The following is a 42,047-nucleotide window of genomic DNA, read 5'->3' as shown; positions in this document are numbered from 1 at the left end:
CCGAACTCAGTAGTGAAACGAAACAGCGCCGATGATAGTGTAGCATTTGCTATGTGAAAGTAGGACATTGCCAGGCTTCAAATAAGAGAAACCCGTTACAGCGATGTAACGGGTTTTTTGCTGTCTGGGATTTAATAAATAGCCGAACTCAGTAGAAAAACGAAACAGCTCGAGGGCGAGCCCCGGCCAACGATAATGTCCCATTTGCTATGTGACTCTCTACCGCTGTGGGCACTACGACATCGCCAAACTTCAAATACAAGAAAGCCCGACTCCAAAGAGCCGGGCTTTTTTACGTCTGCAGAAAAGTGAAATACCTGCCTTTACATAATACCGACACGCTTTTCGACCCTCAAAATAGATCATTTAATTAAGCGAATTGGTATTACAGTACATCCAAGTCTCTTAACTTAACTAATCTATTAAGATGTATAAAAATAATAGCTTATAGTTCAGACTATTTTGATCCACACTCTTTAACTTTGACTATAGTTATACCTCATAATAATTATTCTGCAGAATTATAAAATGTCGTTACTTTTTAATATTCAGCGCTTTTTTATATAGGTTGCTGGGTGTCTATGCGAAATAAAATATTTCAGATAATCGTTTTAATCGTGAGCCTACACCATTTACCGGCTAAATCGGATGAGTTTGATTTTTCAGGCTACGCGCGTGTTATTGGTGGTTATTTAGATGAAAAAGATGTCGAATATAGAGGCTACGATGACAGTATTAACTTTTCACCATCAAGTTTAATAGGTCTTCAAGCTGAGTATCAGTTTAATACAAACTGGTCAGTGACAGCACAAGGGTTATTTAGATCTGATAGCACAACGGTATCTGGTGAGAGTGGACTTGAATGGCTGTATTTAACTTATACGCCCACAACAAACCTACAGATAAAAATCGGTAAGCTGCGCACCCCATTTTTTACAATGAGCGACTTCTCTGATGTAGGGTTTGCATACCCATGGATCAATCCGCCACAACAAGTATACGACACGTACTTATTTAGAACATTTAATGGTATTGATGCTATTTACAAATTTGGCTCAGATGACTTTGATATCAGTATTGAAGGGTACTATGGCGAAGAGTCGGGAAGTATTGGCATAGGCCCTTTTAAAACAGGTTTTGAGGTGGATAATTTAGTGGGTGTGATAGGGAAGTTGAATATTGAAAATATAGAATTTAGGGCTTCTAGGTATAACGGTAACATAGCGTTAGATCTTAAGTCGATTAACCAACTACAAGATATTTTAGAGAATTTTAATTTTAGCCAAAGTGCAGCATCGCTGACAACGCAGGGCAGTGCACATGCAGATCAATTTGGTGTTATTTATGATAATTTAGATTATTTTTTTAGAGGTGAGTGGGTAAAGATTAAAACACAGTTAGATATAATTCCGATTATACAAAGCTATTACTTAACCGTAGGCTATAACGATGCACCTTTTACTTATCATTTAACCTTTGCAGACAGCGATGTAGAAATTAATGCAAATCAGAATGAAATCCCTATTGGTGCTAATGTAGAGCTTGATCAGCTGGCACAGGCTTATAACAGCGTGTTTGCAGAGTCGGCGCCCGACTCACTAAAAACATGGACACTTGGTATACGATGGGATGTGCTACCTAATCTGGCATTAAAGGCGGAAGTATCTGCTTTAGAGGGCGATGAGGTTAGTAATTCTTTTTTTGTTATCCCTGAGGATGTTAGCTTTAATAGAAAAACGAATCTTTACCTTATTGGCTTAGATTGGGTATTTTGATGATGTACTCTAAGTTAACTTACGTGATTAGACATATAATACTGCTGTGTATTTTTACTTGGTCATTATTGTTTATTAGCGTCCAAGCCTACGCGGATAATAGCCACACAACTAAAGTGATCATTGTTGTTAATACGGCCAATAAAAACTTAGCTTTGAGTAAGCAGCAAATTCGCCATATATATATGGGCGGCGCGATGAGTCGTCAATTTAAAGCAGTAAATTTACCCGCCGGAAACCCGTTACGAATCGACTTTAATACGAAGTTGGTTGGCTTAACCGAATCGAGAATTCAGGCTTATTGGGCTCAGATGAGATTTACAGGGCGTAGCAAGCCACCCGTAGAATTTAGCTCGACTAAAGAAATTATTGCGTATTTATTGAAAGAAGAAAATGCAGTTGCTTATTTACCTGCTGATACGAAAATTCCGGACGAGCTAACTGTTGTAACGCTAACGCCTTAATTTATGGTTAACTAGTAGCGCTGACTTATTTTAAAGTTAGCGCTTTAAATGCTTCTTTTGCTTGGGCTTTAGCTGCTGGAATGTGTGCTATGGTTACAGGCTTTGCAAAATAATACCCTTGCATTTCATCACTGCCATTTTCAATTAGGTAGTTAGCCTGGCTGGCTGTTTCTATACCCTCACTACATACTTTTAAACCTAGGCGTTTACTTAAATCGAGTATGGCCTTTAATACCGCCGCATCCTTTTCTGAGCTATCAAATTGATTAACGAACATACGGTCAATTTTGATGGTATCGATATCTATTTTTGTCAGGTAGCTTAGCGATGAATAACCCGTTCCAAAATCATCAAGGGCTATAGACCCGCCCATTTGTTTTATTTGGTTAAAGAATTCATTGGAGTTTTCAAAATTATCGAGATAGCTTGATTCGGTTATTTCAAACTGGATATTTGCAATGTCGACGTTGTATTTAACCAATTTATTTTTTACAACATCAATAAAGTGATTATCTTTAAGATCATGGCTCGATAGATTTAAAGAAACGAGTACATGGTTACCTATAGTTTGCTTTAGTGTGGGTAAATCTTGAAATACCCTGGAGACAACCCACTGCGTGATTGCTTTTATTTTACCTGCTTGCTCTGCAATGGGTATAAATTCGCCTGGTGAAATAAAGCCAAGCTCTTCACTTTGCCATCTAATAAGGGCTTCAAGGCCATTAGCCTCACCATTGGCAGCTATTTTTAACTGATACACAACTTCAAACTCATTTTGCGCAATTGCATGACTAATTAAATTAGCCACTTGAGCCATTCGCTTGCTGTTTTCTAGCATTTTTCTATGGAAAACAGTGTACGACCCTTTACCTTTTTCTTTTGAGGCATACATTGCGATGTCTGCATTACTAATCAATGTATTAATGTCAAACTCTGCCTCTTTAGCGTGGGCAATACCAATACTTACCCCGGTGGGTATATCCCACTGGTTAATAGTAAAAGGCGTTTGCATTGAGCTGATAATTTGCTCCGCAATATTAATAACGTCGGTGTAATTATTTATATTACGCAGCATTATTAAAAACTCATCACCCCCTAAGCGTGCAATAACATCGTTTTCGTGTAAGTGCTTTTTAATATTACTGGCTACCGCCTTTAAAAGTAGGTCGCCCGTTTCATGGCCAAGTGTATCGTTAACACCTTTAAAGCTATCTACGTCAAAAAACATAATAGCTATATCTTGATGATTATTTTTACAGCGTGTTAATTCTTCTTTTAGTAAGCCCATAATAAACATGCGATTTGGCAAACCAGTTAATATATCGAAGTTAGCTAAGTGCTCCATTGATTGTTTTTGCTTTAAAAGTTGTGCGGTGTTTTTTTGATTAGTGAGCACTTGGGCATTAATAGTGTTAAGTAAGTTATTAATATCTTTGCCAAGTTGCGATACTTCGTCGTTGCCCGAGCCCTGGTATTGGAGTTGATAGTTAGTTGTTTTTTCTACTTTTTGTGTGAATTTAGAAAGTTTTAATAGCGGGCTTAATAAATGTTGGTATATCCAAAAAGAGATGAGGATGGTGATCACGATACTAAAAATAACGATAGGGGCTGCACTATAAAATAAGCTCGCTTTGCTTTCATTGAGGGGCTTATTAAAATCCTGAACAATTAATAGGTAGCCTATAGGGAACTGTTCCTCACCAATTGTTTTTAAGGCAACTAAGCCTTGATTAGTAACACTGACGGTACGGGACAAACTTTGTGGTTTGATGCCCTTTAGCTGTGGAGAAAAATCCTCGAACTTTAAGTAATTAGGGTGCACGTAGGACTGTATTAGCTGCCAATTACTATCAAATACATTTACAAACTTTATGTGCTCGTACCTATCTAACCCCAAAAGCTCAGTTGTAATAGAAAATAAATCTATCTCTTGCGACATAACACGTAACAAATTATCTGAAATATTTGATGACATAGCATCGAGGTTTTCTTCAACTGATTGGCGGTATAAATCCTCGTGCTCATTAATAGCTAAATAAAAAACAAAGCTAGCGCTTAGTACAATTAAACAAGTCGTAATAATAATAAATTTGTTACGAATACTATGAAACATTTAGCCAAATCCCTTCTTACTGTCATGCTCTTTCACTAAAAGAGTTATTACTTATTGTTGTTATTTATTAATAGAAGGCTTACGCGTAGCGCTGATGTTACTTACTAAATTCGTAAGTAAAAGAATGTGTTTAAATTCATAGAGTAACTATAGCTGGTTATTTTATTTTAGGCAGACTTACTTTGTTGCAATTTCATTCTTGGCTTAATAAGTGACCTGTGTAAGACTAATGCGGTTATTTATTAAATCAGGTGACATGAATGTCGAATATAAAAGCTTGGAAACTTATGAGCCTGTTTTGTTTGTTTGCAGTGCTTATGGGTTGTCAATCTAAAGAAGAGCAACTACAACAAACAATTCAAGAGTCTATTAAAAAGGCAGATGTTGAGCTTGCACAGCTTGGTACCGCGCTTGATAATGGGACTATACGTAATGCTGTATTGCTTAAAGAATATGGCAAACTCCTTAAACAGCAACAGCCAGAACTTAGTCAGGTTGTTGATGTAATTACCCTTGATGCTACAAGGCAGGGTGCCCTTTACAGTGGTTTAACACAACGACTTAAAGATATTAAAGGCACTTATTTAATCCCTCCTTACGAAGATACGCTACACAGTATTGATTTACTACGTGAGGCGGCTAAGCCTACGCTGTTTTCTGATGCGTTAACGGACCCGATTAATATGCTAGCGGATATGTCTAAGGGCAGCCTTGCGCGCGTTGGTGCTATTAGTAAAGAGGCAGAGGGCGCAGGCGAGGGTAATCAATTGGTGGGCAACCCTAATTACGGTAACTGGCAAACTAATAGTAATGGTATTAGCTTTTGGCAGTGGTATGGCATGTACCGTATTTTAGGCGATGTATTTGACCGTGTTGAATACGGACGTTGGAGCAGCCGCCGTAAATATAGCTATTACAACGATTACGGCCGCTATCGTTACTCAAGCCCTAAACAAATTAAAACGCAAAGTGCTTTAGAAACGCGTACGCGTCAATCGTACCAACGCCAAGGCAAACAGTTTACTAGCCCTTATGCGAGCAAAAAAACGGGTGCCTCGGGTTTAAGCCGCAGTAGTTATACACCGCCTAAAAGCCGCAGTAGTTACTCGCGTTCGAGTAGTTATAGCAACAGCTCTGGATCGGTACGCAATAGCGGTAGCAGAACCTCTCGTGGCGTGAGCCGTGGTAAGTAAAGAATAAGTTGGAGTTAGAAATATGTACGAATTTAATGGAATAACTACGTGGTCGCTACAAGCTTTGGCGATTGATTTTGCAATTATCGTGTTGTTATTTGTAAGCCTAAAATACATTAAGGGCTGGGTTTCAAACCTTCATGCAAATGACGAAATAACAGAACGTGATAACTTTGCTTTTGGTATTAGCTTTGCGGCAGGCTTAGTTGCACTTGCCATTGTATTAACGGGTGTGAGTAGTGGTGCCTTTGCTGCGTCGTTACAACAAGAAGCCCTGCAAATGCTAGGCTATGGTGTATTAGCCATTGTACTGATTAAATTAGGCCATTTTTTTCAAGACAAGGTCGCGCTTCGCAAAGTCAGCCTGCACGACGAAATTGTAAAAGGTAACGTAACGGCCTCTATTATCGATTTTGGTCATGTAGTGAGTGTGGCTATTGTGATTCGCTCAGCACTTTTATGGGTAGCAACAGAGGGTTGGCACGGGCTGCCTATCGTTATTGCTGCCTTTATTATTGGCAGTGTTGCACTACTGCTTGTAAGCCAATACCGCGTACAATTATTTAAGCGTACCAATAAAAGCGGTGATTGTTTACAACAAGCCATTATTGATGGCAATTTAGCTGTAGGTATACGCTACGCAGGCTTTTTAGTAGGAAGTGCCTTAGCTATTACTGCGGCATCAGGTATTGCACCGTATGCGGCCGATAACATTAATGCTAGCCTGCTTTATTGGGCTATTAGCGCGATTGTAAGTTTAGTGGCATTCATCATTTTGCATTTAATCACCATCAAAATAATTTTATCAGGTTGTGATATTTCAGATGAAGTTAACCGTCAGAAAAATGTAGGTGTAGGTGCTATTTCTGCTGCAGTGTCGTTTGCTGTCGGTATTACTATGGCAACCTTACTAGGCGCATAATCAGTGTCATCAACTACAACTAGCCCAAGTAAATCACGTTTACTTGGGCACGATATTTTACTAATAACTGTTATGGCCGTACTCGCTGGGTGCGGCCTTATTTATGAATACTTACTTTCGCATTACGCAGGGCGGGTACTGGGCTCTGTAGAGAGTGCTATCTATGCCATGATTGGCACAATGATAGTTGCCATGGGCTTAGGCGCATTTTTAGCCCGTTGGTTTAAAGATGCCTTTACCGCCTTTGCTTGGCTTGAAAGTATTATTGCCCTGGTTGGCATGGGCTGTATTTTGGCAATAGCCGGTGTAATTGCTGTAAGTTATTCACTTCCTCATTTGTTTTCTAGTATTTTTAATTTACCTCCAGATGTTGTTCTCAATGGCTATGTATTTCAAAAGCTGCAAGAGTGGTCACGCTTTTTACCGTATGTGTTTGGTTTAGTACTGGGTTTATTTATTGGTATGGAAATACCGCTTATTGCACGTATTCGCCAACATGTGTACGGGCGTTTTTTAGAAAACAATGCAGGCACTATTTATGGTGCCGATTATATTGGCGCGGGTATTGGTGCGGCTATTTGGGTAAGCATTATGCTGGCGATGCCTATAATGCAAGCTGCAGCGTGGACAGCTCTTTTTAATATACTGGCAGGGCTCGCCTTTTTATGGCGCTACCATGCTCATGTGCGCTTTGCTAAGGCACTTCTGATCTGCCATATAGTGTTACTGGCACTGTTTGGGTTTATTTTAGTGATGGGAAGTAGCTGGATGAACAGCTTAAGTAATGTACTTTATAAAGATAAAGTTATTTACTCACAAGCAACTAAATACCAGCATGTAGTATTAACCGAGCGCTTAAGTAAAAACCAGCCAGCGCCTATTACCGACTTGTATTTAAATGGGCGTTTACAGTTCTCGAGTATTGATGAACAAATATATCATTCAATGCTGGTGTATCCGGCAATGCTCGCATCAAACCGGCACGATAGCGTATTAATTATTGGTGGTGGCGACGGGCTTGCCCTTAGAGATGTTTTAAAGTGGCCAGTGAACGACGTAACGTTAATTGATTTAGATGCACAGCTGCTTAATTTATTTGGCAATAAAGACGGTGATTTTACAGCGCCTGAGTCTATAAGTAAGCGGTTATTAGCGCTAAATAAGCAATCGATGTTAGACCCGCGCGCCAATATTATTGTGGGAGATGCGTTTTTAGAGGTTGAAAGGCTCCTTGATCAAGGTAAGCAATTTGACACTATTTTAATTGACTTGCCGGACCCTAATCACCCCGATTTAAACAAAATGTACAGCGACTATTTTTATAACCATGTACGTCAATTGTTAGCTTCCGATGGCGCAATGGCTGTGCAGTCTACCTCGCCTTATCATGCCAAAAAAGCATTTTTAAGTATTGCTAAAACGGTAAAAGCGGCGGGTTTTGATTATGTTGAGCAGTACCAGCAAAATATTCCTTCGTTTGGGCAATGGGGGTGGACAATAGCCACTAAAATGGGTCAACCAGCCAGTGGGCGAATTAAAAACATAAGCGCTATGCCGGTGCCATCAAGGTGGGTAAGTAAAGAATATTTATTAGCCAGCTTTGTATTTCCTAACCAGTATTTTGAACAAGTTAAAAGTATTGATGTCAATAGGTTAGGTTCTGGTCAGCTATATGATTACTACCGTAATGCATGGCAGATAGAAAGCGAATTGTATAAAAATTAATAAAACATGGTTGACATAATATGTCGGCCGTGCGAATCTTAACTCAGACATAATATGTCAAACAGCAAAAAGGCAGAGACATGGAATTAAATGAACTTTCAATAAAATTAGCTTCTTTTGAAACAGAAGGCGCTAACTTTGAGTCTTTCTTGATTGCCAACCCTGGTGAGCAAGATGTTTTACAAGTCATAGTTGATGGAAACGATGAGCTTCCAATTTTTGTTACGCAAACACAAGAGCAGTTGTTATGTATTAGCTACTTGTTTGGCGAAGATGAAGTAAAAAGTGAATTACGCAACGAGTTAAACGAAACACTACTACGTTTAAACGTGCCAATTCCACTGAGTGCATTTGCTAAAATCGATAACAAATACGCGATTTTTGGTGCACTGTCGGTAAATTCATCATTAGATGATATTACCCACGAACTAGTGACACTAGCTGACAACGCTATTGACGCACTAGAAGCCGTGACCTTGTATTTAAACGATTAGTAACTAGTTAGTGGAGTTAAGATTATGAGTATATTAAAAAAATTATTTACAGCAGTACGTGGCGGCGCGCGTGAAGCGGGCGAAGCAATTGTAGATGCAAACGGCATTCGTATTTTTGAACAAGAAATAGCAGATGCGCAAAATGCACTTAATCGTGCTAAAAAGAGCCTTACAGAAGTAATGGCTAAAGAAATGCAAACTAAGCGTAAAATTAGCGCAGTTGATGCATCAATTGCTGAGCACGAAGCATATGCAGGCCAAGCACTTGAAAAAGGTAACGAAGCCTTAGCATTAGAAATTGCCGAAAAAATTGGCGACTTTGAAGCTGAAAAAGCTGAAAACGAGCAAGTATTAGCAGGTTTTAGCAATCATATTGTAGCGCTTAAACAACAAGTTAAAGACGCTGAAAAGTCGATTAAAGAAAACCAACGTCAGCTTACTATGGTTAAAACCACAGAAAGCGTACAGCAAGCTACTATGGCCGTTAACAGCACGCTTAATACTAATAGCTCGTCTATGACATCGGCCCGTCAGTCGCTTGAGCGTATTAAACAGCGCCAGCAAGATCGTAGTGACCAGTTAGGCGCTGCAAAAGAGCTTGAGTCAGATACAAATGGCGACGATTTAAAAGCAAAAATGGCTGAAGCCGGTATTGGCGATACAAGCCCAAAAAGTGCCGATATTTTAGCGCGCATTAAAGCCAAGCAAAACGGCTAACAGTTCGTACATTTATAATAAAAGGTAATTAAGCGTGGCTTAGTTACCTTTTTTGCTTAAGGGATGCCTCATTATGTTTAATTTTTTCAAATCAAAAAAAGAGCCAGAACGTCAGCTTAACCATGCAAGTGAGCTTAAAAAAGGTGACATGTTTAGCGTTATCGATTCATTTGCGTATCCGTCGTGGTTAAAAGGGCAAACGCTGCGTGTTATTGATATTCAAACCTATCAATATCAGCACAGTAGTGATACTGAGTTTGTGCTAGAGACAAACAGCGGACAGGTGGTATTTTTACAAATTGAGCAAGATGATGGCGAGCAGTGGGCTAATTTTTCAATCAAAATTCAGCGTGACGACGTAGAGCAAATATTTGGGCTAGACGAATTTGCACGTATTTTTGATGAAGAGTCGTTAACTCATATACAGGTGCAAAATACGCCAGAGCAGTTTATGCAGTTTTTAGCTAAAAGCTATCAGCAAAGTGAATCGCCTTATGTGTGCTACTTCCATAACAAAGATTTTCGTGGCCAGTCATTACCGCGCTATGAGCAAGAGGGTGGCGAACTTTGTGAAATGATTTGCTTAGCATCGCCAGACGAAAGGCATGGCTTAAATATTGAAATATGGGATGGCGGTGAGACCGAAGTGTCACTAACGCTAACACGCCCAATTACCGATATAGTCGACTTGTTTCCAGGAGATGCGAAGTGAGTGATGCTAAAGACAAGTGGTTACGTCAAGAGCAAGCTGTGCGTGCCACACAAATGGCATTTGATTTAAGCAGCGAAGTACAAAAGTCGATAAAAAAGCAGGCCATTGACCAAGAGCTTACGCCCTCAGATATGATCCGTAAAATTTTAGGCTTAGATGTAAAGTCTAAAAAAACACGTCAGCGCCTATCGTTTAATTTAAACGATGATGAAATAGCCCAACTTGCAACGCGGTTTAATGTCCAAAGTGATGATAAGCGAGCCGTAAAGCAACAAGTAGCAGAGTTATTAATTGCTCATACTAAAAACACTAAGTAGTTAATTTAGATTTATATGAATATTATTTTAATTGCTTACTTAATTATTTTTGCTTTGTTTGGCACAGCTGCAAGTTACTTTGTGCGATTTATTTATGCGTACTGGGTAAAAAAAGAAATGCCGATGAAATACATTGTTAAAGCAGGAATTAGTGTGGTGCTAGTGGTGGTTATTTCAGCGTTAATACCTTTTATAGGTTAACGCTGAAATTGGCGTTTGCGCTATTTTATATCAAATGCCTGGCATTGCTGATTAATACACAGGGTTTGTACCTCAAGTACCGGTGAGCAATCGGTTAAACCTTGCGCTTTGTTTTGCGCTTTTTGTTGTTGTGTAATTTTTTGGGCAACTTCTTCGGCGTGCTCTTGAGAGGTATTAAGTGTTGAATACACAACATACTTACTTGGCCCACCACATGCTCGAGCACCTACTTCGAGTACCTTACACTGAAAGCTTGCGGTGCAACTATTATCACTAACAATGTTATTAAGATCGTAGTTCAAGTCAGACAAATTCTGATTTTGCTCAGTACTTGATGATGTGTTTGCACAGCCGCTAAGTAATAGCATAGCGCTGGTGGCAACACTCACAATTGATAATTTAATTGCTGATGGTAAACAACTCATAACCTTGTCCTTAAAATACACTTACCGCTGAACCTTCAAGTTTAACACATTTATTTTCAACACACTGCGTGCTTGGCGAAGTTAAATGTTGGCACGTGCTCATCATTTCATTTTGTGTGTTGTAGGCTTTTTCAAGCGTTGTTATTTGCTTTGCAAGCGAACTGACTTGCCCCTCTTTAGCTGATTTTGTTGAGTAAACAACATAATCACTTGGTCCGCCGCAAGCTTTGCTTCCTACAGGCATAACCTTACATTGTGCAGAGGTATCGCACTGTGTATTGGCAATTAACGTATTAAGCTCGCTTTTTGCGGTTTTAATGTCGTTAAGTGATACTGCTTTTAAAGCGGTTTTTATGGGTTGTGATGCATCAGTAGGGGTTTTGTGCTTGTTTTCACTGCTGGTTTGTTGAGGTACTTCTTTATGCGGTACTTCTTTAAGCTCGTTCACCGAGTTAGTTGGTGCATCTTGCGATGTTGTTTCGAGGCATGCAGTTAAACAAAGTGGTAAAAGTAGGGCTAACAGTGGAGTACGCATAACAAACCTTGATAGTGATGAATTATTCATCACTATCATACACGGTGCATTTTTAACGGCAATAAAAACTATATTATCAAGTAATTAAAGCCGTTTTAGATTTACCTTTATAAACCGCCTTGGGTAAGTTTCGTGGGGTTAAGCAGTTTTTCTAATTCACTGCGTGGAAGGTCGGTTTCTTGCTCTGCGACATCAATTATTGGGCGGGCTTCTTTGTAGGCTTGCTTAGCTATTTTGGCTGCTTTTTCGTAACCGATCACCGGATTAAGCGCTGTCACTAAAATTGGATTTTTGGCCAGTGCTTTATCAATATTGGTTTGGTTTACTTTAAAACTCGCAATGGCTTTATCTGCCAATGCTTGGGCGCTATTAGCAAGTAGCTCAATGCTTTGTAAAATATTGTGCGCAATAACAGGTAGCATTACGTTTAGCTCAAAATTACCCGCTTGGCCTGCCACGGTGATGGTTGCATCGTTACCTATAACTTGAGCACTTACCATGGCTGCCGCTTCTGGGATTACCGGGTTTACTTTACCCGGCATAATCGATGAGCCTGGTTGCAGTGCTTCAAGCTCTATTTCGCCAAGCCCGGCAAGTGGGCCTGAGTTCATCCAGCGTAAGTCATTGGCTATTTTCATTTGTGCTACAGCGAGCACTTTTAGCTGACCTGAGAGCGCTACAATGGCATCTTGCGAGCCAATATTGTAAAAAAAGTTACTGCTTGGCTTAAAACTTATACCCACATTAGCGCTTAAGTTTTTAGCAAACTTTGAGGCAAATTCGCCATCAGCATTAATACCCGTGCCAACAGCTGTCCCGCCTTGGGCAAGCTCACATACTCGCTCTAAGCTATGGCGAATGCCTGAGGCTGCATTATTTACTTGTGATTGCCACGCGCTTAGCGTTTGCTCAAATGTAACGGGCATAGCATCCATTAAATGCGTGCGGCCTGTTTTAACTATTTTGCCAACGTCTGCCTTTTTTTGCTCTAAACTCTGCGATAGTTTTTCAAGAGATGGCAGTAGTTCATAAACTACGTTAATAGCGCTACTTAGTGCAATGGCTGTAGGCACAACATCGTTAGAGCTTTGCCCCATATTTACATCATCGTTGGGGTGAATTGGCTCATTAACAATGCGGGTTGCAAGCGTTGCGATAACTTCATTCGCGTTCATGTTCGAGCTGGTGCCTGAGCCAGTTTGGAAAATATCAACCGGGAAGTGCTCGTAATGCTCGCCATCAATAATTTGTTGGCATGCTTGCTCAATAGCGTTGGCTTTACTTTTACTTAAGTGATTTAGCTCAAAGTTACTTTGTGCTGCAGCTTGCTTAATGTATGCAAGCGCTGTTACAAACTGTTTTGGCATAGTTAAGCCGCTAATAGCAAAGTTGTTAACTGCACGCTGGGTTTGCGCTTGGTATAGCGCATCACTAGGGACCTGTAATTCACCCATGCTGTCGGATTCGGTTCTAAAATTGCTCATAAGTCGCTCCTTAAAAAGGGTTAAATTCGTGACTGAGTACGCGAGCTTCGCGCTCAAGTTTTAAAAATTTTTCAGTATCGTTATGTGCATAGTAAAAGCGTTTTAATGCCAATAAGGGTTTATATAATTGCTCAAGGCACTGCTTACGAATGGCATTGTGTATTAGAGGGTCGCACATTTTATTGATAATTTCATGGTGAGTGCGTAATAAATACAACTCTTGTAGTAAGGGGTTACGCTGTTTTTCAAAGCTTTTAGCAACGTTTAAAGCGGTTTCTATGTAGTGAGCTACCACCATAGGCGCATGTAAGCCCGGGCGTAAGCAGTTACAAGCAAGTTCATGATGATAAGGCTGTAATGCCTGAAAGGGAGACATAAAAAAACCGATTCAAGTTAACGATAATAGTTATCATTACATTTAATCGGTTTCAGTGTAAACAGTTATTATAAAAATTATTTGCAGCGTTTAATTGAGTATCAATTATAGCCAAGAATGAATATTTGGTCTGTTTCATGTTTTTTTAGCGCCTGTTGATTTTGGTTACAGTGAGAAAGTAAGTCGATTACAGTGGCTCTACTATCACAGGTGCTACTTGGTTTTTCGGTGCTTTTTTCTGTCACTGAGACAACAGCGTCTACAGCGGTGTAAGGGGGAGTATGCATAATTTTATCCTCGTATTTAATATTGGTAATACACCCTACTTAGGGTTGATTTAATTAAAGCATAATACATACCATCGTCTTATTTTTATTTTAGTGCCATGAATTAACTCACTTTTATAAATTATCTATAAAACTTTAATTGTTCAGTGCCATTTTTTTGCGTTAATGTTGTGCAATAAATTTCAATATTGGTGCAGGTCATGATCAAACCTTTCTCACAAGCGTGTGAAAACAATAAGGGTCCTATTTTAGAAGTGCTTAAAACGGTTTTTAATAAGACAGAATATGTACTCGAAATAGGCACGGGTACGGGGCAGCATAGTGTGTTTTTTGCTGAGCAATTACCGCATTTACAGTGGTATGCAAGTGATCGCCGTATAAACCATGAGGGCATAAATTTATGGCATAAGGAGGCAAGTTTAACTAATTTACACGGCCCTCTTGAGCTTGATTTGAATTACGCATGGCCGGTAAATAACGTAGATGCTATTTACACAGCAAATACGTTTCATATTGTAAGTTGGCAGTTGGTTGAGCAATTTTTTAAAGGGGTTTCAACGCACTTAGCAAGCCAGGGAGTAGTGTGTATTTATGGCCCTTTCAAATACCAAGGGCAGTTTACAAGTGCAAGTAATGAAGAGTTCGATCGCTTTTTAACACAGCGTGACCCATTTAGCGGCATTCGTGATTTTGAGGCCATAGAGCAATTAGCAACACAAGCAGGCCTTACACTCATAAGTGATACAGCTATGCCAGCTAACAATCAGTTATTGGTTTTTAAACGGCAGTAAATCAGCGCACTGCGTTTTATAAATTGTCATATGTTGGCGTTCTCGCTTTAGGTAGTCGTTTATTGCTGCTCTAAAGTCGGGTTCAACAATATAGTGGCTGGAGTAAGTAAAAACAGGCTCAAACCCACGAGGTATTTTATGCTCACCTTGAGCGCCGGAGTGAAAGCAATGTAAGTTATGCTTAATCGCAAATTCAATCCCCTGGTAGTAACACAGCTCAAAATGAAGAGAGTCTATTTCTTCGCTGGCGCCCCAATAGCGGCCATACAAGGTATTTTTACCTTGTAAGCTTAGTGTTGCTGCCACTATTTTGTTGTCTTTTTTGGCGAGCATAATAATTAGCTGATCGCCCATTAGTGCCTGTAATAAAGTAAAAAACTCAATATTTAAATACCCTAAATGCCCAGAACGTTTTAAATAAGTACGCTGATAAAACTCACAAAATAGCTGCATTGTTTCAGGGCTTAGGTGCGAGCCTTGCAGCCATTCAATGGAAATATTTTGCTGCGCTATTTTAGCTCGCTCTTTTTTTAGCGTTTTTCGTTTGCGTGCGGTGAGTGTATTTAAAAAATCGTCAAAGGTTTTAAAGCCTTTATTAAACCATTGAAACTGCACGCCTACGCGCTGCATTATATCGTCAGTACACAGGGCTTGAGCTTGAACCTTTGGGCAAAAGTTAACATGCCAGCCAGACCAACCTTGCTCCACACTGGTTAAATTTAATTGCTTTTTTATGTACTCGTATACGCTTTGTGTATTCGTATGTGCAATGGCAATACGCTGGCCTTCAATGGGGCTAAAAGGTACACCGCTTAGCCATTTAGGGTAATAGGCTAATCCGCGTTGCTCGTAGGCTTCTGCCCATGCCCAATCAAAAACATACTCTCCGTAAGAGTGGCTTTTTAAATACCCAGGAGCGAGTGCGACTAGTTTATCAGCTTCATAAACCGCTAAGTGCTGAGGCTGCCAGCCTGTCTCTTTGTTTACGCAGTGGCTTTGCTCTAATGCATATAAAAATGCATGGCGGGTAAAAGGTTCATTACCGAATAAACGCGTCCATTCGTGTACGTCTATCTGGTTAATATCACTAAACCATTGGTGGGTAAAAGTGGCCATTACTGCTTACCTTGGGCTGCTTTATAGTGGGTGGTGGCGTTTTAAACTAAGTTAACACAAGTGCATTTATTTAGCGCATTATTGTATTAGTGCTCTTCAATTTCGGCGTATTGGGCTAAGCACGCGGTTAGCTTAACCAGTTCTAGCGGTTTTGCAAGATGCTGATTAAAACCAACGGCTTGAGCATGGGCTTTATCCTCAGGCATAACATCGGCGGTCAGCGCAATAATAGGCAGCTCTACCTCACTTTTAAATTGCCTAATTAGGGCGGTGGCTCTGTAACCATCCATTATTGGCATTTGGCAGTCCATTAAAATTAAGTCAAAGTGTTGCTCTTTTGCTATATCTACTGCCGCTTCACCATTTTCGACAATATGGGCAACAATACCTAATGAGCCTAGCATGGCTTTAATTACCATTTGGTTTACGGGGTTATCTTCTGCTACTAGCACTTTTAAGGCCGCCAATTTAGTACCCGAGTATACAAGCTCGGCTTGCTCTTGTACTGGGCTGGTGCGAAGCTCAACGTCAAATTTAAACGTAGAGCCAACGTTTGGTTCGCTCTGTAATGTGACGTTACCGCCCATTAATTTACTGAGCTCTTTTACGACAGTTAAGCCCAGGCCTGTGCCACCGTATCGCCTTGATGTTGAGTCGTCGGCTTGGGTAAAGGCACTAAATAGCTTGGACTGCTGGGTAGGCTTTATGCCAATACCCGTATCTGTAACGGTTACGGTAATTTTAACTTTGTCAGTACTGATAAACTCTCCACCAAAGTCTACATTTACTTTGCCTTGCTCTGTAAATTTTATTGCGTTGCTGCAAAGGTTCAGCACTACTTGCTCAAAGCGTAAAGGGTCGCCTACATACCAAGTATCTACCGGAAGATGACTGCTAACCTGCCAGCCAATGCCTTTATTGGCTGCACTGGCTTCAAACATTGTGTTAATACGCTTTATAATTGCATGAAGGTCAAACGCTGTGCTTTCTAGCTTAAGCTTATGTGATTCAATTTTTGAAATATCAAGTATGTCGTTAATCAGGTTTAGTAAGCTTTTAGATGAAGAGTTTATTTTGTCTAAGTAACCAATAAGAGTGTGTGCGTTGTCTTCTTTGCGCGCTAATGATGAAAAGCCAATAACTGCATTTAATGGTGTGCGTATTTCATGGCTCATATTGGCTAAAAATCGGCTTTTAGCCTGATTAGCTAAGTCAGATTGCTTTTTAGCTTGCGCAAGCGAATGGGTGCGCTCTGCGACTTTTCGGGTAAGGGCAATTTGTTGCTGATTAAAAAGCAGTAAAACAATTAAAATTAAGGCACATACCACCAATTGTAAGGCCATTAAAAACAGTGTTAATTGGTTATTATGGGGGGCAAGGTATTTTTCTTTTAAGGCTAAATGTGCATTCCATATTTGCCCACCAAAGCTGAGTTTTAGTTTCATAACACGGCTGCCCTGAGCAATATTTAAACTTTTTCCGTAGTTACTATAAAATGCGGGCTTATTTACATCTTCATAGAGCGCAATAGAAAACATCTCTGATTGTTGCTCGTTAATTGCTTGCTCAATAATATTACGCACTAAAAACACACCTGTTGCGTACCCCTTTATAATAGCTTTTTGCTGTTGTTGTTCGTACACGGGGGCAAATAGCAGATAGGCAGGCTCAGGCTCAGCTGTTTGCACTAACTGAATAATTTTAGTGCTGACAGGCTGATACCTAATTGCAGGGTTTACTAGCGATGCTTTTCTGTCTGGGTTTGAGTACACATTAAAACCAACCGCTTTTTGGTTGCCATTAAAAGGGGCAATGTATTTAACGATGACCATAGGATCGTCTGGTTCAAGGGGCTCGCCGACAATTTCAAAGTCTAGGTGGTATATATCGGCAACTTCTTGGGTAAACGAAGCTCGCTCACTTTGCGCTATTTTTTGATTCCACGAAAGCGCTTTAATAAACGAATGCTGTGCCAGTAACTCGCTGGCGTAGGCGTAAAAGTCTTGTTGGTTTAAATCAGGGTTAGATTGTACTTGGCTGGCTAAGCTTTGCACCGCTATTAAACTTTGGTTGATGTAGCGATATAAGCTATTTTCAATAATGTGAGCTTCTCGCTCGGCGACTTTAACGGTATTTTGTCTGTTTTCTTGGTTATAAAGCTGAGTAGTTACTGCAACAGATACAAATAAAATACTACATACCGCTAACGTAGGCAGTGGCGATATAGGCCTATTTTGCCCTTTAAACTGAGTAAGCACCAACAGCAGAGGAGTGGCAATAATTACGCCTAATGAGTCTCCTAGCCACCAAAATAACACATTTTGCCAATGATCTCTAATATCGTATGCGGAGTTAAATTGGCTCAGCGCAAACACCCCAAAATTTGCTGAAATTAAACTAACCGCAATGCCCACAACAAAAATAAAATAAATGATACTTGCGCGTTTTTTAAAATACAGCGGGTGTCCAAGCCAATATTTAAGTAAACCAGCCCCCACCATTGCCTGCAATACAATGCCAATAGCAATATACATGGCTTGGCTGAAGGTATTGCCAACTAACACCATATCGTGAGCTGTGCTGTCAAAAATATTAAAGTTAAAAGCAAAGGCTGCTATAAAAAGCGCTGGAATGAAGCGCCACCACCACATGTAGCATCCAACTAAGGCAATACCTGCAGGTAACCATACCGGGATAATTTGAGTATTAAAGGCGAGCTTAGTGAGTGAAATACCAATTAAAAAGTACGCTAATGAAAAAATTATGTAAAAGATAACTGAATGATATTTTGAGTTAAAATTTTTCACATAGCTCCCTGACTTTTTAAAAGTACTTAATTTTAAATATCAGTATAGCGAACAGTATGTTATTTGCGGTATTTTTTAATATATGTTGTAAAAGGTGTACCTTGCGCAATGTGTAAACTGCTTATTTAGCAGTTAAGGTTGTTTGCTCAGCTGCTGTTTTTGCTGCTGTAAAATAGAGATTTGTTGCTCTACAGCGCTAATTAATGCGTTATAGCGATTTTGAATCGCTGAAGTTTTAGTGGCTATCGCATCGGCTATTGATTCGGCGCCCATTCTATTAGCTTGATCTTGAGTAACATAGCTGGCTTGTTGTTTGGCGTCGGCTAAGTCTTCTTTATAATTTTTGATAGTAAGCTGGTGGCGTTTAATTTCACGATCAATTTTTTTAATCTCAATGTAGTTATCTACAGAGGCACCAGGCATTGCGGGTGAGTTTGCATTATTGCCGTACTTATCGGCAACTAGTGGCTGTTTTAGCTTAATAACTTCTGCATTGTCAGCACAGGGTGTTTGGCTAAATGTAGCGACTCCTTTAATTGTGCATTTATAAACCGTAATGTCTTGGGCTGCGTGTGTACTTAAAGCCACAAGGCCTATTAAAGGTGCAATTAAACGAAACATAATTAAACTTACGTTAGTGAAGTTGTTATTAATAATGCCGTAACTACCCAGTGTATTCAATGTGTTTTGATTTACCTATTTTAATAAGAAATGGTGGAGAAGGAGGGATTAGCTTAATTACATCCATGTAATTAATTGCTTCGCGATGCCTGCGGCGGCTTAAAGTGTTCCAGACATTTTATCGAACCCTAGCGAGGATTCTCACCCTCCTTGGATACATTGGCTGTTAAATTTCAGGCACAAAAAAACCGCAACTAAGCGGTTTTTGATAAGAAATGGTGGAGAAGGAGGGATTAGCTTAATTACATCCATGTAATTAATTGCTTCGCGATGCCTGCGGCGGCTTAAAGTGTTCCAGACATTTTATCGAACCCTAGCGAGGACTCTCACCCTCCTTGGATACATTGGCTGTTAAATTTCAGGCACAAAAAAACCGCAACTAAGCGGTTTTTAATAAGAAATGGTGGAGAAGGAGGGATTCGAACCCTCGATAGAGCTACAAACTCTATACTCCCTTAGCAGGGGAGCTCCTTCGGCCACTCGGACACCTCTCCAACGCATAACAGATTGTATTAACGGTAGTTTATTCATACCATTAATTAAATAGTGGTGGAGAGATAGGGATTTGAACCCTAGATAGGCTACAAACCTATGCCGGTTTTCAAGACCGGTGCATTCGACCACTCTGCCATCTCTCCGTGACGCAGAATAATACTTAGGTGATACCGTCGTGTAAATAGCAAATAAACTGTTTGCTTAAAAAGTAGGCGTAATTACGGTTTTTTTTGTAAATAGAGGGAAATTAGAAGGATTTAAACTAAAAATTAAAGGGTGGCAGCTAACTAAGGGAGCTAAAGAAGCGCTTTTAATAGTGGTTAGTTGTTTACTGCCCCTGCTTAATAATCATAACAAGATTGATTATTTGTATTGCGCGGCGCTGTTTAATGCTAACTTTTTGCCCATACGGTTTAATTTAGCAAGCATTTTAGCTTTACGGTTAGTTGGTTTTACGCCAACGTGGGCTGCTGCATTTTGGTTTAGGGTGTTTATTGGGTTCATGTCTTTGCTCCAAGGTGTATGTGTTTAAATCGCGAGCATTTTGACTCTTTTTTGTTTAAAAATACAACAATATAAACTAAGGCTTGGCTATTAGTTATTTTTATCTGAATTTGCATTGTTTTGTTTTTAATTAAAACTACTAAGTGCACATTTTGCATAGTTATTTAATCAGGGGAGTTAGGTTTTGATTTGTTTTATAAGTATTTTTTGTATTTGTTAATGTTTTTAGTAAATTTTTACGCACTTTTATGATTAATTATTCAGATAAATTAATTTTAACTTAATTCTTATTTATGCTGGTGTACTGGCTAATAGGAGATAAATTACTTGCAGTTGTTAATAATAGTTAAACCGAGCGTAAAAAGTGTGGTGTTAGATCACCTCGATTGGCTTAAAAAAACATGCCAGAAGAAAAATATTCTCTATATTACGGTTAAAACGACAGGCAATTTTGAGTACGACTTAGCAAACGTTAAATTGAATGCACAAAAAAGCCAAATAGCTGTGGCTATTGGAGGCGATGGCACGCTTAATTTGGCACTTAATGGCGTGATTAACAGTGCATGTAGTTTGGCAATATTACCTTGTGGTACGGGCAACGATTTTGCGCGTCGCTTCCATTGCACAGCTAAACAGTGGCAAAACGCTATTTTTAATGCCCCCACACACTTAATTGATGTAGGTAAAATTAATACTCGTTACTTTATTAATGTGGCTGGTGTTGGTTTTGATGCTCATGTAATTAAGCAGTTGGGTCATTTACAAAGCATGTCAGCTTGGCGCTATAAGTGGATGAGTTTTAAATCGCTCTTTACTTACAAAGCGAGCACACTAAATGGAGCATTTTTAAATAAGCAATGTAGCTATCAAAATTTAATAACTGTATTTGCGAACTCTCAGTATTTTGGTGGCGGCATTAAAATAGCACCTAGGGCTAAAATTGATGATGGACTGCTTGATTGCTACCAAATGCAAGCGGGTAGTCTTGTTGATCACTTATATAGCTTTATTAAATTAATTTTTAAGCGCCACCATAATTTAAAAAAGCTTACTTATAGCCAACTCAAACAGGCGCGTATTAATACTAAAAACTTATTAATTGAGGCCGATGGCGAGCTAGTAGGTGTTACGCCCGCGGTTATTGCTATTCATGAGCAGGCTATTAATTTTCATATACCAATAAAAAAGCGCCTACAGTAGGGTAGGCGCTTTTGTGTTAGTGCGTTAAAAACGCCTCTAACTGGGGACGGAGCCATTTTTAGCAACGCTGCGGCTTGCTAAAAAGGCGTTAATTCTTTTTGTGGGGGTAAGTACAATTGCATTACCCAGTAGTACTAAACTAAAGCCGGCAAAGGTGTTTGCATGCCATTCAAAGCCTTCAAAAAAGCTGCTTAATGCAACGGCCACTAGCGGAAACAGCACTATGGCGTAGCTTGCTTTTTCGGGGCCAATGTTTTTTAACAAGGCAAAATAGCAGCCAAACGCAATCACAGTGCCAAAAACAGATAAATACAATAGCGACAACCAATAGCTGGTAGGGGCACTAAAACTGACCGTTATACCATTTATTAATACATAAACGGCTAAACCTACTGCGCTATATAACATGCCCCATGCGTTACCCTGCAGCACACCTATTTGACGATTAGAATTACGTACACTAATCATATTGCCCAATGAAGCCACAAAGGTACCCCCAAGGGCAAGTAGTAACCCGACCAACGCCCCATTACTCAAGTCGAATTGCTGTAAATGCGGCCAAAACAGACAAATAATACCCACCACGCCGATTAGCGCGCCGCAGTAAATACGTTTGGCAATGGGCTTTGCAAAAAATAAACGGGTGTTGACTATGTTCATTATTAGCAACATTGAAAATGCAATAGAGGCCATTGCCGATGAGAGGTAGTTTTGTGCCCAATACAAAAGCAAATAATTTAAGCCAAAGTTAGAAATGGCCAATAAAGCAAAAAAGCCATGATCGACTAACGAAAATCGCATATTAGGCTTTTTGTAGGCCACAAATAGCCACATACATGCAGCTGCTATGGCAAAGCGATAAAACAAAGAAAGCTCCACAGCAATATCGCCTAGCTGAAACGAAATCGCGAGCCACGTAGAGCCCCAAATTAACACTGTTGTGAGATATAGCGCTGCGCTTTTCATGGCAAACCTCTAAAAAACCGATTGAGTGGTTATTTTAGAGTCTATCTGTATACTTACCATATACAGAAAAGTATAAATGTAACCTATACAGATTTGAGGCGAGATATGCAGCCAGCTGCCAATAAGCAAAAAGCCGAGTTTTTATACCAACAAGTTATTGAGCTAATTAAAGACATGCAAGCGCAAAAGGTATTACTACCAGGGGAAAAGCTTCCTTCGCTTCGTAAAATGGCCAGTAACTTAAATATTAGCATTCCGACGGTTAAGCAAGCGTATCAAGCGTTAGAAGATCAAGGGTTAGTAGAGGCACGTGAAAAATCGGGCTACTTTTTAACGGTGCTTAATACGGTTTACAGTTTGCCAAAGCGTGTAAAACTAAGCCGCGAGCCTGTCACTGTAAATAAACAAGCATTAATAGAGCAGGTATACAGCGCTATTCATCAACCTAATGTAATTGCCTTTGGTATTGCCAATCCCGTTGCTGCCGCGCCTACCGATAAAGCTTTAGCCCGTACCATGCGTCGGGTTATGACAATTGCTGGGGCGAGTGTTATTAATTATGGCCCTATTGATGGTTTTGCTGCGCTTAAAAAGCAATTAGTGCATAGATACTTAGGCTTTGGTATTGGTGTAAATATAGATGAACTGGTGATCACCAATGGCGCGCAAGAGGCGCTGGCTATCGCACTTAAGTGTGTTACTAAGCCCGGCGATGTGGTTGCAATTGAAACCCCCTGTTATCACGGCATTATTGAACTAATAGAGAGCTTAGGTTTAAAGGCGCTTGAAATTCCGCTATGCCCCGACAATGGTATTTGGCTTAACGACCTAGCTCAAGCGCTTGAGCAACATGATATAAAAGCATGCTTGTTTTCGACCGCCATAAATAACCCGGTTGGCAGCTTTATGAGCGATGAAAGCCGTAAGCAAATGGTGGACTTAATAGAGTCACATAATGTTGTTCTTATAGAAGATGATGTGTACGGTGATCTGCACTTTACTGCCAAGCGTGGCACGCCCGCTTTAGCGTATTCAAAAAAGGGGCTTGTGATCAGCTGCGCCTCGTTTTCAAAAACGGCTGCACCAAGTTATCGAGTAGGTTGGTTAATAGCAGGCAAGTTTGCAGGTCAAGCGCGCCGGCATAAGCGTGCATTAAGTTGCTCTGCCTCACTTATAAATCAGTGGACGCTTTCTGAGTTTATAGCCAGTGGTGAGTATGACCGTAATTTAAAAGTGCTTAGGCAGCGCTTACGTAATAACAAAGAACGCATGAGGTGGTGCTTATTAAACGCGATGCCTAAAAATACGCGTATTAGTGACCCTAAAGGTGGGTGTGTTATTTGGCTTGATTTAGGCCAAGGGGTAGACAGTCAAAAGTTATTTTTACTGGCGCTAGAAGCTGGTATTAGCATAACCCCTGGACTTATTTTTTCAGCAAGTAATAAGTATAAAAGCTGTATTAGGCTAAGTTACGGGGTGCAGTGGAGCGAAAAAATCGAGCAGGCTATTACCACGTTAGGTGCGCTGGCTCACACGCTAAAAGAATAAAAAAGCAGCACCTAATATACAAGTGCTGCTAAAGGGATGTTAAATACGGTGCGGTGTATTAATTTTGTTTAATGGTAAATAACTCGTAGCCTTTTAGCTGCGGTAACTGCGCTACTAATTGCTCTTCTTGCTGTGCTATGTTGGCAAAGCTGTCGCATAAAGAGTTGGCACGCTTTTCAAGCGCACTGGCATGCAGCTCTACTTTTTCTTCTATTTGCGCGCCCATATTTTCCATGCGTTGCTCAAATGCATCCATATCTCCACCCGAACCAAGCAGCTCAGAGCCTAAAGCAACTAAAATACTGCCCATTGATTGCATAACGGCAGACTCAACCACGGTTTCTATTTGCTCCTCAAATTGGTGTTCAAAGTTTTCACCAAATTGGTTAAAGCTTTGTTGGCCCATTACAAACGTACCTTGTTGATAAAAGGTGTTTTCTACTTCAAGTCTTATATCGTCCATCAGGCCAGATAAGTCATCAAGGCCATCAATATTAAATGCGTTAGCTACTTCCTCTAGTGCTACACCGGCTATTTTTACTCCGTCTAGGGCAATATTAGCGACCTCAGGTAGCTGCGTACGTAAGTTGTCTGAATACTGGGTAAGCGCTTGGCGCTGTTCGCTGTTAATGGATACTTGTTCGCCATTTATAGTTAAGTTGCCATTGCTGTTAAAGCGCATGAATTGATTAGATGCGGTAAAAATTTCTAATTCGCTAGGTTTAATGCGTACATCGTTTTTAAACTCTACATTGCACTGCTCATTGCTAAACGAGATACCCGCATTGCTATCGTTATGTGCCATTGCAGCGGGTGTACAAATTAAAGCGCTTACTAATAGTAAATTTTTCATGTTTATTCTCTAATAATTGTTGATGACAGCTAAGTATTAACAAGTTTGGTGCCATTATTTATTTTTATTTTAAAACAGTAGGTTATGAAGATTTGTGTGTTTGTAATGATTTTTAATTTTGATAAATAAACTACTTTTTAGTCAAAAACACTAAAAATAAATAAATGATAAATTTTATTTGTCGAAACGATAAAAAACTCTCACTTTCCACTTTCTCAATTTAGCGCTATTTATTCACAATATTGACATGAAGGCTATTTACGATAGTCACGTGGCTTTATTTTGGTGCTAATTTGTTCGTATCTTAGCGCTAAACATTTTTAATTTACCAAGTGCAGGAATAAACCTGAGTTGGTCTCAAACACTTTATGGAGTGGGTTGTGGGTAAGACATTTAGTTACGATGCGCTAGATGATGATTTTGTTGAAGACGAGTACGAAATGGTCGGGCGTAATCAGCATGACAAAAAAAAGCAAAAGGTGAAAAAGAAGTTGGAAGATTACCTTGAGCAAAAACGTTTGCGTAAAAATCTAGGTGAAGACGACTTAAACGATTACATAGACTAAATTATGCTAGTTAAAATAATGCGCCTTTTTATTAGGGTTTGAATGTGCGTTTACGCATGTTTAAAGGCTAAATATTGGCAGTAAAGAGGCTTTATGCCTCTTTATTACTTATTGTGCACTTAATTTAGCGAGTGCTTGTTGAATAGTGGTTTCTAGCTTTTCTGGTTTTGTAAAAGGCGCATAGCGCTTGATAGGTGTGCCATCGGACGCTATCAAAAACTTGGTGAAGTTCCACTTTATTTTTCGTGTTAAAAAGCCGGGTAAGGCCGATTTTAAATACCTAAATACAGGGTGGGCGTGACGACCGTTGACATCAACCTTAGCGGCCATTAAAAAGCTTACCCCGTAATTAATTAAACAGCCTTGTTGTATTTGCGTTGCGTCGCCTGGCTCTTGCTGACCAAATTGATTACATGGAAAACCAATAATAACCAATCCGCTTTTAGCGTACTTACTATGAAGAGTTTGTAGCGACTCGTACTGCTTAGTAAAACCACACTCACTTGCGGTATTAACAATAAGCACAACCTTGCCTTCAAAGTCGCTAAAGTTAATTGTTTTACCGTCTAACGCAGTAGCCGTTAATTGATGAAATTCATGCATGATGGATGCTTTTTTATTGTTGTTAGCTACATTCTACCCGCTGTAGCGCGTTACTAAAAGTATAAAATTTAGGCTTGTTAATACCGCCCTTAACTATGCGCTAATGGGTTGGCTGTTATTTAGGGCGTGTTGAACTTTGCGGATTGAAATTTGTTCAACCTAGGGGCGATCAAATCGCGGCGCGAGGTTTGTAACCTAGTGGGCTAAATAAAAACCGAGCAACAAAGAGTTTATCGCCCCTAGGCAGAACCCAAAGGGCAGCGCATGTTTGGCATTTATGCTACGTTATCGCCTATTTATGGGGAATAACCACACTTCACAGGCTCTGCCTTGCCTAAAAACCAAACATACTGCTGCAAATTCAAACGCCAAAGGTCAACACGCCCTAGTTTAAAATTAAAAATAACCCCATACTGGCAAGCGTTGTGTAATAAATATTATGTGTTTTGTAGGCAACAATAATGGCAACGATAGCTGCGCTTAAATAAGGGTTATGCCAGTTTAGGTTGAGCCCGTCTTCATTTATAAAAATAATGGGTACCCAAATAGCGGTTAGTACAGCGGGTGCGCTAAAGCTTAAAAACTGCTGCATTTTAGGGCCCACTTTAAAACCAAGGCGTTGATGTAAAAATAAGTAACGAGTAAAAAAGGTAATACACGCCATTAATAATATAGTGAGCATCATAATGGGTTGTCCTTTTTTTGTGTAAGCCTTGCAGTAAAGTAGCCTGCACTCATTGCAAGTAGAGCAGCACAAACCAACCACAACTCAAACCCCGTGCTTTTTAAAACTGTGGCGCTAATACCCGCAACAATCACAGTAACCAGCGAGGCTAAATTTTTTATGCCCGGTACCACAAGCGCAATAAATGTAGCTGCAATAGCAAAGTCGAGCCCTAAATTTGTTAAATCAGGGAGCACACTTCCTGCAACTATGCCTATGAGTGTCCAAAGGTTCCATGCAATATAAAAACTAAAACCCGCGCTTAAAGCGTATATTAGGCGCGCTTTTGTTTTATAGGCTTTGCGGTGATGCGAAAAGGCAAACAGCTCGTCGGTTAGTACAAAACTTATTGGTAAGCGCCACCGTAATGGCTGTGAAATAACTTTATGGCGTACGGCTAAACCGTATAAAAAATGCCGAGAGCTAATAATAAATGTGGTAAATAAAATAGTCAGTAAAGGGGTGTTACCGGCCATTAGTTCAATTGCAACTAATTGTGCAGAACCCGCGAATACAAGTAATGACATTGCTTGTGTTTCAAAGGCACTAAAGCCATTTTGAATCGCTAAAGAGCCACATAATATTCCCCAAGGAACGACCGCCAGGCAAAGCGGGAGCATATCAAAAAAACCTTTTAATACTGCGCGTTTAGTTATATTCATTAATACAAGTAAGTAATAAGTTTGTGCGTTTAGTGTGCCATAAATAGCGCTTTATGTAATATCATTAATGCAGCGGTAGTAAAACTTTGGAATAATGGCTTTAGTATCAAAATAATGTGCCAGAGCCTGGCAACAAGTTGAGGATGTATATGCAAAGTATAAAAGTATGGGATGGCTTTATAAGAAGCTTTCATTGGTTATTAGTGATTAATATTGCTGTGCTTTACTTTAGCATTGACGAGGGCATGATTGAGCTTCATTTTGTGGCTGGCTTTTTCGCAATCGCATTAATAGTGACCCGTTTAGTTTGGGGGCTGGTGGGCAGTAAAACGGCAAAGTTAAGCGCGTTACTGCACTCGCCAATAGCAGTATTTAAAGAGTTTAAAAATCCTAGTAAAGGGGTGGGTCATTCGGCGCCAGGTAGCTACATGGTTTTGTTGTTTTTTGTACTTATTATAGTGCAGTTAGTGACCGGGCTAATGAGCAGTGATGGCATTTTGACTGATGGGCCTTTGGTTGAGTATGTGTCGAGCTCAACGGTTGATTTTGCAAATTGGCTGCACCGCCTTAATTTCGATATTTTATTTTATGCCATTTGTCTGCATGTTACTGCCATTGTTGTGTATAAAATAAAAGGAAAACCACTTGTCAAAGCAATGATCACCGGTAAACAGGCTAACAGCGAGCAAGCCACTCAAACTAATATAGATAACACGAAAGCTCCTTGGTTGGCGTGGGCTATTTTTGTTGGATTGTTAGTGCTACTGGCAGTTACGTGGGGCAAAGAACCACTTAGTTATTTGCTAAGTTAATAGCTAAAAAAAACAAAACGGCGCATAAAGCGCCGTTTTAGTGTGAATTGTTTTAATTGTAATTAGTCTTTAAATTGCTTGTGGCAATCTTTACAGCCTTTGGCCCATGCGCCAAATGCTTTACCAATTACCGCCTTATCGCCAGATTGAGCTGCTAAAGCTAGCTTATCTGCATTGGCAGCAAAGGCATTGGCTTTTTTAACAAAGGTTGCATTATCAGACCATACATCAGCTAATGCTGCTGTATCACCTTTATCAGTGCCTTCGTAAAACGCTTCCCATGGCATTTTAGAAAGGGCTGCTGCGTTATTAGCGCGCATTTTAAATTGCTCTGCATCAAAAGGAATTTTACCTTTTAGCATCGCGCCCATATCGCTAATTTGCACTGAAATCATAGAAAACGCAGCTTGACGGTATTCAATAGCATCACTTGGCTCTTTAAATGCAGTATTTGCAGATACGCTAAGTGTACATGTTGCTAAAGCAACCCCTGCTAAAAATTGTTTTAATTTCATGTTTTGCCCCTGTAAGAAATTATATCTACTAATTAGACATCTTGAATCGATTACTTATTTTATTCAAGTGAAACTTTAGTGTCTCATAGCCTGTTTTCTGAATATATCATTACAGCTTGTCAGTTTATTGTTAACGACTGTAAACAGCGCGTTGTTATTAAGTGCCCTGTTGTGTACCTTGAGTCATCATAAAAATAATTAACGAAGGAAGTTTATGAAGCATAATATTTTTAAAATGTCGGCACTTTCTGCCGCAGTAGTTATGACGCTAGCAGGGTGTGGTGGCAGCGACAATGACAATAATAGCCAAGTTGCTGTAGTAACTGATGTTGCACCAAAAGCAAGCGATGTAGCCGTTGCTGGTTTAAAGCAATGGGTACCTGTAACTGCTGAGTTTAATGCAAGTGATAACGATGGCGATACACTTAGTTATACATTTACTGAAAATGGTGAAGCGGTTGAAGCGCAAGATGGCGTATATACTTTTAGCCATGGCTTACTAACAGTTGAAGGCGATACCTTTACTTACGTTCCTGTTTCAGGCGAAGACGCGGTAATTGATTACACCGCTAATGCAAATGGTAAGTCGGCGTCTGCGCAATTAACAATTAGTGATATTGCAACTGACCCGTTAGCTAATCAGCAATGGCACCTGCGTAACACAGGTCAAAAGTCGTACGCGCTAAGCGATGAAATGAAACAAGGCCTAATTGATTTATATGTCAACCAATTAGGTTACAGCGAAGAAGAAGCGCAAACTATTTTTGACGAGGATTTTGCTGAATCAGAAGCAGAAGAATTGGTTGCTGGCGAAGATATGAACGTAGCAGCTGCGTACGCTCAAGGTGTTACAGGTGCTGGCGTAACGGCGGTTGTTGTTGACTCTGGTATGGAAATTCGTCACGAAGACTTAGTTGATAACGTGTTACCAAACCGTTCTTTAAATTTAGATGTTGATGTGTTGGATCGCACCGACCCTACTAGCCTGTCAAATAGCGGCGACCACGGTACCAGTGTTGCAGGCTTAATTGCAGCGAAAGGTTGGAATGGTAAGGGCGGGCGCGGTGTTGCACCAGATGCTGGTCTAATTGGCATGAACTACCTAGGTGGCGATAAAATTGAGCAAACTGATTTACTCGCGCATGGTTTCCCAGGTAGCGGTATTAGCACATCAGAAAATATTTCTGCGTTTAACCGCAGCTACGGTATTACATTCCCAACGTTTATTGGCTACTCAGAGCTAGATGAAGCTATCGAGTCATACCCTAACCTTAACCTTCGTGATGGTAAAGGTGCGCTAAACATGAAGTCGAGCGGTAACTCGTTTGTAGATGGTAGCGGTGAAGGGTCATTATGTGCCGATAACGGCGCAAATGAGCTAGGCCTTACTTGTTATAACGGCGCGTTTGAGCCAAGCCAAGGTCATCCATATTACTTAAGCGTTGCAGCTGTAAATGCTGATGGTACGCATACAAGCTACTCAAGCGGTGGTGCTAACTTAATGGTTTCAGCCCCTGCGGGTGAATATGGGCGCTGGGCGCCTGCCATGGTAACAACTGATCAAATGACCTGTATTAATGGGTACTCAGGCTTTAATGGTAGCTCGATTACGGCATGGGCTGCAGCATATGGCGAAGACTTTGCTGCATCGCAATACCCATTCAACTACCCAGGACATGAAGATAACGCTAGCTGTAACTATACCTCAACGTTTAATGGTACTTCTTCGGCAGCACCTAATGCGTCAGGTGTAGTATCACTGATTTTATCAGCTAATTCAGAGCTAACATGGCGTGATGTTCGTCATATCTTAGCTACTACAAGCACAGTCAACGATGCAGAAGATGAAGTTGTAACGCTAAGCGTTGGTGAAGGTGAATTTGTAGCGCATGACGGCTGGGTTGAAAATGCAGCAGGTTATAACTTTAATAACTTATACGGTTTTGGACGTGTAGATGCTGGTGCTGCAGTTGCGATGGCAAAAGAGTACGACGTAGCATTAGGTGAGCAAGTTATTACAGATTGGAGTGGTGTTGGCTCTGTTGTTGAAGAAGAGGCTCTTACACTAGAAATCCCAGATAACAGTGCCGCGGGTGTTACGCAGCAAATCACTGTTGAAGAAGAGCTAAACATTGAAGCAATGCAGTTTAAGTTTGATGTGAGCAATACTGAAATGGGCTTTGGTTTAGCGGATGGTACGCAAACCTCTGCTGGTACCGATTTAGCAATTGAAGTGACGTCTCCATCAGGCACACGCAGTGTATTACTAGCGTCTAAGCAAGCTCTATTTTACCCAGCTTATAGCTTTACTAACGGTTGGAACACAGGCTATGTTTTAAAAGATGCGGTACTACTGTCTAATGCTTTCTATGGCGAGACAACAAAAGGTACTTGGACTATTCGTGTTCTTGATGCAGCAGCAGATAGCTTTGCATTCAGCGATGGCGGGGATAACGGACTTGGTGCCGTAGGTATTTCAAATAACCGTGCCGCAAGCGTTTTAGAAGGCGTTTCGTTGAGAGCATTTGGTCACGCAGGTCAAGAGTAAGGAATATAGATATGAAAATGAATAAATTAGTTATTTTAGGTGCTGCTGCGTGTATTTCTCTAAGTGCAACAGCGAGTTCAGTAGCAGATAAAGAGCTGCAACTTCCAAAAAAGCCGGTAAATAGTGTGAAATACAGCAAAACCGACTTTGGCTCTTACGTTGTAGAAAAAAACTTACGTTTAGTACCAACAAGTGTTGCTGCTGATGAGTATGTTGTTTCTACTAAAGGTGAGATGGCGGTTGTTGAGTCTTCTGAGGCTTCATCGTTAGTAACAAAAGGTACACTGGTACGTAATGTCCTAACAAACAACTTAACGTCGCTTTCTGGCAATATTACTGTTTTGCTTAAAGATGGCATGAACGCAACAGAGGTAGCTCAGCTGTCTGGCTTAAAGGTAGTGTCTGTTTTCCCAGGTACTAAAATAGCGGTTTTAGCTGTTAATGATGGTCAAGATATTTTAGCTGCTGCAGAGCAATTAAAGTCATCTGATTATACTAAAGAAGCGCGAATTGAAGTGTTAGAGACTATTTATACTGCACAATAAAATTAAAATGTTGTGATAAAAGCCCGAGAAAATCTCGGGCTTTTTTATTGCTAATCGTTAATATCAGCAAATATCATCCCTCGGCGCATACTACGTGTGGCCAAAAATACCTCGCCAAGTAACGACATAAACCCACATATTAATAAGGCCATTGCAGCCACAAAACAGCTGGCAATTGTTACCCCTAAATTAATAGACTGAATGTGTGATAAAAACAGCAGCATAACCACAGCGCATACTAGCAAGGCGCTTAGCACGCTCATACTAAAAGCAATATGAATACATCGAGAGCGTTTTAACAGGGCTCGCAGCTCTGTGGCTAGGGTTTTATTAAAGTCTTCATCGGTGCTTACCTTGAGTTTTCGCTCAAGTTGTCGCGCACGGTCAGTAATGCGGGCTAAACGATTAGATAGAACCCCGAGCGTGGCAGCAATACCCGTAATTAAAAAGACAGGGGCGACGGCAGTCTGAATTACTTTAGCCATGGTTAAAATATTTATAACGTCGTTACTCATTCATTTTCCATAGAGAAGTTAGGTTTTGTTTACAGTGATTTACAAATCACAAAAAGAGAAAAACTTGTTTAAAATTAGTTTGTTGTGATGTTTTTGCGATGCTATTCCTGCAGTTTTGTAATCCAATTGTAATTGAGTTGTTGCTAGCCTGAGGGCTGTAGTTCTATATTAAAATCACAATTCTAATCACATTGAATTGAGTAAATACAATAATATAAAACTCACTCCAGGGGAAATAATGTCTAATATAACACTGAAAAGAACCGCTATTTCATCAGCTATAGGTTTAGCTATGATGTCATACGGTGCAGCCGCCGCACCTGATTTATCTAAAGGATATGTCCCAGAAACATCAAGTGTAAAAACATACTCTCAAGATAAAACCATTTCTACTAAAGCACGCTATATTATCCAGCTTGAAGACGAGCCGCTAGCAACCTACAAAGGCGGCATTGCAGGGCTTGAAGCAACCTCTGCAGCAGTAACTGGGGATAGTAAAGTTAATCTATCTTCAGCACCTGCGTTAAAGTACAGCAGCTACTTAAAAGCAAAACAAAAAAGTGTAGCGCAAGTAGCCGCATCTGTTAGCGGTGGCTCAGTTTCACATTCATTTAGTACGTTATTCAACGGTATCGTGGTAGAAGGTGAGCAAGGTCAACGTGAAAAACTCGCTAAACTTGCGGGTGTAAAAAAAGTATTTTTAGATACTGAGTACCACACATTAATGGATGCTTCTATTGATGTGATTAGAGGCGTTGAGGCATGGCAGGCGCTTGGTGGTCAGTCTGAAGCTGGTAAAGGGGTTAAAGTTGCTATTATTGACTCGGGTATTCGCCCAGAAAACCCTATGTTTTCAGATGTGGGTTTCGCAGCTGCAGAGTTTAGTGAAGAAGAAGCGGCTTACATTGCAGAAAACCCAGATTACTGTCGTATAGAGGGTGGTGAAGCCGATTTTTGTAATAATAAATTAATTGTGGCGCGTGCATTTGGCCCAACACCAAGTGATGTTCACCCTGATGAATATATTGGTTCTCCACTCGGTTACGACGGTCACGGAACGCATGTTGCTGGTACTGCTGTAGGTAACCCAATTGAAATTACTTACCAAGACAATAACGTGTCAATTTCAGGTGTTGCACCAGCGGCCCAGTTAATGGCTTATAAAGCGCTTTGGCACACAGCCGATGGACGAGGCAGCGGTACTACCGTTGCACTAATGGGGGCATTAGAAGCGGCCATTAAAGATGGCGCAGACGTAATTAATAACTCGTGGGGCGGTGGTGCAGGTGGTAATCCATCAAGCAGTGCATACAGTGATTTATTCACAGCTGCAGAAGAAGCGGGTGTAGTGGTTGTAACCGCAGCAGGTAACGATGGTAACGGCGCACAAACTATTGGTTGTCCTAGCTGTATTGAGTCTGGTTTAACAGTTGCCAATACGCAAACAGGGCGCTTCTTCTCTCAGCAAATTGAAGTGGCAGGTGAAACCTATTTAAGTCTTGAAGGAAGTAATGGTTTATTAACAGACCCTATTTCACTTCCTATTATTTCGGCGCAAGTGATTGCTCCTGATAATTTTGAAGGGTGTGAAGAGTTTGCTGAAGATATCTCATTTGCAGACTCTGTAGCATTAATCTCTCGTGGTAGCTGTGCGTTTTCAGCCAAAGCTGAAAATGCGGCGAAAGCAGGTGCAGCAGCGGTAATTATCCACAACAATGTTGCTGGCGGTGCAATGGGCATGTCTATGGATGACGCCACAATTCCAGCCTCAGCGATTAGTCAAGAAGATGGTTTAAGCTTGGTTGAGCTGTTAACTGCAGCTGAAGAGCCGGTTATTGCTTCACTCGACCCTAGTGTTAAAAGAACAATTCAAGAGAAATTTACTGATGCAGTAAACTCTTCAAGTTCGCGTGGTCCTAATGGTGAGCCTAGCTTCTTAAAACCTGATATTGCAGCGCCAGGTACAGATATTTTATCTGCGTACTCGCCAGATGAAGGTAATGGTATTACCTTTAATGCGATTTCAGGCACAAGTATGGCGAGCCCTCATGTTGCTGGTGCAGCAGCATTGATGAAGCAAGCTCACCCTGAGTGGAATGCGGTACAAATCAAAACGGCACTTATGAGCTCATCTAAAATGGATGGTCTACATAAAGAAGACTTAGTGACAAAAGCTGATGCATTTGATGTAGGTGCCGGACGATTAGATATGCCTAATGCGCTAGAGGCAGCACTTACATTTGATCATGGCTCTTACGCCGATCCAAGTTGTTTAAGCGTTTGTAGCTTCTCAAATACCGTGCAAAATATGACTGATGTTGCTGGTGAGTGGACTGCAAAAGTAGTAACCGATATGCAAGGCGCTGAAATTACGGTTTCGCCTAGCACCGTTATGCTTGGCGCGCACGGTTCTACCTCTACAGACTCTGAAGGTGCAGAAACAAGCACAGACATGGCTGAATTTAACTTAGATATTGATTCAACATTTAACGATGTTAAAGGTTGGAACTTTGGCCATGTAGTGTGGACTCATACTAAGACAGGTCAAATCGCTCACTTACCATTTGCTATCTACGATAACGAAGCAACCAATAGCAGTGTGTTTAGTGCAACAGTCGATGCCGATTCTTTAAATTCTTCTACTCCAGCAAAAGTAGGTGTGCAATTTAATAATACTCTGTTCACTGACGAGCTATCAGTAAATGTAAAACTTGACGAAAATGCGGAGCTTCTTAAAGGTGCTGCCCCTGTTGTTGAAGTGACTAATGGTGCAGGTGAAGTAACATTAAGTGAAGACAATAAAGAGCTAACCTGGACTGGCACATTGGGACCAAAAGAATTTGCTATTAATAGCAGTGATTTCTTAGGTACCTTCTCATTGGCTGATGAAGGCATTGAACCACAAGCGTGTCCTGACGGGTGTGATGAGATAACCATTACGGTTGAAGCTGACTTTATTTTTGATGGGAAAGAGTACTCAGCATTTACTATCTCAGATAACGGCTTTATTGCTGTTGGTGCAGATGTAAATACTACTAACTCTTGGAGCCCTCAAGCAATGCCTAATGCACGTACACCTAATGGTGTTATTGCGCCGCTTTGGGCTGACTTTGATTTAGCTGGTGGCACGAGCGGTGGCGGTGATCTTTATGTGGCTAAATTTGATAGCGGCTATGTAGTTGTAGAATGGCATGACGTTGAGCTTTGGGGTAGTTCTTTAGGTGATAAGTACACGTTCCAAGTGATCTTAAAAGAAGGCACTGATGAAGTTCGTATGAACTACATTGATGTGCCTGCTTTACCTGCACCTTACTCAGCGGGTGTAGAGTCTGCTGATGGCAACGTAGGTGCAATGCTGGACACAGTTCCAACGGGTAATGCTATTGGTAGTGGCTACTTAGTCGATCAAATCAAAGGCGGTGTTGTTGATATTCAATATCAAGCCTTTGCAAAAGATCGTAGCCATTACACAGCTGCAGATGCAGTAGAAGTTGATGAAGAGCAAACAGTGACTATTGATGTATTAGCCAATGACATGGCTGAGTCGCGTTTTGTATTTGACGCAGTAGCTTCTTCAGAAACAGAAAATGCAGAGTTCTCTGCCCATAAAGGTGTAAGGATTAAAGGCAGCTTAGTGGCATCAACTGTTGAAGTGGTTTCAGCACCAGCAAATGGCTCTACAACCGTGAATGAAGATGGCACGATTGATTATACGCCAAATGCACAGTTCTCTGGTGAAGATAGCTTTACATACACAGTGCGTGAAGCATCAGGCACTAGCGCCGAAGAAACTATGGTATCAATCGTTGTTAACGATACCATTGCAGACCCTCAGCCAGTGACGCCAACACCAGAGCCTGAAAGCAATGGTTCATCGGGCTCACTAGCTTGGTTAACATTACTTGCTGCGCCGTTTGTATTTATGCGTCGTCGTAAACAAAAGTAATTTTATAACTAGCACGTTATTTTAAAGGGAGCCTCGGCTCCCTTTTTACATAGCTTCACAAACTAAATTACACCACGCTTTATTATTAGGTATATTTAATAGCACCAATAATAAAAACCATAGAGATTTCATAATGATTCGTTCTTCATTCACGCTAGCCGCGTTATCACTAGCTGTGCTAGCCGGGTGTGATAATGCGCCAAAAAGTACACCTTCAGATACAGCAACTACTATGCAAACACAACAAACAGAAAAACCAATGAGCGCCGTGGCGCCAATTGCTAAAAAAGTACCTCATGAAATGACGATTCATGGCGATACGCGTATTGATGATTACTACTGGTTGCGTGATGACGAGCGTAAAGCGCCAGACGTTATAAGTTACTTAAATGCTGAAAACGTTTATACCGAGGCAATGCTTGCGCATACTCAAACATTGCAAGATAAGTTATTTGAAGAGTTAAAAGGGCGTATTAAAAAAGACGATGACTCGGTGCCTGTTAAAAAAGGCGACTATTTTTATTCATCACAAACGCGTGGCGAAAACGAATACCCTACCTATGTTCGCAGTAGCGATTTTAAAGGCACTGATCAGCAAGTTATTTTAGATGTAAATGCGTTGGCCAAAGATCACGACTACTTTGCTGTAAGTGGCTTATCTGTAAGTACTAACGGAAATTTAATGGCGTACGGGGAAGACACCGTTAGCCGTAGAATTTACACCATAAAGGTAAAAGATTTAACCACAGGCCAATTACTCGAAGACACGCTTGAGGGAACAAACGGCGGCGTTATTTGGGCAAACGATAATAAAACCTTTTACTACATTAAAAAAGATGCACAAACCTTACTTGGCTATCAAGTTTTTCGCCATACGTTAGGTACACCGCAAAGCGATGATGAACTTATTTACGAAGAAGCTGATACAAGTTATTACACGGGTATTAGTAAGAGCAAAGATGGCTCAGAAATATATATTTGGCACAGCAGCACCAATGCCTCTGGTATGTCGGTACTCAGCGCAGATGATAATAAAGCAAAACCTAAGCGCTTAATTGAGCGTGAGGACGACCTAGAATACAGTATTTCAAAGCTTGGCAATACGTATTACATCGTCACTAACTTAAATGCGGTTAACTTTCAGCTTATGAAGGTGGATGTAGATAAAGCGCATGATAAAGCAAATTGGCAAACGGTAATTGCGCCGCGCGATGATATTAAGCTAGAAGGCGTTGATTTATTTAAAGACTACCTTGTATATCAAGAGCGAGAACTGGGTCAGTCGCGCCTTATTGTTCGCCATTTATCGACTGGAGATGAGCACACGCTAAGCTTTAACGACAGTGCCTATACCATTGCAAGCTATGGCAACAACGATATAAACAGCGACAAATTACGTGTTTATTATACCAGTATGACGACACCGGTTTCGTCTTACGATATTGACCTTAAATCAGGTGATAAAACCCTACTTAAACAGCAAGCCGTGTTAGGTGATTTTAACGCAGATAACTATGCCTCGGAGCGTATTTTTGTAGGTGCGCGCGATGGTATAAAAGTCCCCGTAAGCTTAGTGTACCGTAAAGATGCATTTAAAAAGGATGGCACAAACCCATTACTGCAATATGGTTATGGCTCGTACGGCGCCACTATGGACCCTACTTTTTCAAGCTCACGTTTAAGCTTATTAGACCGTGGCTTTGTGTTTGCTATAGCGCATGTGCGTGGTTCGCAAATGTTAGGGCGCCCATGGTATGAAGACGGCAAATTATTAACTAAAAAGAACACTTTTAACGACTTTGTTGATGTAACCAAATCATTAGTGGCACAAGGTTATGGCGCAAAAGACGAAATATTTGCCTACGGTGGTAGTGCTGGTGGTTTATTAATGGGCGCGGTGGTTAACCAAGCACCAGAGCTATATAAAGGGGTGGTTGCAGCAGTGCCTTTTGTTGATGTAGTCACCACCATGCTTGATGCAAGCATACCACTTACTACTAATGAGTATGGTGAGTGGGGTAACCCAAATGAAAAAGAGTACTACGATTACATGCTGTCGTACTCGCCGTATGATCAAGTCTCAAAGCAAGCGTATCCTAATATGTTAGTGACTACCGGTTTACATGACTCACAAGTTCAATACTTTGAACCGGCTAAGTGGGTTGCAAAGCTGCGTGACTATAAAACAGATGATAATAAACTGCTGTTTAAAATAGATATGGAAGCCGGCCATGGCGGGGCGTCTGGTCGCTTTAAACGCCTAGAAGATACTGCGCTAAACTATGCATTTATGCTTGATTTAGCCGGTATTAAAAACTAACAAAATCAAAATTAAGTAATGCTCTAAAGGTACAGCCGTTGGCTATACCTTTATTTTTTGCGGCAAGTTAAAGCTAAACATAGTGCCTTTGCCCAGCTCACTTTGTACATTTATTTCACTGTCCATAAGTTTTAGTAACCCCTTACAAATAGCCAGCCCTAAGCCACCTTGTTGGCGCCCTTCGTTATTTGAATTTGAAGCCTGGTAATGCGGATTAAAAATCGCGTTTAGCTCATCATGCTTAATACCCACGCCGGTATCAGAAACCTGCACAAATAATTGCTTTTCATCAATACGCTTAACGTTTACAGCTATGCTGCCGCCTTTAGGTGTGTGCCTTATTGCGTTATCAATTAAATTACTTAAAACACGCTCAAGTTTTGCAATATCGGCTACTACAGGAAAATCGCAAATTGCAGGCTCTACCGTTAAGTTAAGGCCTTTTTTCTCGGCGGTTAGAGAAAACTTAGCAATGCAATCGTAAATAAGCTCACCTAAATTAAAGGTTTCTTTGTGAATGCTTATTTCGCCGTTTTCTAAATGGGCTAATTCAAAAATTTGTTCAATAAGCTGTTTAAGCTGCGCGCAGTTATTAAGGGATACATGTAAGTATTCTTGTTGTTCTTGAGCGCTTAATTGTGACCCCGACTGATTAAGCACCTCTAAAAACCCCTGCAAAGAGGCAAGAGGGGTTCTTAAATCGTGAGATAAGTGGGTAAGCAACTCCTTGCGCTGTTTATCGCTTTGCTCAAGTGCTTTAAATTGCTCGTCAATCCGGGTAACCATCGCTTGAATGTTACGGCCTAAACTGTGCACTTCGTTACTTTTTTGGGTTGAATAGTTACTGAGCTTGGTATCGGTAAGGCTGTAATTAGCTGCTTCAATATTGCTTACATCACGGGCTAATCGCTGAATAGGGTTGGTAAAAAAGCGCAGTAAAATAAGCATCGCAATCAGTAAAAATGCAAGTGCAGCTCCAAGCCATAATGCGGCAAGCCATAGTTTGTCATTATTTTTAATTGTGTTTAAAGAGGTATCGTAAGCTTCACCGCCAATAATTACATACAAGTACCCTTGCAGCTTATCGTTATTAAAAACAGGCGCTACAGAGAATATTTTTTGCTGCGCTTTATTTCTTGGATCATCACCATAAATTGGCGCTGCAGCTGGGTTGTTAATCAGCTTTTTTAAGGGGGCTAAATTAATATGAGTGCGTTTAACTTTACCAGGCTCTGCTGAGTAAGTGAGGATTTTTCCGTTTTCATCTACAAAATAAAACTCAAATGCGGGGCCTAATAACATTAAGGTATGAAATAGGTTTTCTAGAGCTGCGTAGTCGTATACACCCTCTTTTATTAATGGGTTATCTTGTACTAAATGCTCAGCTAGGGCTAAGTGCAGGTTTTGCTCGCCATGATGTTTTGAGGTGAGCTCTAGTTGTTTACTCCAGCTGTATACGAGTGCACAAATAAAGCAAAATATAACCACCAACGACACCGCTAATTTTTGATACAAAGATAGGTTCATAATAAGGCTCTTAAGTAAGTTGGCTTGGATTTAGTTTGTAGCCAACGCCCCAAACGGTTTCGATAATAGGCGCTTGATGATGTAGCTCAAGTTTGGCGCGTAACCTATTTATATGTGAGTTAACGGTATGCTCGTACCCGCTGTGCTGATACCCCCATACTTTGTCGAGTAATTGCTGGCGGCTAAAAACATGGTTTGGGTGGCGAGCAAAATATACCAGTAAATCAAATTCAGTGGCGGTGAGGTTAAGTGCTTGTTCGTCTAAATAAACTTGATGTGAGCTAAATTCAATATTGAGTGAGCCTATATTTAGCCTTTGTTCGTTGCACGGGCTGTCGTTTTCGTTATTTTGAATCGCTAGAAGTTGTGAGCGGTGGCGTAATTGTGTTTTAACGCGGGCTTGTAATTCGCGAGCAAAAAAGGGTTTGCAAATATAGTCATCAGCACCCATTTCAAGACCAATTACACGGTCCATATCGCTACTGAGCGCGGTAAGTAAAATAACGGAAATGGTAGGGTAGTGCTCTTTAATTTTACGGCATAAACTCAAGCCATCCATTTGTGGCAGGTTTATATCCAGTAAAATAAGCCCGTAAGGTTGTTTTGCTATTTTTTTTAATGCGAGCTCAGCGCTTACAACATGGTCAACATGCAAATTTAACGCAGCAAGTTGAGTTGTTATTAATTGCCCTATTTCTCTGTCGTCTTCTACTACCAGTATTTTTTCGTGCCGCATGGTTAACCTCGTAAAAAAGGGACATCCGTGTCGCCTCACATCCCCATTACAAGCTGTTTTACTGTGTACGAGTGATCACGATTTTTGATACTGGGTTATCAAACTTATGTTCAGCACCTAGTGCAGAGTTTGATAAGCCATCTTGATTAGACACAACACCTGGGTGCATTGTGATTATATCGGCAATATCGTCGCGTATTTCGTTAAACCCTTCGCCGCCAGCAGCGGGACCAGGCACAGTGTCAGCTGTTTCTGTATTTGCTTCCGTACCTGCATCGTAAACGGGCGTCGTTCGTGATATTGAACTGCCTACTTCCAATGTTGATACATCTACAGAACTAAGACCGGTAAAAGCGTCATTTGTATTCCCAAGCATGGCAGCAAAAGATAAATTAAGAACATCTTGTGCATCAACTAAAAGGGTTACAGAGGTTGTTTCGCCAGGGCCAATACCACCTTCAGCCGAGACTGAAGCAAGTGCATTTTCATCGCTAAGGTACTCTTCATTAGCGCCGCTTTCTGCAATCATTTCTAAACCAACAGAAGCCGTCTCACCAAATTTCCATGGTGGGGTTTCATCAAATGCAATGACCGAGAGTGGTGATAGTGGTTGTCCAGCCGTTAAGTTACTAAAAGTGATAGTAAACTCATAAACAACAGGTTCGGGCTCTACAACAACCACAGGTTCTTGATCTTCAATAGAGTCGTTATTATCGTTATCGCCACATGCGGCTATTGAGCTGGCTAACAATAAAATAAGCGCACTTTTTTTAAAATTAGAAAGAGATGACATAATTAACTCTCCTATTTAACCGTCACAGTTAATTTTGCAACGGGGTTTAACCATCTGTGTACAGTGTTATTCAAATCACTGTTTCCACCTTCTAGGTCATCATCGCCAAGGGCACCCGGGTGAATGTGCACCATCGTATTTGTATCGCCAGTTGTAATACCTGTACCGTTAGTGCCTGCTTGGCCGCCCGGCGCAGCAGGGATACCTAATACACCAGGTGCACCCGAGCCTTCTACTACAAGTTCGTTATTTGCTTCTGTACCTGCATCATAACCATTGAGGTAAACAGTATAGGTGCCTGCTTCTGTTGGAACTTTCCAGCTATCAAGGCCTACAAAGCCATCATTGGTTGGCAGTAACATAGCCGCTACAGATAGGTATTCGTTGCCATCGGTAGTTGTGAGCTCTGCTGTTGCAGATGCCGCGGGTGCTAAAAGGCCTGCCGCTGGGTTTTCTGCAATATCGCTGCTCGATGCTGACGCTTGAGTAACAAGTGCTGATATATCGCCGCCTTCAGCCATTGCTTGCAGTGCA

At 40.7% G+C, this 42,047-nt stretch carries 40 protein-coding genes and 2 tRNA genes (1 of these 42 only partly in view); 19 read left to right on the top strand and 23 right to left on the bottom strand.

The annotated features are described in order from the left end of the window. Positions 1–581 precede the first annotated feature (581 nt). Both MSC25_RS17935 and MSC25_RS17930 read left to right on the top strand, forming a co-directional pair. Positions 582–1,775 carry a hypothetical protein gene (locus tag MSC25_RS17935; protein ID WP_248444132.1) on the top strand — a complete coding sequence of 398 codons (1,194 nt, stop codon included), beginning with the start codon at positions 582–584 and terminating at the stop codon, positions 1,773–1,775. 23 nt (positions 1,776–1,798) lie between these two features. Beyond that, entirely contained in the window at positions 1,799–2,239 is a 441-nt protein-coding gene (locus tag MSC25_RS17930) for a hypothetical protein (protein WP_232510945.1), read from the top strand. A 25-nt stretch (positions 2,240–2,264) separates the two neighbouring features. Here MSC25_RS17930 and MSC25_RS17925 read toward each other — a convergent pair whose 3' ends face one another. Continuing rightward, on the bottom strand, positions 2,265–4,352 hold the full coding sequence (locus MSC25_RS17925) for an EAL domain-containing protein (protein WP_248444131.1): 2,088 nt from the start codon (positions 4,350–4,352) through the stop codon (positions 2,265–2,267). A gap of 260 nt (positions 4,353–4,612) precedes the next feature. On the opposite strand from MSC25_RS17925, the gene MSC25_RS17920 reads away from it, so the two are divergent. From MSC25_RS17920 to MSC25_RS17885, 8 genes are all read left to right on the top strand, one after another. Continuing rightward, complete coding sequence (locus MSC25_RS17920) at positions 4,613–5,545, top strand: hypothetical protein (RefSeq protein WP_004589136.1); 933 nt, start codon at positions 4,613–4,615, stop codon at positions 5,543–5,545. Between the two features lie 22 nt (positions 5,546–5,567). Continuing rightward, entirely contained in the window at positions 5,568–6,467 is a 900-nt protein-coding gene (locus tag MSC25_RS17915; RefSeq protein ID WP_004589137.1) for a DUF350 domain-containing protein, read from the top strand. 3 nt (positions 6,468–6,470) lie between these two features. Beyond that, on the top strand, positions 6,471–8,192 hold the full coding sequence (locus tag MSC25_RS17910; RefSeq protein WP_248444130.1) for a polyamine aminopropyltransferase: 1,722 nt from the start codon (positions 6,471–6,473) through the stop codon (positions 8,190–8,192). An 80-nt stretch (positions 8,193–8,272) separates the two neighbouring features. Beyond that, complete coding sequence (locus MSC25_RS17905) at positions 8,273–8,686, top strand: DUF2170 family protein (protein ID WP_004589139.1); 414 nt, start codon at positions 8,273–8,275, stop codon at positions 8,684–8,686. Between the two features lie 24 nt (positions 8,687–8,710). Beyond that, complete coding sequence (locus MSC25_RS17900) at positions 8,711–9,403, top strand: PspA/IM30 family protein (protein WP_004589140.1); 693 nt, start codon at positions 8,711–8,713, stop codon at positions 9,401–9,403. Positions 9,404–9,476: 73 nt separating this feature from the next. Next, on the top strand, positions 9,477–10,115 hold the full coding sequence (locus tag MSC25_RS17895; RefSeq protein ID WP_248444129.1) for a DUF4178 domain-containing protein: 639 nt from the start codon (positions 9,477–9,479) through the stop codon (positions 10,113–10,115). After that, a complete protein-coding gene (locus tag MSC25_RS17890; protein WP_004589142.1) occupies positions 10,112–10,432 on the top strand; it encodes a hypothetical protein in 321 nt (106 codons plus the stop codon). Before MSC25_RS17895 ends, MSC25_RS17890 begins: the two co-directional genes overlap by 4 nt. A 15-nt stretch (positions 10,433–10,447) precedes the next feature. Next, positions 10,448–10,633, top strand: a complete 186-nt coding sequence (locus MSC25_RS17885; RefSeq protein ID WP_024032117.1) for a hypothetical protein — start codon at positions 10,448–10,450, stop codon at positions 10,631–10,633. 20 nt (positions 10,634–10,653) lie between these two features. On the opposite strand, the gene MSC25_RS17880 is transcribed toward MSC25_RS17885, so the two are convergent. The 5 genes from MSC25_RS17880 to MSC25_RS17860 all read right to left on the bottom strand — a co-directional run bounded on the left by MSC25_RS17880 (position 10,654) and on the right by MSC25_RS17860 (position 13,740). After that, positions 10,654–11,058 carry a hypothetical protein gene (locus MSC25_RS17880; RefSeq protein ID WP_024032116.1) on the bottom strand — a complete coding sequence of 135 codons (405 nt, stop codon included), beginning with the start codon at positions 11,056–11,058 and terminating at the stop codon, positions 10,654–10,656. A gap of 10 nt (positions 11,059–11,068) precedes the next feature. After that, the gene (locus MSC25_RS17875) at positions 11,069–11,593 is read right to left on the bottom strand and encodes a hypothetical protein (protein ID WP_004589145.1); all 525 of its coding nucleotides are present in this window, start codon (positions 11,591–11,593) and stop codon (positions 11,069–11,071) included. A gap of 107 nt (positions 11,594–11,700) precedes the next feature. After that, complete coding sequence (locus MSC25_RS17870; RefSeq protein ID WP_248444128.1) at positions 11,701–13,077, bottom strand: class II fumarate hydratase; 1,377 nt, start codon at positions 13,075–13,077, stop codon at positions 11,701–11,703. Between the two features lie 10 nt (positions 13,078–13,087). Further along, on the bottom strand, positions 13,088–13,453 hold the full coding sequence (locus MSC25_RS17865) for a hypothetical protein (protein WP_004589147.1): 366 nt from the start codon (positions 13,451–13,453) through the stop codon (positions 13,088–13,090). A gap of 101 nt (positions 13,454–13,554) precedes the next feature. Then, positions 13,555–13,740 (bottom strand): hypothetical protein, encoded by a 186-nt coding sequence (locus MSC25_RS17860; RefSeq protein ID WP_004589148.1) that lies wholly within the window; start codon positions 13,738–13,740, stop codon positions 13,555–13,557. A gap of 200 nt (positions 13,741–13,940) precedes the next feature. Here MSC25_RS17860 and MSC25_RS17855 point away from each other — a divergent pair, with 200 nt between their 5' ends. Then, positions 13,941–14,531, top strand: a complete 591-nt coding sequence (locus MSC25_RS17855; protein WP_248444127.1) for a DUF938 domain-containing protein — start codon at positions 13,941–13,943, stop codon at positions 14,529–14,531. Here MSC25_RS17855 and MSC25_RS17850 read toward each other — a convergent pair. From MSC25_RS17850 to MSC25_RS17825, 6 genes are all read right to left on the bottom strand, one after another. Further along, positions 14,508–15,647, bottom strand: a complete 1,140-nt coding sequence (locus MSC25_RS17850) for a GNAT family N-acetyltransferase (protein WP_055255368.1) — start codon at positions 15,645–15,647, stop codon at positions 14,508–14,510. The genes MSC25_RS17855 and MSC25_RS17850 overlap by 24 nt on opposite strands. A gap of 86 nt (positions 15,648–15,733) precedes the next feature. Then, positions 15,734–18,454: an ATP-binding protein gene (locus MSC25_RS17845; protein ID WP_248444126.1), complete on the bottom strand. Its 2,721-nt coding sequence runs from the start codon at positions 18,452–18,454 to the stop codon at positions 15,734–15,736. Between the two features lie 132 nt (positions 18,455–18,586). Beyond that, positions 18,587–19,075: an RNA-binding protein gene (locus MSC25_RS17840; RefSeq protein ID WP_248444124.1), complete on the bottom strand. Its 489-nt coding sequence runs from the start codon at positions 19,073–19,075 to the stop codon at positions 18,587–18,589. Between the two features lie 461 nt (positions 19,076–19,536). Then, a tRNA-Ser gene (locus MSC25_RS17835) sits at positions 19,537–19,629 on the bottom strand. 53 nt (positions 19,630–19,682) lie between these two features. Then, a tRNA-Ser gene (locus MSC25_RS17830) sits at positions 19,683–19,773 on the bottom strand. A gap of 220 nt (positions 19,774–19,993) precedes the next feature. Beyond that, positions 19,994–20,134, bottom strand: a complete 141-nt coding sequence (locus MSC25_RS17825; protein ID WP_004589025.1) for a hypothetical protein — start codon at positions 20,132–20,134, stop codon at positions 19,994–19,996. 327 nt (positions 20,135–20,461) lie between these two features. Between MSC25_RS17825 and MSC25_RS17820 the strand changes: the two genes are divergently transcribed. Then, positions 20,462–21,334, top strand: a complete 873-nt coding sequence (locus MSC25_RS17820) for a YegS/Rv2252/BmrU family lipid kinase (RefSeq protein WP_248444121.1) — start codon at positions 20,462–20,464, stop codon at positions 21,332–21,334. Positions 21,335–21,370: 36 nt separating this feature from the next. Here MSC25_RS17820 and MSC25_RS17815 read toward each other — a convergent pair whose 3' ends face one another. Next, complete coding sequence (locus tag MSC25_RS17815; RefSeq protein ID WP_248444119.1) at positions 21,371–22,300, bottom strand: EamA family transporter; 930 nt, start codon at positions 22,298–22,300, stop codon at positions 21,371–21,373. 105 nt (positions 22,301–22,405) lie between these two features. Here MSC25_RS17815 and MSC25_RS17810 point away from each other — a divergent pair, with 105 nt between their 5' ends. Beyond that, positions 22,406–23,848: a PLP-dependent aminotransferase family protein gene (locus MSC25_RS17810; protein ID WP_055255372.1), complete on the top strand. Its 1,443-nt coding sequence runs from the start codon at positions 22,406–22,408 to the stop codon at positions 23,846–23,848. 58 nt (positions 23,849–23,906) lie between these two features. Here MSC25_RS17810 and MSC25_RS17805 read toward each other — a convergent pair whose 3' ends face one another. Then, entirely contained in the window at positions 23,907–24,701 is a 795-nt protein-coding gene (locus MSC25_RS17805; RefSeq protein WP_248444117.1) for a YggN family protein, read from the bottom strand. A 380-nt stretch (positions 24,702–25,081) separates the two neighbouring features. Between MSC25_RS17805 and MSC25_RS17800 the strand changes: the two genes are divergently transcribed. Continuing rightward, positions 25,082–25,267 carry a hypothetical protein gene (locus MSC25_RS17800; protein ID WP_004589020.1) on the top strand — a complete coding sequence of 62 codons (186 nt, stop codon included), beginning with the start codon at positions 25,082–25,084 and terminating at the stop codon, positions 25,265–25,267. Between the two features lie 108 nt (positions 25,268–25,375). On the opposite strand, the gene MSC25_RS17795 is transcribed toward MSC25_RS17800, so the two are convergent. From MSC25_RS17795 to MSC25_RS17785, 3 genes are all read right to left on the bottom strand, one after another. After that, complete coding sequence (locus MSC25_RS17795; RefSeq protein WP_248444115.1) at positions 25,376–25,870, bottom strand: glutathione peroxidase; 495 nt, start codon at positions 25,868–25,870, stop codon at positions 25,376–25,378. A gap of 385 nt (positions 25,871–26,255) precedes the next feature. Beyond that, positions 26,256–26,555 (bottom strand): AzlD domain-containing protein, encoded by a 300-nt coding sequence (locus MSC25_RS17790; protein ID WP_004589018.1) that lies wholly within the window; start codon positions 26,553–26,555, stop codon positions 26,256–26,258. Next, entirely contained in the window at positions 26,552–27,256 is a 705-nt protein-coding gene (locus MSC25_RS17785) for an AzlC family ABC transporter permease (RefSeq protein WP_096040935.1), read from the bottom strand. Before MSC25_RS17785 ends, MSC25_RS17790 begins: the two co-directional genes overlap by 4 nt. Before the next feature lie 149 nt (positions 27,257–27,405). Here MSC25_RS17785 and MSC25_RS17780 point away from each other — a divergent pair, with 149 nt between their 5' ends. Beyond that, the gene (locus tag MSC25_RS17780) at positions 27,406–28,068 is read left to right on the top strand and encodes a cytochrome b/b6 domain-containing protein (RefSeq protein WP_138685494.1); all 663 of its coding nucleotides are present in this window, start codon (positions 27,406–27,408) and stop codon (positions 28,066–28,068) included. Positions 28,069–28,130: 62 nt separating this feature from the next. Here the strand turns inward: MSC25_RS17780 and MSC25_RS17775 are convergent, their stop codons facing one another. Then, complete coding sequence (locus tag MSC25_RS17775; protein ID WP_024032101.1) at positions 28,131–28,583, bottom strand: cytochrome c; 453 nt, start codon at positions 28,581–28,583, stop codon at positions 28,131–28,133. Positions 28,584–28,797: 214 nt separating this feature from the next. Here MSC25_RS17775 and MSC25_RS17770 point away from each other — a divergent pair, with 214 nt between their 5' ends. Beyond that, entirely contained in the window at positions 28,798–31,131 is a 2,334-nt protein-coding gene (locus tag MSC25_RS17770) for a S8 family serine peptidase (protein WP_248444113.1), read from the top strand. Between the two features lie 11 nt (positions 31,132–31,142). After that, positions 31,143–31,676, top strand: a complete 534-nt coding sequence (locus tag MSC25_RS17765; protein WP_024032099.1) for a hypothetical protein — start codon at positions 31,143–31,145, stop codon at positions 31,674–31,676. A 50-nt stretch (positions 31,677–31,726) separates the two neighbouring features. On the opposite strand, the gene MSC25_RS17760 is transcribed toward MSC25_RS17765, so the two are convergent. Next, entirely contained in the window at positions 31,727–32,191 is a 465-nt protein-coding gene (locus MSC25_RS17760) for a DUF2721 domain-containing protein (RefSeq protein WP_004589012.1), read from the bottom strand. Between the two features lie 238 nt (positions 32,192–32,429). Here MSC25_RS17760 and MSC25_RS20305 point away from each other — a divergent pair, with 238 nt between their 5' ends. Together MSC25_RS20305 and MSC25_RS17740 are read left to right on the top strand one after the other, a co-directional pair. After that, positions 32,430–36,137, top strand: a complete 3,708-nt coding sequence (locus MSC25_RS20305; RefSeq protein ID WP_282448155.1) for a S8 family serine peptidase — start codon at positions 32,430–32,432, stop codon at positions 36,135–36,137. Positions 36,138–36,270: 133 nt separating this feature from the next. Then, the gene (locus MSC25_RS17740) at positions 36,271–38,457 is read left to right on the top strand and encodes a S9 family peptidase (protein ID WP_248444111.1); all 2,187 of its coding nucleotides are present in this window, start codon (positions 36,271–36,273) and stop codon (positions 38,455–38,457) included. Between the two features lie 42 nt (positions 38,458–38,499). On the opposite strand, the gene MSC25_RS17735 is transcribed toward MSC25_RS17740, so the two are convergent. The 4 genes in view from MSC25_RS17735 to MSC25_RS17720 are tightly spaced (at most 58 nt apart) and all read right to left on the bottom strand, a layout consistent with a single transcriptional unit that may run on beyond the window. Then, on the bottom strand, positions 38,500–39,984 hold the full coding sequence (locus MSC25_RS17735) for a HAMP domain-containing sensor histidine kinase (protein ID WP_248444109.1): 1,485 nt from the start codon (positions 39,982–39,984) through the stop codon (positions 38,500–38,502). A 10-nt stretch (positions 39,985–39,994) separates the two neighbouring features. Further along, a complete protein-coding gene (locus MSC25_RS17730) occupies positions 39,995–40,720 on the bottom strand; it encodes a response regulator transcription factor (RefSeq protein WP_054983697.1) in 726 nt (241 codons plus the stop codon). A 58-nt stretch (positions 40,721–40,778) separates the two neighbouring features. Beyond that, complete coding sequence (locus MSC25_RS17725; protein WP_064384528.1) at positions 40,779–41,513, bottom strand: spondin domain-containing protein; 735 nt, start codon at positions 41,511–41,513, stop codon at positions 40,779–40,781. Positions 41,514–41,524: 11 nt separating this feature from the next. After that, positions 41,525–42,047, bottom strand: the 3' portion of a protein-coding gene (locus MSC25_RS17720; RefSeq protein WP_024032094.1) for a spondin domain-containing protein. Its footprint extends 179 nt past the window's final position; 523 of the gene's 702 nt are visible here — the last part of the coding sequence; its start codon lies off the right edge, out of view — the gene reads right to left on this strand; its stop codon occupies positions 41,525–41,527.

The organism is Pseudoalteromonas sp. 1CM17D (assembly GCF_023161805.1).
Classification (GTDB): Bacteria; Pseudomonadota; Gammaproteobacteria; order Enterobacterales; family Alteromonadaceae; genus Pseudoalteromonas; species Pseudoalteromonas atlantica.
The sequence above is the reverse complement of the archived record's forward strand: the minus strand, read 5'-3'. Positions and strand labels throughout refer to the sequence as shown.

What these genes read in the sequence shown, in the direction of transcription:
- MSC25_RS17840 (WP_248444124.1), bottom strand. Translation starts at nt 19,075, where the DNA reads ATGTTTCGTTTAATTGCACCTTTAATAGGCCTTGTGGCTTTAAGTACA.
- MSC25_RS17905 (WP_004589139.1), top strand. Translation starts at nt 8,273, where the DNA reads ATGGAATTAAATGAACTTTCAATAAAATTAGCTTCTTTTGAAACAGAA.
- MSC25_RS17915 (WP_004589137.1), top strand. Translation starts at nt 5,568, where the DNA reads ATGTACGAATTTAATGGAATAACTACGTGGTCGCTACAAGCTTTGGCG.
- MSC25_RS17775 (WP_024032101.1), bottom strand. Translation starts at nt 28,583, where the DNA reads ATGAAATTAAAACAATTTTTAGCAGGGGTTGCTTTAGCAACATGTACA.
- MSC25_RS17725 (WP_064384528.1), bottom strand. Translation starts at nt 41,513, where the DNA reads ATGTCATCTCTTTCTAATTTTAAAAAAAGTGCGCTTATTTTATTGTTA.
- MSC25_RS17880 (WP_024032116.1), bottom strand. Translation starts at nt 11,058, where the DNA reads ATGAGTTGTTTACCATCAGCAATTAAATTATCAATTGTGAGTGTTGCC.
- MSC25_RS17805 (WP_248444117.1), bottom strand. Translation starts at nt 24,701, where the DNA reads ATGAAAAATTTACTATTAGTAAGCGCTTTAATTTGTACACCCGCTGCA.
- MSC25_RS17740 (WP_248444111.1), top strand. Translation starts at nt 36,271, where the DNA reads ATGATTCGTTCTTCATTCACGCTAGCCGCGTTATCACTAGCTGTGCTA.
- MSC25_RS17850 (WP_055255368.1), bottom strand. Translation starts at nt 15,647, where the DNA reads ATGGCCACTTTTACCCACCAATGGTTTAGTGATATTAACCAGATAGAC.
- MSC25_RS17885 (WP_024032117.1), top strand. Translation starts at nt 10,448, where the DNA reads ATGAATATTATTTTAATTGCTTACTTAATTATTTTTGCTTTGTTTGGC.
- MSC25_RS17770 (WP_248444113.1), top strand. Translation starts at nt 28,798, where the DNA reads ATGAAGCATAATATTTTTAAAATGTCGGCACTTTCTGCCGCAGTAGTT.
- MSC25_RS17825 (WP_004589025.1), bottom strand. Translation starts at nt 20,134, where the DNA reads ATGAACCCAATAAACACCCTAAACCAAAATGCAGCAGCCCACGTTGGC.
- MSC25_RS17935 (WP_248444132.1), top strand. Translation starts at nt 582, where the DNA reads ATGCGAAATAAAATATTTCAGATAATCGTTTTAATCGTGAGCCTACAC.
- MSC25_RS17870 (WP_248444128.1), bottom strand. Translation starts at nt 13,077, where the DNA reads ATGAGCAATTTTAGAACCGAATCCGACAGCATGGGTGAATTACAGGTC.
- MSC25_RS17760 (WP_004589012.1), bottom strand. Translation starts at nt 32,191, where the DNA reads ATGAGTAACGACGTTATAAATATTTTAACCATGGCTAAAGTAATTCAG.
- MSC25_RS17785 (WP_096040935.1), bottom strand. Translation starts at nt 27,256, where the DNA reads ATGAATATAACTAAACGCGCAGTATTAAAAGGTTTTTTTGATATGCTC.
- MSC25_RS17900 (WP_004589140.1), top strand. Translation starts at nt 8,711, where the DNA reads ATGAGTATATTAAAAAAATTATTTACAGCAGTACGTGGCGGCGCGCGT.
- MSC25_RS20305 (WP_282448155.1), top strand. Translation starts at nt 32,430, where the DNA reads ATGTCTAATATAACACTGAAAAGAACCGCTATTTCATCAGCTATAGGT.
- MSC25_RS17730 (WP_054983697.1), bottom strand. Translation starts at nt 40,720, where the DNA reads ATGCGGCACGAAAAAATACTGGTAGTAGAAGACGACAGAGAAATAGGG.
- MSC25_RS17895 (WP_248444129.1), top strand. Translation starts at nt 9,477, where the DNA reads ATGTTTAATTTTTTCAAATCAAAAAAAGAGCCAGAACGTCAGCTTAAC.
- MSC25_RS17780 (WP_138685494.1), top strand. Translation starts at nt 27,406, where the DNA reads ATGCAAAGTATAAAAGTATGGGATGGCTTTATAAGAAGCTTTCATTGG.
- MSC25_RS17790 (WP_004589018.1), bottom strand. Translation starts at nt 26,555, where the DNA reads ATGATGCTCACTATATTATTAATGGCGTGTATTACCTTTTTTACTCGT.
- MSC25_RS17765 (WP_024032099.1), top strand. Translation starts at nt 31,143, where the DNA reads ATGAAAATGAATAAATTAGTTATTTTAGGTGCTGCTGCGTGTATTTCT.
- MSC25_RS17855 (WP_248444127.1), top strand. Translation starts at nt 13,941, where the DNA reads ATGATCAAACCTTTCTCACAAGCGTGTGAAAACAATAAGGGTCCTATT.
- MSC25_RS17795 (WP_248444115.1), bottom strand. Translation starts at nt 25,870, where the DNA reads ATGCATGAATTTCATCAATTAACGGCTACTGCGTTAGACGGTAAAACA.
- MSC25_RS17810 (WP_055255372.1), top strand. Translation starts at nt 22,406, where the DNA reads ATGCAGCCAGCTGCCAATAAGCAAAAAGCCGAGTTTTTATACCAACAA.
- MSC25_RS17920 (WP_004589136.1), top strand. Translation starts at nt 4,613, where the DNA reads ATGTCGAATATAAAAGCTTGGAAACTTATGAGCCTGTTTTGTTTGTTT.
- MSC25_RS17865 (WP_004589147.1), bottom strand. Translation starts at nt 13,453, where the DNA reads ATGTCTCCCTTTCAGGCATTACAGCCTTATCATCATGAACTTGCTTGT.
- MSC25_RS17875 (WP_004589145.1), bottom strand. Translation starts at nt 11,593, where the DNA reads ATGCGTACTCCACTGTTAGCCCTACTTTTACCACTTTGTTTAACTGCA.
- MSC25_RS17815 (WP_248444119.1), bottom strand. Translation starts at nt 22,300, where the DNA reads ATGAAAAGCGCAGCGCTATATCTCACAACAGTGTTAATTTGGGGCTCT.
- MSC25_RS17735 (WP_248444109.1), bottom strand. Translation starts at nt 39,984, where the DNA reads ATGAACCTATCTTTGTATCAAAAATTAGCGGTGTCGTTGGTGGTTATA.
- MSC25_RS17925 (WP_248444131.1), bottom strand. Translation starts at nt 4,352, where the DNA reads ATGTTTCATAGTATTCGTAACAAATTTATTATTATTACGACTTGTTTA.
- MSC25_RS17860 (WP_004589148.1), bottom strand. Translation starts at nt 13,740, where the DNA reads ATGCATACTCCCCCTTACACCGCTGTAGACGCTGTTGTCTCAGTGACA.